This is a genomic window from Dyella japonica (assembly GCF_040545895.1).
Taxonomy (GTDB): domain Bacteria; phylum Pseudomonadota; class Gammaproteobacteria; order Xanthomonadales; family Rhodanobacteraceae; genus Dyella; species Dyella japonica_D.
On sequence record NZ_JBEPMU010000001.1, the window covers coordinates 1,309,232 to 1,364,975 of the forward strand.

Annotated in this window: 55 protein-coding genes and 1 tRNA gene (1 of these 56 only partly in view); 24 read left to right on the forward strand and 32 right to left on the reverse strand. The window is 64.5% G+C overall.

Annotated features, from left to right (window positions below; translation table 11 throughout):
- Nucleotides 1–16: 16 nt before the first annotated feature.
- Nucleotides 17–340, forward strand: a complete 324-nt coding sequence (gene fdxA / locus ABIC75_RS05740) for a ferredoxin FdxA (RefSeq protein WP_354012876.1) — start codon at nt 17–19, stop codon at nt 338–340.
- A 100-nt stretch (nt 341–440) separates the two neighbouring features.
- Here the strand turns inward: fdxA and ABIC75_RS05745 are convergent, their stop codons facing one another.
- Nucleotides 441–1,034, reverse strand: a complete 594-nt coding sequence (locus ABIC75_RS05745) for a hypothetical protein (protein ID WP_354012877.1) — start codon at nt 1,032–1,034, stop codon at nt 441–443.
- 38 nt (nt 1,035–1,072) lie between these two features.
- Nucleotides 1,073–1,966: a 4-hydroxy-tetrahydrodipicolinate synthase gene (dapA, locus tag ABIC75_RS05750; RefSeq protein ID WP_354012878.1), complete on the reverse strand. Its 894-nt coding sequence runs from the start codon at nt 1,964–1,966 to the stop codon at nt 1,073–1,075.
- Between the two features lie 272 nt (nt 1,967–2,238).
- Between dapA and ABIC75_RS05755 the strand changes: the two genes are divergently transcribed.
- The 7 genes from ABIC75_RS05755 to ABIC75_RS05785 all read left to right on the forward strand — a co-directional run bounded on the left by ABIC75_RS05755 (nt 2,239) and on the right by ABIC75_RS05785 (nt 8,457).
- Complete coding sequence (locus tag ABIC75_RS05755; RefSeq protein ID WP_436407873.1) at nt 2,239–2,805, forward strand: glycine cleavage system protein R; 567 nt, start codon at nt 2,239–2,241, stop codon at nt 2,803–2,805.
- A gap of 278 nt (nt 2,806–3,083) precedes the next feature.
- Nucleotides 3,084–3,545 carry a peroxiredoxin gene (locus tag ABIC75_RS05760; RefSeq protein ID WP_354012879.1) on the forward strand — a complete coding sequence of 154 codons (462 nt, stop codon included), beginning with the start codon at nt 3,084–3,086 and terminating at the stop codon, nt 3,543–3,545.
- Nucleotides 3,546–3,693: 148 nt separating this feature from the next.
- Complete coding sequence (locus tag ABIC75_RS05765; protein WP_354012880.1) at nt 3,694–5,073, forward strand: PhoH family protein; 1,380 nt, start codon at nt 3,694–3,696, stop codon at nt 5,071–5,073.
- Nucleotides 5,074–5,178: 105 nt separating this feature from the next.
- Nucleotides 5,179–5,964, forward strand: a complete 786-nt coding sequence (thiD, locus tag ABIC75_RS05770; RefSeq protein ID WP_354012881.1) for a bifunctional hydroxymethylpyrimidine kinase/phosphomethylpyrimidine kinase — start codon at nt 5,179–5,181, stop codon at nt 5,962–5,964.
- 93 nt (nt 5,965–6,057) lie between these two features.
- Nucleotides 6,058–7,002 carry an aspartyl/asparaginyl beta-hydroxylase domain-containing protein gene (locus tag ABIC75_RS05775; RefSeq protein WP_354012882.1) on the forward strand — a complete coding sequence of 315 codons (945 nt, stop codon included), beginning with the start codon at nt 6,058–6,060 and terminating at the stop codon, nt 7,000–7,002.
- 58 nt (nt 7,003–7,060) lie between these two features.
- Nucleotides 7,061–7,960 carry an RNA polymerase sigma factor SigJ gene (gene sigJ / locus ABIC75_RS05780; RefSeq protein ID WP_354012883.1) on the forward strand — a complete coding sequence of 300 codons (900 nt, stop codon included), beginning with the start codon at nt 7,061–7,063 and terminating at the stop codon, nt 7,958–7,960.
- 35 nt (nt 7,961–7,995) lie between these two features.
- A complete protein-coding gene (locus ABIC75_RS05785; protein ID WP_354012884.1) occupies nt 7,996–8,457 on the forward strand; it encodes a carboxymuconolactone decarboxylase family protein in 462 nt (153 codons plus the stop codon).
- A 58-nt stretch (nt 8,458–8,515) separates the two neighbouring features.
- Here the strand turns inward: ABIC75_RS05785 and ABIC75_RS05790 are convergent, their stop codons facing one another.
- The 3 genes from ABIC75_RS05790 to grxC all read right to left on the reverse strand — a co-directional run bounded on the left by ABIC75_RS05790 (nt 8,516) and on the right by grxC (nt 10,397).
- Nucleotides 8,516–9,529 (reverse strand): isocitrate dehydrogenase, encoded by a 1,014-nt coding sequence (locus ABIC75_RS05790; protein WP_354012885.1) that lies wholly within the window; start codon nt 9,527–9,529, stop codon nt 8,516–8,518.
- Nucleotides 9,530–9,729: 200 nt separating this feature from the next.
- Nucleotides 9,730–10,137 carry a carboxymuconolactone decarboxylase family protein gene (locus ABIC75_RS05795; protein ID WP_354012886.1) on the reverse strand — a complete coding sequence of 136 codons (408 nt, stop codon included), beginning with the start codon at nt 10,135–10,137 and terminating at the stop codon, nt 9,730–9,732.
- Nucleotides 10,134–10,397 carry a glutaredoxin 3 gene (grxC, locus tag ABIC75_RS05800; protein ID WP_354012887.1) on the reverse strand — a complete coding sequence of 88 codons (264 nt, stop codon included), beginning with the start codon at nt 10,395–10,397 and terminating at the stop codon, nt 10,134–10,136. Before grxC ends, ABIC75_RS05795 begins: the two co-directional genes overlap by 4 nt.
- Nucleotides 10,398–10,649: 252 nt before the next feature.
- Here grxC and ABIC75_RS05805 point away from each other — a divergent pair, with 252 nt between their 5' ends.
- The 7 genes from ABIC75_RS05805 (at nt 10,650) to ABIC75_RS05835 (ending at nt 19,791) form a co-directional block, all read left to right on the forward strand.
- Nucleotides 10,650–12,332, forward strand: a complete 1,683-nt coding sequence (locus ABIC75_RS05805) for a M48 family metalloprotease (RefSeq protein WP_354012888.1) — start codon at nt 10,650–10,652, stop codon at nt 12,330–12,332.
- Between the two features lie 111 nt (nt 12,333–12,443).
- Nucleotides 12,444–13,133: a phosphate regulon transcriptional regulator PhoB gene (phoB, locus tag ABIC75_RS05810; protein ID WP_354012889.1), complete on the forward strand. Its 690-nt coding sequence runs from the start codon at nt 12,444–12,446 to the stop codon at nt 13,131–13,133.
- A 74-nt stretch (nt 13,134–13,207) separates the two neighbouring features.
- Nucleotides 13,208–14,476 (forward strand): phosphate regulon sensor histidine kinase PhoR, encoded by a 1,269-nt coding sequence (gene phoR, locus ABIC75_RS05815; protein ID WP_436407874.1) that lies wholly within the window; start codon nt 13,208–13,210, stop codon nt 14,474–14,476.
- A 110-nt stretch (nt 14,477–14,586) separates the two neighbouring features.
- Complete coding sequence (gene ppk1, locus ABIC75_RS05820) at nt 14,587–16,689, forward strand: polyphosphate kinase 1 (RefSeq protein ID WP_354012891.1); 2,103 nt, start codon at nt 14,587–14,589, stop codon at nt 16,687–16,689.
- A 76-nt stretch (nt 16,690–16,765) separates the two neighbouring features.
- Nucleotides 16,766–18,283, forward strand: coding sequence for a Ppx/GppA phosphatase family protein (locus tag ABIC75_RS05825; RefSeq protein ID WP_354012892.1), 1,518 nt, complete (start codon nt 16,766–16,768; stop codon nt 18,281–18,283).
- A gap of 89 nt (nt 18,284–18,372) precedes the next feature.
- Entirely contained in the window at nt 18,373–19,056 is a 684-nt protein-coding gene (locus ABIC75_RS05830; RefSeq protein ID WP_354012893.1) for a peptidylprolyl isomerase, read from the forward strand.
- Between the two features lie 6 nt (nt 19,057–19,062).
- Complete coding sequence (locus ABIC75_RS05835) at nt 19,063–19,791, forward strand: UDP-2,3-diacylglucosamine diphosphatase (RefSeq protein ID WP_354012894.1); 729 nt, start codon at nt 19,063–19,065, stop codon at nt 19,789–19,791.
- Nucleotides 19,792–19,842: 51 nt separating this feature from the next.
- Here the strand turns inward: ABIC75_RS05835 and ABIC75_RS05840 are convergent, their stop codons facing one another.
- From ABIC75_RS05840 to ABIC75_RS05885, 10 genes are all read right to left on the reverse strand, one after another.
- Nucleotides 19,843–20,430: a hypothetical protein gene (locus ABIC75_RS05840; protein WP_354012895.1), complete on the reverse strand. Its 588-nt coding sequence runs from the start codon at nt 20,428–20,430 to the stop codon at nt 19,843–19,845.
- 186 nt (nt 20,431–20,616) lie between these two features.
- Complete coding sequence (locus tag ABIC75_RS05845) at nt 20,617–21,738, reverse strand: hypothetical protein (protein WP_354012896.1); 1,122 nt, start codon at nt 21,736–21,738, stop codon at nt 20,617–20,619.
- Between the two features lie 322 nt (nt 21,739–22,060).
- A tRNA-Ser gene (locus ABIC75_RS05850) sits at nt 22,061–22,153 on the reverse strand.
- A 74-nt stretch (nt 22,154–22,227) separates the two neighbouring features.
- Nucleotides 22,228–22,434 carry a carbon storage regulator CsrA gene (csrA, locus tag ABIC75_RS05855; RefSeq protein ID WP_046971859.1) on the reverse strand — a complete coding sequence of 69 codons (207 nt, stop codon included), beginning with the start codon at nt 22,432–22,434 and terminating at the stop codon, nt 22,228–22,230.
- Nucleotides 22,435–22,698: 264 nt separating this feature from the next.
- Nucleotides 22,699–25,335, reverse strand: a complete 2,637-nt coding sequence (gene alaS / locus ABIC75_RS05860; protein ID WP_354012897.1) for an alanine--tRNA ligase — start codon at nt 25,333–25,335, stop codon at nt 22,699–22,701.
- Nucleotides 25,336–25,417: 82 nt separating this feature from the next.
- Nucleotides 25,418–25,906: a regulatory protein RecX gene (locus tag ABIC75_RS05865; RefSeq protein ID WP_354012898.1), complete on the reverse strand. Its 489-nt coding sequence runs from the start codon at nt 25,904–25,906 to the stop codon at nt 25,418–25,420.
- 110 nt (nt 25,907–26,016) lie between these two features.
- Nucleotides 26,017–27,048 carry a recombinase RecA gene (recA, locus tag ABIC75_RS05870; RefSeq protein WP_354012899.1) on the reverse strand — a complete coding sequence of 344 codons (1,032 nt, stop codon included), beginning with the start codon at nt 27,046–27,048 and terminating at the stop codon, nt 26,017–26,019.
- Nucleotides 27,049–27,170: 122 nt separating this feature from the next.
- Entirely contained in the window at nt 27,171–27,677 is a 507-nt protein-coding gene (locus ABIC75_RS05875) for a CinA family protein (protein ID WP_354012900.1), read from the reverse strand.
- Between the two features lie 78 nt (nt 27,678–27,755).
- On the reverse strand, nt 27,756–28,898 hold the full coding sequence (locus tag ABIC75_RS05880; RefSeq protein WP_354012901.1) for a dipeptidase: 1,143 nt from the start codon (nt 28,896–28,898) through the stop codon (nt 27,756–27,758).
- Nucleotides 28,885–30,282: an amidohydrolase family protein gene (locus ABIC75_RS05885; RefSeq protein WP_354012902.1), complete on the reverse strand. Its 1,398-nt coding sequence runs from the start codon at nt 30,280–30,282 to the stop codon at nt 28,885–28,887. Before ABIC75_RS05885 ends, ABIC75_RS05880 begins: the two co-directional genes overlap by 14 nt.
- Before the next feature lie 206 nt (nt 30,283–30,488).
- On the opposite strand from ABIC75_RS05885, the gene mutS reads away from it, so the two are divergent.
- Nucleotides 30,489–33,068, forward strand: coding sequence for a DNA mismatch repair protein MutS (gene mutS, locus ABIC75_RS05890; RefSeq protein ID WP_354012903.1), 2,580 nt, complete (start codon nt 30,489–30,491; stop codon nt 33,066–33,068).
- Between the two features lie 79 nt (nt 33,069–33,147).
- Here the strand turns inward: mutS and ABIC75_RS05895 are convergent, their stop codons facing one another.
- The gene (locus ABIC75_RS05895; protein WP_354012904.1) at nt 33,148–33,399 is read right to left on the reverse strand and encodes a hypothetical protein; all 252 of its coding nucleotides are present in this window, start codon (nt 33,397–33,399) and stop codon (nt 33,148–33,150) included.
- A 259-nt stretch (nt 33,400–33,658) separates the two neighbouring features.
- Here ABIC75_RS05895 and ABIC75_RS05900 point away from each other — a divergent pair, with 259 nt between their 5' ends.
- Complete coding sequence (locus ABIC75_RS05900; RefSeq protein ID WP_354012905.1) at nt 33,659–35,101, forward strand: catalase; 1,443 nt, start codon at nt 33,659–33,661, stop codon at nt 35,099–35,101.
- A gap of 70 nt (nt 35,102–35,171) precedes the next feature.
- Here ABIC75_RS05900 and ABIC75_RS05905 read toward each other — a convergent pair whose 3' ends face one another.
- The 6 genes from ABIC75_RS05905 to htpX form a co-directional block, all read right to left on the reverse strand.
- Nucleotides 35,172–35,753: a response regulator gene (locus ABIC75_RS05905; RefSeq protein ID WP_354012906.1), complete on the reverse strand. Its 582-nt coding sequence runs from the start codon at nt 35,751–35,753 to the stop codon at nt 35,172–35,174.
- 105 nt (nt 35,754–35,858) lie between these two features.
- On the reverse strand, nt 35,859–36,251 hold the full coding sequence (locus tag ABIC75_RS05910; protein ID WP_354012907.1) for an RNA-binding S4 domain-containing protein: 393 nt from the start codon (nt 36,249–36,251) through the stop codon (nt 35,859–35,861).
- Nucleotides 36,252–36,278: 27 nt separating this feature from the next.
- On the reverse strand, nt 36,279–36,635 hold the full coding sequence (locus tag ABIC75_RS05915) for a DUF4440 domain-containing protein (RefSeq protein ID WP_354012908.1): 357 nt from the start codon (nt 36,633–36,635) through the stop codon (nt 36,279–36,281).
- A 2-nt stretch (nt 36,636–36,637) separates the two neighbouring features.
- On the reverse strand, nt 36,638–37,540 hold the full coding sequence (locus ABIC75_RS05920) for an AEC family transporter (protein WP_354012909.1): 903 nt from the start codon (nt 37,538–37,540) through the stop codon (nt 36,638–36,640).
- A 122-nt stretch (nt 37,541–37,662) separates the two neighbouring features.
- Entirely contained in the window at nt 37,663–39,534 is a 1,872-nt protein-coding gene (gene htpG / locus ABIC75_RS05925; protein WP_354012910.1) for a molecular chaperone HtpG, read from the reverse strand.
- 103 nt (nt 39,535–39,637) lie between these two features.
- Complete coding sequence (htpX, locus tag ABIC75_RS05930; protein ID WP_354012911.1) at nt 39,638–40,537, reverse strand: protease HtpX; 900 nt, start codon at nt 40,535–40,537, stop codon at nt 39,638–39,640.
- A gap of 194 nt (nt 40,538–40,731) precedes the next feature.
- On the opposite strand from htpX, the gene gluQRS reads away from it, so the two are divergent.
- Both gluQRS and phbB read left to right on the forward strand, forming a co-directional pair.
- On the forward strand, nt 40,732–41,592 hold the full coding sequence (gene gluQRS, locus ABIC75_RS05935) for a tRNA glutamyl-Q(34) synthetase GluQRS (RefSeq protein ID WP_354012912.1): 861 nt from the start codon (nt 40,732–40,734) through the stop codon (nt 41,590–41,592).
- Nucleotides 41,593–41,747: 155 nt separating this feature from the next.
- Nucleotides 41,748–42,488 carry an acetoacetyl-CoA reductase gene (gene phbB / locus ABIC75_RS05940; RefSeq protein ID WP_354012913.1) on the forward strand — a complete coding sequence of 247 codons (741 nt, stop codon included), beginning with the start codon at nt 41,748–41,750 and terminating at the stop codon, nt 42,486–42,488.
- A gap of 534 nt (nt 42,489–43,022) precedes the next feature.
- Here the strand turns inward: phbB and ABIC75_RS05945 are convergent.
- Entirely contained in the window at nt 43,023–43,871 is an 849-nt protein-coding gene (locus ABIC75_RS05945; protein ID WP_354012914.1) for a tRNA threonylcarbamoyladenosine dehydratase, read from the reverse strand.
- Nucleotides 43,872–43,948: 77 nt separating this feature from the next.
- Here ABIC75_RS05945 and ABIC75_RS05950 point away from each other — a divergent pair, with 77 nt between their 5' ends.
- Nucleotides 43,949–44,374, forward strand: coding sequence for a cytochrome c (locus ABIC75_RS05950; RefSeq protein WP_354012915.1), 426 nt, complete (start codon nt 43,949–43,951; stop codon nt 44,372–44,374).
- A 24-nt stretch (nt 44,375–44,398) separates the two neighbouring features.
- Here the strand turns inward: ABIC75_RS05950 and ABIC75_RS05955 are convergent, their stop codons facing one another.
- The 6 genes from ABIC75_RS05955 to ABIC75_RS05980 all read right to left on the reverse strand — a co-directional run bounded on the left by ABIC75_RS05955 (nt 44,399) and on the right by ABIC75_RS05980 (nt 48,505).
- Nucleotides 44,399–44,701 (reverse strand): DUF962 domain-containing protein, encoded by a 303-nt coding sequence (locus tag ABIC75_RS05955; RefSeq protein ID WP_354012916.1) that lies wholly within the window; start codon nt 44,699–44,701, stop codon nt 44,399–44,401.
- A gap of 78 nt (nt 44,702–44,779) precedes the next feature.
- Nucleotides 44,780–45,652 (reverse strand): pirin family protein, encoded by an 873-nt coding sequence (locus ABIC75_RS05960; protein ID WP_354012917.1) that lies wholly within the window; start codon nt 45,650–45,652, stop codon nt 44,780–44,782.
- 13 nt (nt 45,653–45,665) lie between these two features.
- Nucleotides 45,666–46,724 (reverse strand): NADH:flavin oxidoreductase/NADH oxidase, encoded by a 1,059-nt coding sequence (locus ABIC75_RS05965; RefSeq protein ID WP_354012918.1) that lies wholly within the window; start codon nt 46,722–46,724, stop codon nt 45,666–45,668.
- Between the two features lie 64 nt (nt 46,725–46,788).
- Nucleotides 46,789–47,673 carry an alpha/beta hydrolase family protein gene (locus ABIC75_RS05970; protein WP_354012919.1) on the reverse strand — a complete coding sequence of 295 codons (885 nt, stop codon included), beginning with the start codon at nt 47,671–47,673 and terminating at the stop codon, nt 46,789–46,791.
- Nucleotides 47,674–47,794: 121 nt separating this feature from the next.
- Nucleotides 47,795–48,004 carry a cold-shock protein gene (locus ABIC75_RS05975; protein ID WP_019465668.1) on the reverse strand — a complete coding sequence of 70 codons (210 nt, stop codon included), beginning with the start codon at nt 48,002–48,004 and terminating at the stop codon, nt 47,795–47,797.
- A 291-nt stretch (nt 48,005–48,295) separates the two neighbouring features.
- Complete coding sequence (locus ABIC75_RS05980) at nt 48,296–48,505, reverse strand: cold-shock protein (RefSeq protein WP_038616297.1); 210 nt, start codon at nt 48,503–48,505, stop codon at nt 48,296–48,298.
- 333 nt (nt 48,506–48,838) lie between these two features.
- Between ABIC75_RS05980 and ABIC75_RS05985 the strand changes: the two genes are divergently transcribed.
- A complete protein-coding gene (locus ABIC75_RS05985) occupies nt 48,839–49,321 on the forward strand; it encodes a hypothetical protein (RefSeq protein ID WP_354012920.1) in 483 nt (160 codons plus the stop codon).
- Nucleotides 49,322–49,324: 3 nt separating this feature from the next.
- On the opposite strand, the gene ABIC75_RS05990 is transcribed toward ABIC75_RS05985, so the two are convergent.
- Complete coding sequence (locus tag ABIC75_RS05990; protein ID WP_354012921.1) at nt 49,325–50,599, reverse strand: winged helix-turn-helix domain-containing protein; 1,275 nt, start codon at nt 50,597–50,599, stop codon at nt 49,325–49,327.
- Between the two features lie 152 nt (nt 50,600–50,751).
- Between ABIC75_RS05990 and ABIC75_RS05995 the strand changes: the two genes are divergently transcribed.
- On the forward strand, nt 50,752–51,234 hold the full coding sequence (locus ABIC75_RS05995) for a hypothetical protein (RefSeq protein ID WP_354012922.1): 483 nt from the start codon (nt 50,752–50,754) through the stop codon (nt 51,232–51,234).
- A 135-nt stretch (nt 51,235–51,369) separates the two neighbouring features.
- A complete protein-coding gene (locus ABIC75_RS06000; protein ID WP_354012923.1) occupies nt 51,370–52,509 on the forward strand; it encodes a phospholipase A in 1,140 nt (379 codons plus the stop codon).
- A gap of 3 nt (nt 52,510–52,512) precedes the next feature.
- On the opposite strand, the gene ABIC75_RS06005 is transcribed toward ABIC75_RS06000, so the two are convergent.
- Together ABIC75_RS06005 and ABIC75_RS06010 are read right to left on the reverse strand one after the other, a co-directional pair.
- A complete protein-coding gene (locus tag ABIC75_RS06005; protein WP_354012924.1) occupies nt 52,513–53,691 on the reverse strand; it encodes an FAD-dependent oxidoreductase in 1,179 nt (392 codons plus the stop codon).
- A 103-nt stretch (nt 53,692–53,794) separates the two neighbouring features.
- On the reverse strand, nt 53,795–54,277 hold the full coding sequence (locus ABIC75_RS06010) for an FKBP-type peptidyl-prolyl cis-trans isomerase (protein WP_354012925.1): 483 nt from the start codon (nt 54,275–54,277) through the stop codon (nt 53,795–53,797).
- A 118-nt stretch (nt 54,278–54,395) separates the two neighbouring features.
- Here ABIC75_RS06010 and dacB point away from each other — a divergent pair, with 118 nt between their 5' ends.
- On the forward strand, nt 54,396–55,744 hold the 5' portion of the coding sequence (dacB, locus tag ABIC75_RS06015) for a D-alanyl-D-alanine carboxypeptidase/D-alanyl-D-alanine endopeptidase (RefSeq protein ID WP_354012926.1). Its footprint extends 265 nt past the window's final position; only the first 1,349 of its 1,614 coding nucleotides appear in the window; its start codon is at nt 54,396–54,398; the stop codon falls past the right edge of the window.

Here is a 55,744-nt window from a genome sequence, read left to right on the forward strand (position 1 = left end):
ACAGGCACGAGAGCGTATGACTTTTGTCGTCACCGACAACTGCATCAAGTGCAAATACACCGATTGCGTCGAGGTTTGTCCTGTCGACGCCTTCCACGAAGGTCCCAATTTCCTCGTGATCGATCCGGACGAGTGCATCGACTGCACCCTCTGCGAACCCGAGTGCCCGATCAACGCCATCTATCCCGAAGACGACGTGCCCGCCGGGCAGGAGAACTTCACGGCGCTGAACGCGGAGCTGGCCAAGAGCTGGCCGGTAATCACCGAGCGCAAGGATGCCCTGGCCGACGCCAAGGATTGGGAAAACAAGCCCGACAAGCTCGGCCTGCTGGAACGCTGAGCGCCTCGCCAGGCCGCTTCGCCAGCCCTGCGGCACACGGTTTCGAGCATAAAAAAACGCCGCCCTCGGGCGGCGTTTTTCTTGGCCGCAAGGCTGCGGATCAACCGCCGCCCATACGACCCTTGAGCGTATCGACCACCTTGGCCACGGCCGCGGCGTCGCCCTGCGCGCGCACTTCGCTGGCCTTTTCGCCACTGGTGCCGATGGTGAGCAGCACCTGATGCGGCGTGGCGCCCGGAGCGTCAGCCGATTCCTTGGACTTGCCATTGAACATGCTGCTGAAGAAGCCCTTTTTCTGGGCGGGCTGGTCCGAGGCAATCACGCTCAGCGTGTAGGTGCGCGCAGCGTCGTCATGCCCGATCACCTGGCCGATGTCGCCGTTCTCCAGCGCCTGGCCAACGCGGCGGTAGGTGTTGTCGACATTGTCGGCGAGGACGAAACCGTCGGCGATCTGAGCGGCGGTCTTGCCCACGCGCGCGGTCGCACCGTTGGCGGTCGGGGTGTTGGCACCCGGCTCCGGAATGACCAATGCAGCGCTGGTGGAAGGCGTGTCCAGACCCGGCGGAATTTCCAGCGGCGACTCCTGTTTGGCGGTTTCCCAGGCCTTCTGCGAACGGAACATGCCGCAGCCGGAGAGCAGCAAGGCAGACAGGGCCAGTACCGGCAGGGCCACGACAAGCGGGGATTTCTTCATGTAAGCAGATTCCGTAGGAGTATCAGTAGCCCGAAATGTCAGGCCGCATTCGCCAAGGATGCCAGACCCGCCAGCGCTTCGCGAAGTCGCGCGCGGTCCGGACCATCCTCCAATTCAACCAGAGGCAGGCGCGGTGCCGCCAACCCCAGCCCCAGCGGAGGCAACCCGGCCTTCACCGCAATCGGGTTCGGCGCGCAGTTGAGCGCCGAAACCAGCGGTGCCAGCACGGCGTCGCAACGCTGCGCCTCGGTGCGGTCGCCCGCCGTCGCAGCATCGCACAGCATGCGAAACGCACGAGGCACCAGGTTGGCTACCACCGAGATCGTCCCCGCGCCGCCGACGAGCATGGCCTTGCAGGCCGTGCCGTCGTCACCGGACAGATAGACGAAATCCGGCCGCGCAAGTTCCGCAATGGCGGCAATTCGCTCATCGGAACCTTGCGCTTCCTTCAGGCCCACGATGGCCGGATGGTCGCGCAGCGCCGCTACCGTCTCGGGGAGCAGATCGCAGGCCGTGCGGGCAGGTACGTTGTACAGCACCACCGGCAGGCCACCGTGATCGGCCACTTCGAGGAAATGACGACGCAGGCCTTCCTGCGTGGGACGCACGTAATAAGGAGCCACCACCAGTGCCGCGTCGGCGCCGAGGGCTTTCGCACGACGGGTGAGCGCCACGGTCTTGGCCGTGCCAGCCTCACCCGTGCCGGCGATCACCGGAATACGGCCCGCCACCCGTTCCACCGCGAACGCGAGCAACCGCTCGTATTCGTCATGCTCGAGCATGTGGGCTTCGCCGGTGGAGCCGGCCACGACCACACCTTCGGTTCCGCCGTCGATCTGGTAATCCAGCAGCTTGCCGAAAGCCGCAAGATCCAACGCACCGTCCGCCGAAAACGGCGTCACCAGCGCACAGATGCTTCCGCGAATGTTCAAGACTCCGCTCCGGCTGAAACTCAAACCATGCATGTTACTGGAAAAGCCTCTCGCGCCAATACGGAGGCCGACCACCCCGCCGCCAGCCAGTTTCGTTCACGGCGCCGCTGGCGGCCCGGCCCTCTTCCGTTGCGGGGGCGCTGAGATCCCTGGCAGCGGGCCCGTGCGGGACAGGCCGACGAAGGAAAGAGCCTTACTTGCGGGCCTCTGGCGGCGGCAAGTAAGCTCGACCGACGTGCTTTCTTGACCCGCATCGTGCGGGAGCGCCACAGGTGGACTCCTTGAACCGTTCTTCCGCGCGCACCGGCAGCGACAATCAGCTGCTGATCCAGACACTGACCCCTTCCACAAGCGCCCCACTGCTGACGCTGGCCAAACGCATCGCTGAAGCCGGCTGCAACCTGGCCGATGCGCGGGTGTCGTCCCTCGGCGCCGACACCTCGCTGACGCTGCTCGCGACCGGCGCCTGGGATGCGGTGGCGAAGCTCGAAACCGCGCTGGCCAAGGTGGCGCGCGACGAAGACTTGCGCCTTTCCTTCTATCGCACGGGACCGCGCGAGCATCACTCGCACCTGTTGCCCTATCTGATCGAAGTGATCTCGTCGGATCGCCCCGGCATCCTGGTGAAGATCATCGACTTCTTCGACCGCCGCGACATCGTTATCGAGCAGCTGAGCTCGCTGCGCTACCAGGCGATGCAGACAGGTGCGGACATGTTCCAGGCCCAGATCACCATCGGCATTCCGGCAGCCACACACATTGCCGCGCTGCGTGATGACTTCCTGGAATTCTGCGATGGCCTGAACCTCGACGCCATCATGGATCCGGTGAAATTCTAAGCGGCGCCTGTCGCGCAAAAACCGGATTTGCCGGCACAGCCGCCGGGCTCTTGAGCATGCGCTTCGAGGGAGTCTCCCGCAAGGGCTGTCATTCCCTCGGTGGCAGGCGCTAGTCTTGTTCCCGAGGGCAGCACCGGAGTGGCATGCATGCAGCAGGCGGGTCTCATCGCACCGATCCCAGGGCGCGCACCAATCGCCCTTGCACCCTCCTCCGCTGCCCCGTTCCCCTTGATCGACGACATTCAGTCGAAGCCGGCCACGGCTTCGCAGGAGAACCCATGCCCGAAGTTGGCAAGAAAGTCCCCAAGCTCAAAGGCAGCACCGGCGATGGCAGCGAGCTGAAGCTCGACAGCCTGAAGGGTCAATGGGTGGTGGTGTACTTCTACCCGAAGGACAGCACGCCCGGTTGCACCACCGAAGCGAAAGACTTCCGCGACCTGTACGCCAAGTTCCAGAAGCGGCACGCGCAGATCATCGGCGTCTCGCGCGATTCGGTGAAGTCCCATGCGAACTTCGCCGCCAAGCAGGAACTGCCGTTCCCGCTCGTTTCCGACCCCGACGAAACCTGGTGCAACGCCTTCGACGTGATCCACGAGAAGGTGCTGTATGGAAAACGTCACATGGGTGTCGTACGAAGTACCTTCCTGATCGATCCCGAAGGCACGCTGGCCCAGGAATGGCGCAACGTGAAAGTAACCGGACACGCACAGGCCGTGCTCGACGCCATCCCCGCCAAGTGACCCGCGATCGCCCCTTTCGCCATGCCGCTGCCCGTCCTTCGGGACGAATCCTTATCGTGCATGGCACCCCGGCCGCTTCGGCCGAATCCCCGCGGCATGCCGCATGCCGCGGTTCTTCCACCTCGCACGCCCAAGAGGTTTCTTCCGTATGACCGGAAGCAAGCGCATCTACGCTCTCGACACCAATGTGTTGCTGCACGATCCGACTTCGCTGTTCCGCTTCGAAGAGCACGATGTCTTCATTCCCATGACGGTGTTGGAGGAACTGGACGAAAAGAAGAAAGGCGCTTCTGAAGTTTCGCGCAACGGCCGCCAGGTCAGCCGTTTCCTCAATGAACTGATCGTGCGCGGCAACGGCCACGGCATCAGCAATGGTCTTGAGTTGACCAATCCTGAGGGCGTCAACCTCAAGCGTGGCGGTGCGGTGGGCCGGCTGTATTTCCAGCAGCGCACCACCAATGGCCACGGCAAGGCGGACAACCTGATCCTGTCGGCGGTGATCGAACTGCGCGACCAGAATCCCGACCGCTCGGTGGTCTTGGTCAGCAAGGACATCAACCTGCGCATCAAGGCCAAGATCTACGGCATCGATGCAGAGGATTACGAAAACGACCGCGCCCTCGACGACTTCGCGCTGCTCTACACCGGCTCCACCGAACTCACCGAAGACTTCTGGGACAAGCACCCTGAAGTGCAATCGTGGAACGAGCGTGGCCGCACGTTCTACAAGGTCGACCGGCTCAAGGACGAGGACTGGTATCCCAACCAGTGCCTGTTCCTGCCTGGCGACAACAGCGTGGAACTGCGCGTGCTGCGCGTGGACGACACCAAGGCCACGCTGGTGCTGCTCGATGACCACAGTCATTCCAACCACAGCGTGTGGGGTATCGCGGCGCGCAATCGCGAACAGAATTTCGCGCTCAACGTGCTGATGGATCCGGACGTCGATTTCGTCACCCTGCTCGGCACCGCAGGCACGGGCAAGACGCTGCTCGCGCTAGCCGCCGGCCTGGCGCAGGTGATGGACCAACAGCGTTACCGCGAGATCATCATGACGCGCGCCACGGTATCGGTGGGCGAAGACATCGGCTTCCTTCCCGGCACGGAGGAAGAAAAGATGACGCCGTGGATGGGCGCGCTCACCGACAACCTCGAAGTGCTCGCCAACCCCGAGGAAGGCGGCAGCTGGGGACGCCAGGCCACCAACGACCTGCTCGCCTCGCGCATCAAGATCCGCTCGCTGAACTTCATGCGTGGTCGCACCTTCCTCTCGCGTTACCTGATCATCGACGAGGCGCAGAACCTCACGCCCAAGCAGATGAAGACGCTGATCACGCGCGCGGGCCCGGGCACCAAGATCGTGTGCCTCGGCAACGTCGAACAGATCGACACGCCCTATCTCACCGAAACCACCTCCGGCCTCACCTACGCGGTGGACCGCTTCAAGCACTGGGAGCATTCGGCGCACATCACCCTGCGTCGCGGTGAACGCTCTCGCTTGGCGGATTTTGCGTCCGAGGCGTTGTAAGCACGCGGTGGCGTTCCGGCAGCGATGCGGGGACGCCGCCCTTTACCCAGCCGCGGCGATGCTTGAACGAGGATAATGGCGCCATCGCGACCGACAGAATCCCCCATGCCCCACGCCACGCCACCCATCGCCCTCACCATCGCCGGCTCCGATTCCGGTGGTGGCGCGGGCATCCAGGCGGATCTGAAGACCTTCCACGCTCGCCAGGTGCATGGCCTCTCGGTGATCGCGGCCATCACGTCACAGAACACGCAAGGCGTCACGGCGGTGCACACCGTGCCGCTGAAGCACATCCGCAGCCAGCTCGACGCGGTGTTCGACGACTTCCCCATCGGCGCCGTGAAAACCGGCATGTTGGGCAGTGCCGCCGTGACGAAGCTTGTGGCGAAGGAGATGCGCGCTCGCAAGCCCGCGTGGCTGGTGGTCGATCCGGTGATGATTTCCACAAGCGGCGCGCGTCTGCTCGACGAGGACGCCGTGCAAGCCATGGTGGAAGAACTCATTCCATTAGCTGACGTGCTCACGCCCAACCTGCCCGAGGCGGAAGCGCTGCTGGGCCGCAAGTTGCGCAAGGCGCAGGATTTCGACCGTGCCGGCAAGGCACTGCTCGTGCTGGGAGCGCGTGCCGTGCTGCTCAAAGGCGGCCATTCGGATGAGCGCGAGGTGATCGATCGTTTCTACGACGAAAGCGGCGTGATGGAGTTGAAGCACCGCCGCCTTCCCATCGAAGGCCATGGCACCGGCTGCACCCTGGCCTCAGCCATCGCGGCCGAACTGGCCAAGGGCCATGCGCCCCGTTCCGCCGTGCGCCGTGCCGTGGCCTACGTGCAGCGTGCGCTGGAACGCAGCTATCGCCCAGGCGGCGGCGAGGTACACGTTCTCGGCCATTGATGCGGCCAATCCGCACGGTCGCTGAATCGGGGCCCGGGCTGCCGCGCGTTCAGGGAGTAGAATGCGGCTTTCCGCTCCCCGCCATGCCTCTCCATGATCCTTGCCCCGCGCCTCGTACTGTTGATCCTGTTCGCACTGTTTGCCCTGTGCGTGCTGCTGGTGCATCTGCGCGGTCGCGCGAGGCTGCGCTTCGATCGCCAGCTGGTGGATCACTCGGCGGTATTCGCGCCGTACAACCTGCTGATGTACGCGTTCTCCGCCGTGCCGGCCACGCCCATTCTCGATCGTCGCGGCTTTCCGCAGCTCGATCTGCTGCAGGCCAACTGGCAGGCGATTCGCGAGGAAGCCCTGCACCTCTTCGACGAGGGCTACATCCGCGCTGCGGAAAAGAACAATGACGCGAGCTTCAACAGCTTCTTCAAGCAGGGTTGGAAGCGCTTCTACCTGAAGTGGTACGGCGAGCCGCTGGCCTCGGCCGAAACGCTGTGCCCGAAGACGGTGGCACTGCTCAACTCCATTCCCAGCGTAAAGGCGGCGATGTTTGCCCTGCTGCCGCCGGGCAGCAAGCTCAATCCGCATCGCGATCCGTTCGCCGGTTCGCTGCGCTATCACCTGGGCCTGATCACGCCCAATTCGGAAGACTGCCGCATCTTCGTTGACGGCGAGATGCACAGCTGGGGCGATGGCAAGGACGTGGTGTTCGACGAAACCTACGTGCACTGGGCGGAGAACCGCACCGACCAGACGCGCGTGATCCTGTTCGCCGACGTGGAGCGTCCCTTGCGCACGCGTTTCATGAACTCGATCAATCATCGCGTGGGTGCCTTCATGGGCAAGATCACCGCGTCACCCAACACCGAGTCGCCGGAAGAGAAGACCGGCTTCGTCAACCGCGTGTTTGCGCTCAACCAGCGCAGCCGCGAGCGCAACCGCGCCTTCAAGAAGAAGCATCCCAAGCTGTTCCGCACGGCGAAATACATCGGCATGCTGGTGCTGATCTGGATCATCTTCCTGGCACCGTGGCCGTTCTTCCGTTGAGCGGTCACGAACGGTAGGTCTCATGCGTCCTTGAAAAGCCTTCCCCTCGGAGAACGCCATGGACGCCGCCACCGCCACCTTCCAGACCTTCCGCCCGCGCCTGCTGGGCCTGGCCTATCGCATGCTGGGCACCCAGGCCGACGCCGAGGATGTGCTGCACGATGCCTGGCTGCGCTGGCACCAGCAGGATGCGGATGCCCTGGATGACGCCGAGGCCTGGCTGGTCACGGTAACCACCCGGCTTTCACTCGACCGCCTGCGCCGCGCCAAGACCGAGCGCAAGCACTACACCGGTCCATGGCTGCCCGAACCGCTGGTGGAAGAAACCGAACAACCAGACGCGGAACTGGAGCGCACGGAAAGCCTCAGCCTTTCCTTCCTGGCGTTGCTCGAACGGCTCAGCCCGGAAGAACGCGCCGCCTTCCTGCTGGTACAGGTGTTCGACTACAGCCACGCCGAAACCGCGCAGATGCTGCAGATCGCCGAAGACGCCTGCCGGCAACGCGTCCATCGTGCACGTCAGCGATTACGAGAGGGACGTCCGCGCTTCACGCATGCACCGGACGTGCAGCGCCGGTTACTCGAAAAATTCCGCGACGCACTGGAGAACGCCAGCGTTCCGTCGCTGCAGGCGCTGTTCGCGGAAGACGCCGTGCACATGGCCGATGGCGGCGGCAAGGCCAGGGCCACGTTGCGCCCCCTCCACGGCGCAGAACGCATCGTGCGGCTCTACACCATCATCGCCCAGCGTTATCGCGACTACGCCATCGTGCACCGCCTGCAATGGCTCAACGGTGCACCGGCACTGCTCACCTGGGTGAACACCAAGCTGTCGACCGTGGCCTGGATCGATACCGACGGCGAGCAGATCACCAGCATCCACTCGCTGCGCAATCCGGAAAAGCTAAAACGCTTGGAAGCTGTCACGAATCCTCTGGCTGGCACGTCCTTGTCCTGAACGGCCAATGGTGGCCGCATGCCAAGGTAACCGCTATGTCCAAGCGTCTTTCGATCATGAAGCATTTCCCCAGCCTCAAGCCGCTGCTCGACTTCAGCGCCGCGATGCACCAGTACAGCCTCGAGCGCCCGCTGGTCGAACTCGTGCTGATGCGCGTGTCGCAGATCAACGGCTGCGCGTATTGCATGGACATGCACAGCAAGGACGCGCGCGCCGCGGGCGAAACCGAACAGCGACTCTACGTGCTGGCAGGGTGGCGCGAAGCCTCGTTCTACAGCGAGCGCGAACGCGCGGCGCTTGCCTGGGCCGAAGCCGTCACGCGCCTGGGCGAGCATGGCGTATCCGACGACGTGTACGACCATACCCGTGCTGCCTTCAGTGAAGAAGAACTGCTGAACCTCACCATGGTGATCGGCATGATCAACACCTGGAATCGCATCAACGTAGCGTTCCAGACGCCGGCGGGCAGCTATCAGCCGGCGAAGCAGGCGGCCTGACCCGCATAAAAAAAGCCCCTCGATCGAGGGGCTTTTTCATTCAACGGAAGTGCAGCTATCAGGCCTTCACGCGCTTGACGATGGCGTCGCCGAAGCTGGAAGTGCTGCCCTTGCCGCCGATGTCCGGCGTCACGCTGTCGCGGTCGTTGGTCATCACGTCGCGAATGGCCTGGCGCACCTTGTCTCCCTTGTCCACCATGCCCAGGTGATCGAGCATGTCGGCAGCGGCCAGCAGCAGCGCGCACGGGTTGGCGATGCCCTTGCCGGCGATGTCCGGTGCCGAACCGTGCACGGCTTCGAAGATGGCTGCCTCGGTACCGATGTTGTCGCCCGGTGCGAGACCCAGACCACCCACCAGACCGGCGCACAGGTCGGAGAGAATGTCGCCGAACAAGTTGGTGGTGACGATCACGTCGAACTGTTCGGGCTTCATCACCAACTGCATGCAGGCGTTGTCCACGATCATCTCGTTGAACTCGATCTGCGGGTATTCCTTGGCGATTTCGCGCGCCACGTTGAGGAACAGGCCCGACGCGGTCTTGATGATGTTGGCCTTGTGCACGGCCGTGACCTTCTTGCGGCCCTTTTTCACGGCCAGCTCAAAGGCGTAGCGCACGATGCGGCTGGAGCCCTTGCGCGTGTTGCGCACCATCGAGATGGCGGTTTCGCCGTCTTCGGAAATGCTCTGGCCTTCCGAGAGGTACGCGCCTTCGGTGTTCTCGCGCACCGTGATGATGTCGATGTTCTCGAAGCGCGCCTTGGTGCCCGGGAAGCTGATCGCCGGACGCACGTTGGCATACAGGTCGAAATGACGGCGCAGCGTGACGTTGATGGAGGTGAAGCCACCGCCCACCGGCGTGGTCAGCGGGCCCTTCAGCGCCACCTTGTGCTTGGCGATGGCGTCGAGCGTCGGTTGCGGCAGCAGGTCGCCGCTCTTCTCCAGCGCGACCATGCCGGCATCGACGAACTCGTAGGACAGGCCGCAGTCCAGGGCGTCGAGCACGCGCAACGTGGCGTTCATGATCTCGGGGCCGATACCGTCGCCCGGAATCACGGCAATGGTCTTGCTCATGGGGACACTCCTTGGGATATGAATCGAGCAACCCTGTGGCGGGGTACGACAGGGCTATAAATCCCGTCGATTATCCCCGATGCGGCGCGACGCGGCCAGACCGGAAGGCCTGGCCACCGATGCAAATCCTCGCATGCAGCATTGAATAAACTCGCATGCGTCAACGGGACGGCAAGGAGGGTGCCGCCCCGCCCTCAGGCTCAGATGTGGCTGGCGTGGTCCGCCGCGAGCGCGGCGCCTTCGCCCGATTCCAGCTGGTCGAGGAAATCCACCGCCCGGCGCAGGTGCGGGATCACGATGGAACCGCCCACCACCAAGCCGACGCTGAAGGTTTCGAAAAACTCTTCGCGCGACACGCCAGCTTCCTTGCACTGGGCCACGTGATAGCTGATGCAGTCGTCGCAGCGCAGCACCATGGAGGCGACCAGGCCCAGCAGCTCCTTGGTCTTCACATCGAGCGCGCCGGGCTTGTAGGTCTGCGTATCGAGCGCGAAGAAACGGCGCACGACCTGGTTGTCTTCCGACAGGATGCGTTCGTTCATGCGCTGGCGAAACGCGGTGAATTCGGCGACACGGTCCTTGCCGGCCTGATCCGTCGGGTTGCTCATGCGTTGATCTCCAGGAGTTCGGCCAGCTTGCCGCTGCGGTCGGCGGCGACGAGATCGTCGAAGCCGCCCACGTGGTGGTCGTTGATGAAGATCTGCGGCACGGTGCGACGACCGCCGCTGCGCGCCAGCATCACGTCCCGCTGCGCCGGATCGGTATCGATGCGTACCTCGCTCCACTCCAGCCCCTTGGACTTGAGCAGGTTTTTGGCAGACACGCAGTACGGGCATACCGCCGTGGAATAAACCTCAATCTTGGGCACGACACACTCCGAAAATCTGGGAACCCTACGGCAGCCCTACATGGGGCCGCCAGGGCGGTAAACAACGGTGAAGCCAAGTGAACTGACACCGTTGAGCGGTGTCACTAATGCTATTGTCGCTGACCTATGCGCATGGCACCACGCCCCGCCCCGGAGACAGTCCGTTTCCCCGTCAAATGGGGCCGGAAGCCCCTCGTGCGGACTAACGAAAACGGAACACATGACCACGCAAAGCCTGCGGGCAGGACGCCCATGAGCCGTCTCACGCCCACCCGCCTCCTCACGGCCCTGCTCTGCGCGGGCCTGGCATTCAGCGCCGGTGCGCAAGACCGCGATGTGCGCCTGCCCGACCTGGGCAGCTCGGCGAACGCCCTGATCTCGCCGCAGGAGGCCCAGGAATACGGCGCCGCCATGCTGCGCCAGATGCGTGCGCTGGACATGGTGGTCGACGACCCCATGCTGGACGACTACATCAACGACCTGGGCTATCGCCTGGTCTCCGGCAGCGAGAAGCCCAAGGAGCATTTCTCCTTCTTCATCGCCAAGGACAACATCATCAACGCGTTTGCCGCACCCGGCGGCTATATCGCGGTGAACTCGGGCCTGATCATCATCACCAACAGCGAAAGCGAGCTGGCTGGCGTGATCGCCCACGAAATTGGCCACATCACGCAGAACCACCTGCAGCGCGCCTTCGAGGCGTCGAAGAAAGATACCCCGCTGGTGGCGCTGATCCTGTTGGGCGCCATTGCCGCAGGCGCAGGCGCCGGTGCAGGCGACGCGGCCGGCGCCATCATGATGGGCGGCCAGGGCCTGCTCATGCAGCGCCAGATCAACTTCACCCGCAAGGACGAAATCGAAGCCGACCGTGCGGGCATCCAGACCTTGTCCAACGCCGGCTACGATCCCAACGCCATGGCCGCGTTCTTCGGCCGCATGGAAGACACGTTGCGCGTGGGTTCGGGCGGTGACATCGGCGACGTGCCGGCGCTGCTGCAGGACCACCCGGTCAGCATGGACCGCATCAGCGACGCCAAGGCGCGCGCCGGTGCCCTGCTCGCCCAGCAAAAGCAGCGCCCCAACGGCTCCACGCTCGACAAGACCCACTGGGAAAAGAGCACCGCGCCGATCGCCTTCGTGAAAGACCCCACCGCCATCGCCACCCGCGACAGCAAGGGCGGGCTCGATGTGTACCTGCTCATGCGCGAGCGCGTTCGCGTGCTCTCCGGCGATCCGGGGCAGCTGGCCACCTATTACGCCACCAACCTGCAGAACGAGCGCGGCTTCGACACACCTTCGAACCGTTACGGCTATGCGTTGGCGTTGATCCGCAGCAACCGCGGCGCCAAGGCGGTGGACGAGCTGCAATCCGTGCTTGCCGCGCATCCGGACAGCCAGGTCATCCGTCTCGCCATGGCCGACGCCAAACTGCAGGCCGGACGCCGCGCCGAAGCCCTTACCCTCTACGCCGAACTCAACCAGCAATCGCCCAGAAATCGCGCCATTGCCATGGGCTACGCCAAGGCCCTCACCGAGGGCGGTTCGCCGGACGAAGCCAAACAGGCGGCGACCATGGTGATGCCCATGCTCGACAACAATGACGCGCCGGAGCTCTATCGCACGTATGCGCGCGCCGCCGAGAAGGCAGGCGACCCGGTGCGCTCCGGCGAAGCCTATGCCGATGCCTCCTACCTCTCGGGCCGTCCGTTCGATGCCATGGAGCAGCTCAAGAACCTGCTCAAGCGCCCCGACCTGGACTACTACTCCCGCGCCCGCATCCAGGCCCGCATCAACGACCTCACGCCATTGGTGATGGAACTGCGCAAGCGCCGCATCCAAACCGACGACAACCCGGACGGCCGCAGCCAGCAGCTGCAGAACGGCGCGAACTGCCAGGGGCGACTCTGCTTCAGCGCCGCCAATGCCGTGCGCTGATTTTCACGAAAAGCACGCCGAGTTGTTGTAATCATGTGAAATGTCATCCGGGCGTAACATTGGGCCGCTGCAATAAATGCGTCACAGCCCCTCCCCCAGCGGACCCAACGTGTGCACAAGCGCATCCTGATTGTCGAAGACGAAGCTTCGATCCGTGACATGGTCGCCTTTGCGCTGCGCAAGGCCGGCATGGACGCCATCCACGCCGCTGACGCGCGTGCAGCCCAACTGGCCATCGCCGAACAAGTGCCCGATCTCATCCTGCTCGACTGGATGCTGCCGGGGACCAGCGGCCTCGACCTCGCGCGCCGCCTGCGCAAGGAAGAGCTGAGCCGCGAAGTGCCCATCATCATGCTCACGGCGCGCGGCGAGGAAATGGATCGCGTGAACGGCCTGGAAGCCGGCGTGGACGACTACGTCGTCAAGCCGTTCTCCACGCGCGAGCTGGTGGCACGCATTAAGGCCGTGCTTCGCCGCAGCCAGGGCGACGACGGTTCGGGCATGGTGGAACTGGGCGGCCTGCGCATCGACGGCCCGGCCCACCGCGTGTTCGCTGGCGACGAGCCGGTGACCATCGGTCCCACCGAATACCGCCTGCTGTATTTCTTCATGACGCACCCGGAGCGCGTGTATTCGCGCGCGCAGCTGCTCGACCACGTGTGGGGCGGCAGCGTGTACGTGGAAGAACGCACCGTGGACGTCCATATCCGTCGACTGCGCAAGACGCTCGAACCATGGAAGCTCGATGACATGGTGCAGACGGTGCGCGGCGCGGGCTATCGATTCTCTGCCAGCGTCTGACCTTCCTATTGCGGGAACGAAAGCTTTTGCCGATGCTGGCGAACCGCCAGCCCGGCACGACTGACTACCTCCCTATGCCAACAACCTTCGACCGCTCCTGGAAGCTGCCGGCCGCGCTCATTGCCGGAATGCTTGCGGGCGCGGCTGCGGGATGGCTTGCGGGAGGTCACGTGGCCACGGGTTTTGCGCTGGTCGCCGCCGTCGAAATCGTCTTTTTAGTGACCCGAATCCGTCATCAAGCACAGCTCATGATGGCGCAAGATCCGACGCAGACCTCTCTCAAGCATGACCGTTTCATGACGCGCTCCCGCCGAATCGCTTCCAGTTTGCGCGACCTGCGCAGTGCCGCCGGCAGTCTGCCGGATGCCGTCGTGCTGCTCGACAACGAACAGCACGTGCGCTGGTTCAACCACGCCGCCGAAGACCTGCTGGGCCTGCGTCGTCCGCAGGACCGCGGCGCCCACCTGGACGAGCGCCTGAGCACCACGGAACTCGCCACGTGGCTGAAGGAAGGCGCGCGCGAACCGCTCAACGACGTGGCCGCGCCGGGCCATCCCAACCGACACATCAACGTGACGCTGCTGCCGTTCGGCCGCCGCCAGCGCCTGTTGCTCGCGCGCGACATCAGTCACCTCACGCGCCTGGAACAGATTCGCCGCGACTTCGTCGCCAACGTGTCGCACGAATTGCGCACGCCGCTGACGGTGATCCACGGCTACCTCGAACTGCTCGATCCGGAAGACGTGCCCGAGCTCGCGCCCGTGCTCAACGAAATGCGCGCGCAGTCCAAGCGCATGGGCCAGATCGTGGAAGACCTGCTCACCCTGTCGCGCCTGGAAACCCAGGAGCACGTGCAGGACGAACGCGTGCAGATGACGCCGCTGCTCGCCACGATCCGCAAGGAAGCCGAAGCACTGAGCCAGGGTCGCCACCAGATCACCGTGGAATCCACCGCAGAAGCCGACCTGCTCGGCTCGGTGAAAGACCTGCACAGCGCGTTCTCCAACTTGGTGAGCAACGCCGTGCGCTACACGCCCACGGGCGGCCGCATCTCCATCCGCTGGCGTCGCACGTCCGAAGGTGCGGTCTACTCGGTCACCGATACGGGCTATGGCATTCCGGCCTCGCATCTGGCGCGTCTCACCGAGCGCTTTTACCGCGTGTCGTCCAGCCGTTCGCGCGAAAGCGGCGGCACGGGCCTGGGCCTTTCCATCGTCAAGCACGTGCTGAACCTGCATCAGGCCCGCCTGGACATCCAGAGTGAACCGGGCCAGGGCTCGACCTTCTCGTGCTGGTTCAGCAGCGAGCGCCTGCTTGCGCCGGGTGTCAGCGATCCGGATTGAGTTGGGGTACGGAGGCGCACTGACGCGCTCCCGCGATTCCAGCTGAACGAGCGTCACACTACGCGGCACTGCGCCATGTAACAAAGCGCCGTATCCGCCAGAATGTGCGGATGCGTCGCAAGCCTGCCACTCCACCGCCCGTCCTCGACCGAGCCGCTCCCGAGCTGTTTCTCAGCCGCGAGCTGGCGGCGCTCGAATTCAATTTCCGTGTGCTGGCGCAGGCACGCGACCAACGCATTCCGCTGCTGGAACGACTGCGCTTCCTGAGCATCGTGGCCAACAACCTCGACGAGTTCTTCGAGGTGCGCGTGGCCATGCTCAAGCATCACCACATGTTTGGCTCGGCCGCGCCCGGCCCGGACGGGCTGTCCTCCGGCGAATTGCTGTCGCGCATCCGCACGCGTGTGCTCGACCTGGTCGACCAGCAGTACGAAACCTGGCAGCACGAACTGCGGCCGGCGCTGGATGCCGAGAACATTCATTTCCTCACGCGCGAACGCTGGACACCACGCCAGCGCCGATGGCTGCAGGGTTACTTCGAGAACGAAGTGATGCCGGTGCTGTCGCCGCTGGGACTGGACCCGGCGCATCCGTTCCCGCGCATCCTCAACAAGACGCTCAACGTCGCCGTGGTACTGAAGGGCCGCGATGCGTTCGGTCGCGAAGGCCACATGGCGCTGGTGCGCGCGCCGCGCTCGCTGCCGCGCATCATCCATCTGCCGAGCGAAGTGTGCGACGGCGGCGATCACTACATCTTCCTCGCCGAGTTGCTGCAAGGTTTCGTCGACCTGATGTTCCCCGGCTTCAAGGTGGCCGGCTCGTACCAGTTCCGCGTCACGCGCAACAGCGAGCTGATGGTGGAAGAGGCTGAGGTGGACAACCTCGCGCGCGCGTTGAGCGAAGAACTGATCGGGCGCGGTTATGCGCGTCCGGTGCGTCTGGAGATCGGCAACGACTGCCCCAAGGCCATCGTCGCCATGCTGATCGCCAACTTCGAGCTGGAGGAAACGGACGTCTATCGCTGCGACGGACCGGTGAACATCATCCGCGCAGGCACCATCTATGACGGCCTGGATCGTCCGGAGCTGAAGTTTCCGCGCTTCATTCCGCAGTTGCCGGCCGCCTTCAACGGCAGCCGCTGCAAGTTCGAGGTGCTGCGCCAGCGCGACGTGCTGCTGCACCATCCGTATGAAGCGTTCGCGGCGGTGGTCGACCTGCTGCGCCAGGCGTCGCAGGATGCATCGGTGCTCGCGATCAAGCAGACACTCTATCGCGCCGGCGCCGACACGCCGCTGGTGGACCTGCTGGTGGAAGCAGCGCGCAACGGCAAGGACGTCACCGTGGTGATCGAGCTGCGTGCGCGTTTCGACGAAGAGGCGAATATCCGCCTCGCCACGCGCCTGCAGGAAGCCGGCGTGCAGGTGGTCTACGGCGTGGTGGGCTACAAGACGCACGCCAAGATGCTGCTGATCGTGCGCCGCGAAGACGACGTGCTGCGCCGCTACGTGCATTTGTCCACCGGCAACTATCACCAGGGCAACAGCCGCAGCTACACCGACATCGGCCTGATGACCTCGCATCCAGGCATCGGCGAGGATCTGCACAAGGTGTTCCAGCAGCTCTCCGGCCTTGGGCCGATGATCGAGCTGAAGCACCTGCTGCATTCGCCCTTCACGCTGTATCGCTGCGTGCTGGCCAAGATCGAGCGCGAGACGGCGCACGCGGAAGCGGGACGACCTGCGCGCATCGTGGCCAAGCTCAACGCGCTCAATGAAGCACAGGTCATCTCGGCCTTGTACCGTGCGTCGCAGGCGGGCGTGGAGATCGACCTGATCGTGCGCGGCGCGTGCACCTTGCGCCCTGGCGTGCCCGGTGTTTCCGAGCGCATCCGCGTGCGCTCGATCGTGGGACGCTTCCTCGAGCACAGCCGCGTCTACTGGTTCGGCAACGACGGTACGCCCGAGATTTATTGCGCCAGCGCCGACTGGATGGAACGCAACCTCAAGCGCCGCATCGAAGTGGCCTTCCCCATCCTCGACCCGGTGTTGGCCGCGCGCGTCTACGACGAAACGCTGGCGAACTACCTCGCCGACAACACCGACGCGTGGCTGCTGGACGACAACGGCCGCTACACCCGCGCCAAGCCCGGCGACGAGCCGCCGCACAGCGCGCAGCAGTGGCTGCTGGAGAAGCTCACGCCAGGCACGGTGTAACGCGGAAAAATTCGCGCTACTCGCACTGGTTCCCGCGTGAGAGAATTCACGCTCAGCAGCCCGGAACGAGCCCCGCATGAGCCAAGGCGATCAGATCCAGATCAAGGACGGCGAACTGATCGCTGCCGTCGACATGGGCTCCAACAGCTATCACATGGTGGTGGCTCGCGTGGAACACGGCGAGCCCCGCGTGATCGATCGCCTGCGCGAAACCGTGCGCATGGCCGCCGGCCTGCGCGCCGACGGCACGCTGGACGCCGAACACCGCGCACGCGCGCTCAACTGCCTTGCCCGCTTTGGCCAGCGCATTGCCGGCGTGCCTTCCAGCCGCGTGCGCGCGGTGGCCACCAACACCGTGCGCCGGCTGGCATCGCCGCAGACGTTCCTCACTGCCGCGGAGGCCTCGCTTGGCCATCCGGTGGAAATCGTCTCCGGTCGCGAGGAAGGCCGCCTGATCTTCCTCGGCGCCTCGCACGACCTGCCCGCCTCGCGCGAGAGCCGCCTGGTGATCGACGTGGGCGGCGGCAGCACCGAGTTCATCATCGGCCGCGGTTTCGCGCCGATGCATACGGAAAGCGTGCAAGCCGGTTGCATCGCCTCCACGCTGCGCTTCTTCCCCGGTGGCAAGCTCAATCGCAAGCGCTGGCAGCGCGCCAACAACGAGATCGGCGTGTTGCTGCAGCAGTTTGCCGAGGACTATCGCGAATCGGGCTGGGTGGAGGCGTTCGGTTCGTCCGGTACCGCCAAGGCCATCGGCTCGGTGGTGCAGGCGATGCGCTTCTCCGACGACGGCATCACGCCATCCTCGCTGGCACAACTGCGCGATGCGCTGCTCGCACAGGGCCAGATCGAAACACTCAAGCTGCCGGGGTTGGCCGATGACCGCGCGCCGGTGATCGCCGGCGGCGTGGTGATTTTCGAAGCCGCCTTCGAAGCCCTGGGCATCGAGCGCCTGCGCGTCTGCGAAAGCTCGATGCGCGAAGGCCTGCTGTGGGATCTGCTCGGCCGCGCAGGCGGCAGCGATCCGCGCACGGCCAGCATCGATGCGCTGGCGAACCGCTATGGCGTCGACCGCGCCCAGGCGCGTCGCGTGGAATCGACCGCACTGATGTTCTTCGACCAGATCGCGCGATTCTGGAAGCTGGATTCCGAGGCGCGCGAGTGGCTCTCGTGGGCCGCTCGTGTGCACGAGATCGGCCTGGCCATCGCGCATAGCCAGCATCACCATCACGGCGCGTACATCCTGCGCCACGCCGACCTGGCCGGCTTCTCGCGGCAGGAACAGCAACTGCTGGCGGCCATCGTGGAATCGCACCGCCGCAAGCCGGACAAGGCCACCTTCTCCGCACTGCCGCAGCGCTACCGGCAACTGGCGCGCTACATCACGGCCCTGCTCCGCCTGGGCGTGCTGTTCCGCCGGGCGCGCCGCGCCGAATCGCTACCGCAGATGCAACTGGCCGCCACCACCCAGCGCCTGCGCCTCACCGTGCCTTCTTCCTGGCTGGACCAGCACCCGCTCAGCGAGGCCGACCTGGAGCAGGAGCAAGCCCCCTTGAACGAGCTGGGCCTGCTGCTGGAAGTCCACCCATCCTGACCTTCGACGGTACGGGCCGTCCGTCGGCCCGGCCATGGAACCGCTTCGCCGCGTATGATGTCCTGATGCCACACGCCGCCCGATACGCCATGCACCGACTCCTGCTCGCCGCCGCGCTCCTGCTGCTTCCCTCTTCCGTGCTGCTGGCCCAGGCCACCAAGCCTGCTGCTGCCGCGCCCACCGCGGCGCATCCGCAAGTGGTACTGCACACCTCGCAGGGCGACATCACGCTGGAGCTGTATCCCGACAAGTCGCCCAAGAGCGTCGCGAACTTCCTGCAGTACGTGCGCGATGGGTTCTACAGCGGCACCGTATTCCACCGCGCCATTCCCGGTTACCTGGTGCAGGGCGGCCTCTATACGCGCGACCTGCAGGCCAAACGCACGCGCTCGGCCATCCCGAGCGAGGCGGACAACGGCCTCTCCAACCTGCGCGGCACGGTGGCCGTGGCGCGCGGCGCGGATCCCAATTCCGGCACAGCACAGTTCTTCTTCAACCTGGTCGACAACCGCCGCCTCGATTTCGTGGGCAACCAGAGCGGCCTGACCTGGGGCTATGCCGTGTTCGGCAAGGTCATCAAGGGCATGGACGTGGTCGACAAGATGGCGGCCCTGCCCACGCGTGGCCTCGGCCCGTTCGCGGGCGACGTGCCCAATCCGCTGGTGGTGATCGACAGCGCCAACGTCGTGGGCGAAGAGCCCGCCGCCGCGCCTGCCCAGGCCACGCCTCCGCCCAATGAGCCGGCGAAGAAGGCGAACGGCAAGAAGGGCTGACGCACCATGGCAACGCTGTTCATCGCCGACCTGCATCTGGATGATAGCCGTCCGCAGATCACCGACCTGTTCGAGCAATTCCTCGCCAGCGACGAGGCGCGTTCGGCCGACGCGCTGTACATCCTCGGCGACCTGGTCGAAGCGTGGATCGGCGACGATGACGACGCCGAGCTGCCCACTCGCATTGCGCGCGCCACCAAGGCGTTGAGCGACAGCGGCGTACCCATCTATTTCATCGTGGGCAACCGCGACTTCCTGCTCGGCGAGGATTTCGCCGAGCGCGCCGGCTTCACCCTGCTCGATGACGGCACCGTCCACGAGTTCTATGGGCGCCCCACGCTGCTGATGCACGGCGACGTGCTGTGCACGGACGATGTGGCCTACCAGACGATACGAAAGCAGGTACGCACGCCGGAATGGAAGGCGCAGATCCTGGCGATGTCGCTCGATGCGCGTCGCGCGTTTGCCGCCAAGGCGCGCGCCGACAGCAAGGCGCATACAGGCAGCACCATGGAAACCATCATGGACGTCAACGCCGGGGCCGTGGCGGACACCATGCGCAATGCCGACGTCACCCGGCTGATCCACGGCCACACGCACCGCCCTGCCGTCCATCGATTCGATCTGGATGGACAGACGGCTGAACGCATCGTGCTGGGTGACTGGTACGAGCACGGCTCCGTGCTCAAGGTGACGCCAGAAGGCGTCGAGCTTCGAGGACTCGCGCTCTCTTGATGCAAGGAGATCACTCGCCGCCCAGGGCGAGTGATCGTCCTCCGCATGCAATCAATGCGATTGCAGCGCGCTATGAAAACCGGGGCTGTTGAGCATGCTGTTGCTCAACTTCAGCACGGCGTTGGACAAGGTCTCATAATAATTGTCCGCCTTGTACGAACGGCCGAAGTTGTTCGCGCCGCCACCGGCGATGCCCTGCCACAGCACCTTGCCCGAGGCGTTGCTCAGCGTCACGTAGACCGTGACGTTGCCCACGTACTGGTCGGTCTCGTTGACGAAGAAGTCGCGCACTTCGCCCGACACGACAAAGTCGCCACCGCTGTCGACCACGTTGATGCCGGCCTTGCTGAAGCCGTCCTTCACGTGATCGGTGACGAAAGCGGCCACGTTGTCCCTTGTGGTCACCTGGCGTACCGGCTGCTTTTCATGGTTCTCGGCGATCAGTGCCGGATTCTTGCGTACGTCGGTGAAGCCGTTGAACTGCACCTTGACGTTGCCGAGGCCGCTGAGATCAACCGCACCGAATTCGGCGAAACTCTGCGTGGGCGCCCACTCCAGCGGGATATTGCTCAGGTCCTTGGCCGCCATCGCACTGCCAGACGCGGCGAGCAGCGCTACAAACACGATACGCTTAAACATCGATTCCCCCTCTCCTTGTTTCGATGATTGGTTGGGCGGTTACTTCCGTATCCGCGCGCGGCCCGGAAACGGACCACGCTCCATTGTAATGGAACGGGTCAGTACGCCAGAGCGCTCGTCTCCAATGAAGAACGCCGAGGGCATCAGTCCCTCGGCGTTCTCACGTCGCTTGCTCGGATCGACGGATCAACGATGCTCGGTCCCGCCACCGGAATGCGGGGCCGGCTGCGCGTGAGGCTGGGCGTGCGGCGCGGCGACAGGATGAAACGCCTGCGTGTGATAGGCCGGCGCCGAAGCCGGGTGCGTGGCGTAAGCCGGCTGCGCATGCGTGCCGACATGGTAGCCGGCGCCCGGGGTTGACGGTCCACGCGTATACGCGGCACGGCTGGTTGCCGGCGCGGCGCTGCTCGCATGCACGGCACCCGGCGCATTCGCGCCGTGTGGCGCGAAGCCAGCCGAATGCAAGGCCATGGTGTTGTGCGTGGTTTCGCCGGGCGCATTCGTGCGCTGCGTATTCAAGGCAGCGGGTGCTGGCTGACCTGCCTGACCGTGCGCAGGAGCGGCACCTGCGCCATTGAAGACACCTGCACGCGGCGTTGCGGCCATGGACGGTGCACCGTGATTGAACGAGGCCCGCATCGCCTGGCTCTGGCTCGCCAGTGTGCGCTGCTGCTCCTGCGCGGCGACCGGCGACAGGTGTCGCTCGCGCGCGTAATTCATTTCCTGTGGCGATGGACGCGCTGCGATGCCGCCGCGACCGCCATTGAAGCTGGCCCGATTGATGTTGACGTTGTTCACTACCGTGCGGTTGTAGACGTTGGTGATGTGCACGTTGTCAATGTGGTTCACCGAACGGTTGTAGTAGAAGGCTCCGCTTCTCCAATAACCGCCCGCATAGCCCACGCCGGTGTAGCCAAAGCCATAGTTGATGCCACCGTAGAAGCCCACGTGCGGCCCCCAGTAGCCACGATGGAACACGTACACACCGCCGCCCCAACCCCAGTACCCCGGCGTCCAAAGCGCACCGACGTAGGGCGGCAACACCCAGGTTCCTGGCACCCAGTAATAACCATCACCATCCCAGGCCCAATAGCCCGGCACCCAGAGGTAACCCGGGGCGGGAATCGGTGGCTGCACATAGACCGGCAACGGCGGTGGTGCAACACCGACCGACACGCCGACGCCTACGGAAACGCCTGCGCTCGCATTGAGGGAAAGCGTTGATGCAGTTGCGAATGCCAAGACCGCCACGATGGTGCGAAACAGGCGGTGATGCGACGCCATGCGGCTGAATGCGAGCCTATCCATAACGCCTACTCCCAGGTCGTGGATTCTGGGAAAGGTAACGCCTGAGAGGGTGCAGGGTCGTACGGCGTTGAGGGTGGCAGGTTCGGTGGGGTTCAGTCGAGAACGCGCGAAAACCCAATCGGCTTTATTCGCCGGCGTTGCTACATGGAGGCGGGATTGTTCGGCCCATCCATGGGCCTCATCCCTCCGCGCTGCGCGCTCCGGGGCCAGCCTTCGGCTGTCCAAATTTGCTCCTGGCAAATTTGTCGAACCAAGAGGGTTCGTCCACAACTCTCTCTCCGCCAGATACGCAAAAAGCCCCGCGAGGGGCTTTTTGCGTATCTGGCGGAGAGAGAGGGATTCGAACCCTCGATAAGGCTTTTGACCCTATACTCCCTTAGCAGGGGAGCCCCTTCGGCCTCTCGGGCATCTCTCCGTTTTTTATCCGCATTCCTGCGGAGCCGGCAAGGATACTAACCGGCGCGCTCGAGGTAAAGCGTTTCTTGCCTGTCAGTGTTCGCCAGTACCGCCAGAGGCAGTGCCATCCGGCTCGTGCTCGTTCTTGATCCGTTGATAGATCTCTTCACGATGCACGGCAACGTTCTTTGGCGCATTAATACCGATGCGCACCTGGTTGCCCTTGACGCCGAGAACGGTAACGGTCACCTCGTCACCGATCATCAAGGTTTCACCGACCCTGCGGGTCAGAATCAACATGTTTGCCACTCCATGAATACTTTGGTCACAGGCCCAACAGACGGTTATGCCTCACCCCTGAGCTTCACCGCCTGAACATTTCGACGATGCTACCGCCGAAGGCCCTACCGCCTTCCCCGGTTACACAGACGAGGCATCCCCTGTGATGCCATGTCGAGCGACACCGTCGCAACTATTTCGGTGTCGGCAGTGCTTGGATACTAGCCGAGCGTCCAATAGCAGCGCAATGCGTAAACGGCAACGGACTCTCGGCGGTTGACCTGCTCAGGAAGCCAGACGCTGACCGATCCAGCCCGCCAAACCCTCCAAAATGCCGGGCAATTCCGCCGTATCGGCGCCGCCGCCCTGTGCCATGTCCGGACGGCCGCCGCCCTTGCCGTCGATCTGGCTGGCTACGTGGGCCACGATGTCGCCGGCCTTTACCCGGCCCAGTGCCTTGCCGTTCACGCCCGCCACTAGCGAAACGCGCCCATCGGCGGCGCCGGCCAGCAGTACCACGCAGTCGGCCAGCTGCTGCTTGAGCTGGTCCATGGCGTCGCGCAGGGCCTTGGCGTCCAGGCCTTCCAGGCGTGCTGCGACGACCTTGATGCCATCGACGTCACGGGCCGTGGAGGCCAGGTCGGCCGTAGCCGAACCCGCGGCCTTGGCGCGCAGCGATTCCAGTTCACGCTCCAGCTTCTTCTGCTTGTCGAAGAGCTGTCGCAGTTTCTCCACGGCGTCGTCACCACTGGTCGACAACAGCTGCGCGAACTCGCCCAGTCGGCGTTCCTCGTCGGCCACATAAGCCAGCGCGCCGGCACCTGTCACAGCTTCGATACGGCGCACGCCCGAGGCCACGCCGGCTTCGCTCACGATCTTGAACAGGCCAATGTCGCCGGTGCGGCCCACATGGGTACCGCCGCACAGCTCGGTGGAAAAACCACCCATCTTGAGCACGCGCACTTCATCGCCGTACTTCTCGCCGAACAGCGCCATGGCGCCGAATTCGATCGCCTCGTTGTAACCCATGTGGTGCACTTCGGCTGCCGCATTGCGGCGCACTTCGGCGTTCACCAGCGTCTCGATCTCGCGCACTTCTTCCGCACTCATCGGCTTGAAGTGGGAGAAGTCGAAACGCAAACGCTCCGGCGCCACCAGCGAACCCTTCTGCGTCACGTGCTCGCCAAGCACCTTGCGCAGCGCGGCATGCAGGAGATGCGTGGCCGAGTGATTGAGCACGATGGCCTGGCGGCGCGAACCGTCGACGTCTGCGTCGACCACTTCGCCCACGCGCAGCGATTGCTTGCCCTTCCAACGGCCGGCATGGCCGAAGAACACGCCGCCCATCTTGAGCGTGTCCGCCACGGCGAACGAGCCCGACGCATTCACCAGCACGCCGGTGTCGCCCACCTGACCACCGGATTCGGCGTAGAACGGCGTGCGATCGAGAATGACCAGGCCTTCTTCGCCATCGCCAAGCTGGTCGTACTGCTTGCCGCCGCGCACGATGCCCACCACCTTGCTGCCCTGGCTCATCAGCGAGTCGTAGCCGAGAAACACCGTCGGCTGCAGCTGGCTGGCCAGCTCCGCAGGCATCTGGCCCTTGGCTTCGAACTTGCCGCCTTCGCGGCTGCGATCCTGCTGCTCCTTCATGGACTGCTCGAAGCCGTCCATGTCCACCGTGAGGCCGCGCTCGCGCGCGATGTCGGCAGTCAGGTCGACCGGGAAGCCATAGGTGTCGTACAGGCGGAATGCATCAGCGCCGGGAATGGTGCCGCTGGACTTGGCCGCCACTGCATCGAACAGGCGCATGCCATTCTCCAGCGTTTCGCCGAAGCGGCGCTCCTCGGTACGCAACGCGTCTTCCACGAAGGCCTGCTTCTGCGCCAGTTCCGGATAGGCCTGGCCCATCTCTTCGACCAGCGGCTGCACCATTTTCCAGAAAAAATCGCCGCGCACGCCGAGCATCCAGCCGTGGCGCAACGCGCGACGGATGATGCGGCGAAGCACGTAACCGCGACCTTCGTTGGACGGGAGCACGCCATCGACGATGAGGAACGAGCACGCGCGGATGTGATCGGCAATCACGCGCAGCGACTTGTTGGCGAGATCCTTGGTGCCGGTCAGCCCAGCAGCCACCTTGATGAGGTGCTCGAACAGGTCGATCTCGTAGTTCGAATGCACGTGCTGCAGCACGGCGGCAAGACGCTCCAGGCCCATGCCCGTATCCACGCACGGTGCCGGCAGCGGCGACAGCGTGCCGTCAGGCGCGCGGTCGAACTGCATGAACACGAGGTTCCAGATTTCGATGTAGCGGTCACCGTCTTCGTCGGGCGAGCCCGGCGGGCCACCGGCAATCTCTTCGCCATGGTCGAAGAAGATCTCGGTGCACGGACCGCACGGACCGGTGTCTGCCATCTGCCAGAAATTGTCGGACGCATACGGCGCGCCCTTGTTGTCGCCGATGCGCACGATGCGCTCGGCCGGCACGCCCACTTCCTTGTTCCAGATGTCGAAGGCTTCGTCATCGGTGTGATAGACGGTGACCCACAGCTTGTCCTTGGGCAGCTTGAAGACGTCGGTCAGCAGCTCCCACGCGAAGGCGATGGCGTCGCGCTTGAAGTAGTCGCCGAACGACCAGTTGCCGAGCATTTCGAAGAAGGTGTGGTGGCGCGCGGTATAGCCCACCGAATCGAGGTCGTTGTGCTTGCCGCCCGCGCGCAGGCAGCGCTGTACATCAGCGGCGCGCACGTATGGCAGCTTCTCGCTACCCAGGAATACGTTCTTGAACTGCACCATGCCCGAATTGGTGAACAGCAGCGTGGGATCGCTGGCTGGCACCAGGGAACTCGACGGCACGATGGTGTGCCCTTTCGAGCGGAAATAGTCGAGGAAGGTCGAGCGGATTTCGGCGGTTTTCATGCGGCTGGGGAAGACCTGGCGGAGTGATCACGCCTGGAAGGCACCGCCGAAGCGACACTCTCCCGCCCCAGCAGCGGGGAGGTCAGGCGTCGTCGTCGGCTGCGTCGTCCACGTCGGCGTGGGTAACACTCCGTACTGTGGCGGCGGGAAAGCCTCGACGCAAGAGGAATTGGGCTCGACGGGCCTTTTCTGCGGGATCCGGCGCCGATTTGCCGCCAAAACGCCGCCGCAGTTGCGCCAGCGCGCTGGCATCCCAGTCCACCGCAGCCTCTTCCAGCACGGCCCGGATGCGCGCATCGGACAGGCCGTGGCTCTTCAATTCCGCCCGCACGCGCATGGGGCCGTAGCCTTGCGCCACCCGGCTGCGAACCAGCGACTGGGCGAATCGTTCGTCGTCTTGGTAGCGCTGCTCGCCCAGGCGATCGAGCGCCGCGCCGGCCTCCTCGCCTTCGTAGCCCTTCTGCTTCAGCTTGAGCTTGAGCTCACGTCGCGAATGCTCACGGCGCGCAAGCAAACCCAAGGCCCGGTCGTAGGCCGAGGTCTTGGGTTTGTCACCGGGTTCTCGAGGCATGAGTGAAGTATGGCCTTGCCTTCAGCAGGGCGACGCGTGCCGCCCCTTATTCCTGACCTGGAACGGCATCCGCCGGGCAACGCACGGCCCGGCGGATGCGTGAAGTCCGATCAGGCTTCTTCGGTTTCCACGGCCGGCAGCGGCGAGTTGCCGTTGGTCACCAGCAGGCGGGCGCGCAGTTCGGCGTCCACTTCGTTGGCGATGGCCGGGTTGTCGCGCAGGAACTGGCGCACGTTCTCCTTGCCCTGGCCGATGCGATCGCCCTTGTAGCTGTACCAGGCGCCCGACTTGTCGATCAGGTTCTGCGCCACGCCCAGCTCGATGATTTCGCCTTCGCGCGAGGAACCTTCGCCGTAGAGGATCTCGAACTCGGCCTGGCGGAACGGCGGCGCCACCTTGTTCTTGACCACCTTGACGCGGGTTTCCGAGCCGATCACCTCTTCGCCCTTCTTCACCGCGCCGATGCGGCGGATGTCCAGGCGCACCGAGGCGTAGAACTTCAGCGCGTTGCCGCCGGTGGTGGTTTCCGGGCTGCCGAACATCACGCCGATCTTCATGCGGATCTGGTTGATGAAGATCACCAGGCAGTTGGACTTCTTGATGTTGGCGGTGAGCTTGCGCAGCGCCTGGCTCATCAGGCGGGCGTGCAGGCCCACGTGGGAGTCGCCCATTTCGCCTTCGATTTCAGCCTTGGGCGTGAGCGCGGCCACCGAGTCGACCACCACCACGTCCACGGCACCCGAGCGCACCAGCATGTCGGCGATTTCCAGCGCCTGTTCGCCGGTGTCGGGCTGGGAAACCAGCAGGTCATCCACGTTCACGCCCAGCTTGGCGGCGTAGGTGGGATCGAGCGCGTGCTCGGCGTCGACGAAGGCTGCGGTGCCGCCGTTCTTCTGGCAGTTGGCGATGACCTGCAAGGTCAGCGTGGTCTTGCCCGAGGATTCCGGACCGTAGATCTCGACGACGCGGCCGCGCGGCAAGCCACCGATGCCCAGCGCGATATCCAGGCCCAGCGAGCCGGTGGAGACGGTCTCGATGGCATCGTCGGCACGGTCGCCCAGACGCATGACCGCGCCCTTGCCGAATTGCTTCTCGATCTGGCCGAGGGCGGAGGTGAGCGCCTTGCGCTTGTTGTCATCCATCGTCTTGAATCCTGGGGTGGCAGTGAATGAAGCCATGATGCCCGCGGTTTGTCTCACGGGCTGCGATCTGTGGTTGATCAGTATCCCATACCGGTCAAGCGGCCTCCTGGCCTGCCTTCGACTCAGTCCGTCAGCGCCTTGATAACGCCGTTGAGCGCGGCCGCCACGGTCTGGCGGCGCACCGCTTCGCGGTCGCCGTCGAACTGGAACAGGGTGGCGTGGGCGTAACCACCGCGCCGCTTCCAGCCGATCCACACGGTACCGACCGGCTTCTCGGGGGTGCCGCCGCTGGGTCCGGCGATGCCGGTGACCGCCACGGCCATGCCGGCGCCAAATCGCGCCAGCGCGCCCGAGACCATTTCCAGCGCGGTCTCCTCGCTGACGGCGCCGGTGCGCTCCAGCGTGCGCGGGTTCACGCCCAGCAAGGCTTCCTTGGCTTCGTAGCTGTAAGTGACTACACCGGCATCGAACCAGGCGGAGCTGCCCGGCAGATCGGTGAGCGCCTTGGCGATCCAGCCGCCGGTGCACGATTCGGCCGTCACCAGCATCAGGCGGCGCTGCTGGGCGGCGGTGGCCACCTGCTCGGCCAAGGCCTTGAGATCGGCGTCAGTGGGGACAGGCAAAGTCATGGGGATTCCTGGGGACACGGACGGAAGGCGACCGTTCTACCCCGACGACGCCGTTCCGCCAAGGGCCGATCGCGCCGATCAGCTGCCCCACACGGTTTGGGCGAAGCGCAGGAAATTCAGCCCGAGGATTTTCTCGATCCGGCTGCTGGAATAACCCTTCTGCGCGAGCAACTGCGCCAGCTTGTGAAACTGCTGCGGCCCGCGCAGATCGACCACGAAGGGATAGGTGTCGGGCCGCTCGCCCGCGGCGCTGATACCGGCGGCCTGACGCTGTGCAATTTCCTTCGCCAACGATGCCTGATAGGCCTGCAGGTCATCGATCTGCGTCACCGAACCATCGGTACCGATGCCCACGTGATCCTCGCCACATACCTTCACCGCATGATCGATGTTCGCTACCACGTCCTCGGCGTGCGCATGGCCCGAGGCATTGAGGAACGGCATGAAGTAGATGCCGATGAAACCGCCGCGCTCGGCCACCAGCTTCAACTCGGCATCGGTCTTGTTGCGCGGCAGATCGGTCACCGCACGGCAACCGGTGTGGTTGATCGAGATGGGCGCCGTCGAAACCCGTGCCGCTTCCAGGCAAGTGTGTTCGCCGCTGTGCGAAAGATCGACCATCACACGCCGCGCATTGAGCCGCGCAACCACCTCGCGTCCGAACGGCGTGAGCCCACGATTCTCCTTGGCCATGGAACCATCGCCCAACTGGTTGGCCGGGTTGTAGGTCAGCTGGAACACGCGCACGCCGAGGTTCGCGAAAATGTCGACGCGCTTGGCGTCGTTGCCCATCATCGCGCCGTTCTGGAAACCGTAGATCAGGCCAATCTTCTTCTCGGCCTTCGCCCGGCGAATGTCGGCCGCCGTGAGGATCTTCGTCACGTCGTGCGTGTGCTCGCGCACCAGCGCGTCAGTGGCAGCGATGTCGCGCACGCTGGCCTCGAACGGGTCCTCGGGGCCGGATACATAGCCAAGCGTGATGTTCACCGCCGTCAGGCCCGATGCATGCGCTTCGGCCAGCACGCGCGGCGTGAGCTCGGGAACCAATGCATCGGATCCGAGGTTGGGATCGCCCAGGCCGCCCAGCGCGTTGATGATGACGCCGTTGTCGTTCATGCCCGCACTCCGTTGCACCGCGCCACGCGCATCCCACGGCAACAGCGACGCCGCAGCCGCCCAGGTCATTCCGCTCAGGAAGGTTCGCCGATCAATCGTCGTCATCGCCCATCTCGTCCTTGGTCACTTGCCGATAGTCGGCACGCGGATATGCGTGACCGCGCTTCACCGTCATGCGGATGCTGCGCAGGTTGCCGATGTCTTTCACCGGATCGGCGGAGAGCACTGCGAAATTCGCGAGCTTGCCCGCTTCGATGGAACCCATGTCCTTCGCCTGCCCCGCCGCCTCGGCGCCGATCAGCGTGGCCGAACGAAGGGCCTGTAACGGCGGCATGCCCACGTCGTGCGTGAGGAAGAAGATCTCGTCGAAGACGGATGGCCAAACGTCCTTGAAGCCCGGGTCGCTGTCGGTGCCGGTGGAGATCGGCACGCCGGCTTGCCACGCCTGGCGCACCAGCCGCGTCGTGGTCGGCCCCGTGCAGCGCAGTGGCTTGCGCTCGGGATGCGCCTTGCGTTCGGCGTCGTAGCGAACGAACAGGCTGCCGGTGGCATCGAGGATGGTGCCGTGCTTGAGCATGTCGCGGTAGAGGCCAGCCATCACCGGATCGTCGCCGTTCCTGGCGAGCAACTCATCGTGGAACGGCGTGTGATCCTCATAGTTCTTCAGCATCACTGGTTCGAGCTGATACGCCTGATAGCAAGCATGACTGACCACGTCGACGCCGGCATCGATGACATCCGCCGGGCGCGTAGGGAACACGGCGCTATGCGCCCACACCATCATGTGCTGGCGATGCGCCTCCGCCGTGATGGCCTTCACCAGCTCGGGCGGCAGGTCCGCATACACCTTGATGGCCGTTGCCGAGGTGCCGCGCGCCAGCGCCACCGCTTCGCGCAGATCGGTCTTCTCGTCGATGGCCTGCATCCACGGACTCTTGCCTGGCGTGACGCCGTAGCTCGCCGCTGCCACGCGCGGATCGGCGAAGAACTCCGGGCCGGCCATCACCACGGCGTAGTAGATATCCGGCGAAGGGATTTCGCCGGTACGCGCCTCGCGGGCCAGCTCGCCGACCGAGCGCAGATCGTCCGCCATGTCGCGCACCGCCGTGACGCCCGCATAGAGGTTGCGCCGCAGGATGGCCTGCGCGCGCTTTGCATTCGGCGGCGTGGCGATATGCACGTGGCTGTCGATCAGGCCGGGGATCACGTAGCGGCTGTGCAGGTCGACGGTTTTCACCGAAGCGCCCTTCGCTTCCGCCAACGAACCGTGCGGCCCCACCGCCACGATGCGTTCGCCACGCACCAGGATGTCCTGATCGGCAAGCGGCGCGGCGCCCGTGCCATCGATCACGGTGGCTCCGGCATAGAGCGTCAGTGCATCGGCGGGCGACGGCTTGGCCTCTTTGCCGGCAGCAAACGCGGCTGAAACAGACAGCGCAAGGAACAACGCTGTCACCCGTGGAATCGCTGAGCGTGGGCGGGTATGCATGGCGGTCGATCCTACACATCGGATTCCGCCCCTCACAAGGACGCCCGCGGCAAAGCAGCGTAGTCGGACAAGCCCGCAAGCCATGCCGCGCGTCTCGGGATACATGCCGGGCCAATTCGGTTATCTTGGCGGGCCTTTTTCGAACGGCGTGCATCGCCGTCCCGCCACGGCCGGTTTCACCATTAGGCCCGACAGAACAGCACGTTATGGTCGCCCAGGATTTCGAGAACCACACCCCCTTCATGCGCCAGTACCTGGCCGCCAAGGCCGCGCACCCGGACGTGCTGCTGTTCTTCCGCATGGGCGATTTCTACGAGCTGTTCTACGACGATGCGCGCAAGGCGGCACGGCTGCTGGACATCACGCTGACCCAGCGCGGCCAGTCGGGCGGACAACCCATTCCCATGGCCGGCGTGCCCTATCACGCCGCCGAGAACTACCTGGCGCGCCTGGTGCGCCTGGGCGAATCGGTGGCGATCTGCGAGCAGATCGGGGACCCGGCCACGTCGAAGGGCCCGGTGGAACGCAAGGTGGTGCGCATCGTCACGCCGGGCACGGTCACCGATGCCGCCCTGCTGGAAGAACGTCGCGACAACCTGCTGATGTCCATCGCCGCCGGCGCGCATGGTGCCTACGGCCTGGCGTGGGTGGACCTGGCCAGCGGCCGCTTCCTGCTCAGCGAAGTGCCGAGCGCCGAAGCACTGGCCTCGGAACTGGCACGCCTGCAGCCGGCAGAAACGCTGGTGGGCGAAGACGTGGCATGGCCCAAGTTCGTCAGCACCCTGCCCGGCCTGCGTCGCCGCCCGCCGTGGCACTTCGATCCCGATGCAGCCAAGCGCGAACTCAACCGCTTCTTCGGCACGCGCGATCTCGGTGGCTTCGGCGTCGATCGGCTGCCGCTGGCCGTGGCTGCCGCCGGCTGCCTGCTCGGCTACGTGGAAGAAACGCAGAAGAGCGCGCTGCCGCATATCTCCGGCATGTCGGTGGAAAGCGCGGGCGACACCATCGCCCTTGACGCCGGCACGCGCCGCAATCTCGAACTGGACACGCATCCCAGCGGACGCACGGAACACACCTTGCTCGGCGTGCTGGACGAAACCGTCACGCCGATGGGCGCGCGACTCATGCGCCGCTGGCTCAATCGTCCGCTGCGTTCGCGCGATCTGTTGCGCGCACGCCATCAAGCCATCGGCACGCTGATCGATCATCGCCAGCACGAAGCGCTGCGCGAGCAGTTGCGCGGCATCGGCGACCTGGAACGCATCCTGGCACGCGTGGCGCTGCGCTCGGCGCGTCCGCGCGATCTGTCGACGCTGCGCGACGGCCTTGCTGCCGCGCCGTCGCTGCGCGAGCTGATCGCGCCGCTCGACAGCCCGCTGCTGCATTCGCTGGTGGAACGCATCGGCGATCACGCAAGCACGGCCGCCCTGCTCGTTCGCGCCGTGGTGGAACAGCCGCCGGTACTGCAGCGCGATGGCGGCGTCATTGCCGACAACTACGACGCCGAACTCGACGAGCTGCGCCGCCTTGCCACGAACGCTGACCAATATCTGGTCGAGCTGGAGGAACGCGAGAAAGCCGCCAGCGGCATCGCCACGCTCAAGGTTGGCTACAACCGCGTGCACGGCTATTACATCGAAATCAGCAAGGGCCAGGCCGACAAGGCGCCCACGCACTACACGCGCCGCCAGACCACCAAGAACGCCGAGCGCTACATCACCGAAGAGTTGAAGGCCTTCGAAGACAAGGTGCTTTCGGCCAAGGAGCGCTCGCTGATGCGCGAGCGCGCGCTCTACGAGGAACTGCTCGACACGCTCACCGCGCAACTCGAACCGCTCAAGAACGCGGCCGCTGCCATGGCGGAACTCGATGTCGTGGCCGCGCTGGCCGAGCGCGCCATGACGCTGGACTGGAGCGCACCCGAACTCACCGACGAACCGGGCATCGTCATCGAGCGCGGCCGTCATCCGGTCGTGGAAAAAGTGCGCGAGGAACCGTTCGAGCCGAACGATCTCACGCTCGACGACAACCGTCGCATGCTGGTCATCACCGGTCCGAACATGGGCGGTAAATCCACCTATATGCGCCAGAACGCGCTGATCGTGCTGCTCGCGCATATCGGCAGCTACGTGCCTGCGTCGCGCGCGGTGATCGGCACGATCGACCGCGTGTTCACGCGCATCGGCGCGGGCGATGACCTGTCGCGCGGCCAGTCCACCTTCATGGTGGAAATGAGCGAGACGGCCAACATCCTGCACAACGCCACCGAGCACAGCCTGGTGCTGATGGACGAAGTAGGCCGCGGCACCAGCACCTACGACGGCCTGGCGCTGGCCCGCGCGGCAGCGGTGCACCTGGCCGCCAGCAGCCGCTCGTACACATTGTTCGCCACGCACTATTTCGAGCTCACCGAACTGGCCAACGAATACGCCACCATCACCAATGTGCACCTGGACGCGGTGGAGTACGGCGAGCAGCTGGTCTTCATGCACGCCGTGAAGGAAGGCCCGGCCAATCGCAGCTTCGGCCTCCAGGTGGCGGCGCTGGCGGGCCTGCCCAAGTCGGTGATCGCCGATGCGCGACGCACGCTGGCCGAGCTGGAACGCGGCATGTACCAGCACGCCTCCGCGGCGGCCACCAAGACGCCTGCACAGGAGTCGCCGCAAATGGGCCTGTTCGCCGCCGCGCCGTCGGTGGTGGAACGCGCGCTGGAAGGCATCGATCCCGATGCCCTGACGCCGCGCGAAGCGCTGGAAGCGCTGTACCGCCTCAAGTCGCTGGCCTGATCGCCAGCAGACGCAGGCTCGTCGTGCAGACGAGCCTGATGTTGTGTCAGCGACGCAAACTGATCGGGCGAAACGCAGCCTAGTGCGGATACTCCGACTTGCGCGCGTTGCCGATGGCTTCCAGCACCGGCGTGGGCAGGCGATCGAGATCGAGCACCACCTTGCCTGAGTGCACGGCGCGCACCGCGCTTACCGGTATCTCGAAATCGCCGCCGTTCTCGATGTAGACCACGAGTGCATGGCCACCCGAGAGCAGCCGGCGCACCGAGCCGATGCCGTCTTCGCCATCGGCCACGAAAACCATGTCGCCTTCCTGGATGCTCTCTGCCACGACGCCTCTCCGCAGAATTACGAGGCAGGCATCGTCATTCACGCGTAGTCGCGTGTGCGTGAAAGCGGTGGTTGCCCGCTTCAGCCCATCCCACGAATCAAGGCGATGCATCGACGCCACGGCAGGAGAAGCGAGCGCTCTTCATAGGCCTTGGCTATGAATCACATCAAAACAATCGAATTCCCCAAATGGATCGGGATGCCTAGAGTCGAACACAAGCCAGCCGACGCCAGCCATTCCCCCACGCAAGGAGCTCCGCATGACCGCCCATCGCAAGACCCTCACCACCTCGTCCGGCGCGGCCGTGCCCGACAACCAGAACGCCCTGACCGCCGGTCCGCGCGGCCCGTTGCTGGTGCAGGACCACCAGCTGTTCGAGAAGCACGCGCACTTCAATCGCGAACGCATCCCTGAGCGCGTGGTGCACGCGGTGGGTTCCGCCGCGCACGGCACGCTGACCATCACGCACGACATCACCAAGTATTCCCGCGCCAAAGTGTTCAAGCCGGGCACGAAGACACCGCTGTTCCTGCGCTTTTCCACCGTGGCAGGCGAGCGCGGCGCGGCCGATGCCGAGCGCGACGTGCGCGGCTTCGCCATCAAGTTCTACACCGAGGAAGGCAACTGGGATCTGGTCGGCAACAACACGCCTGTGTTCTTCGTGCGCGATCCGTACAAATTCCCCGACTTCATCCACACGCAGAAGCGCGATCCGCGCACCAACCTGCGCAGCGCCACGGCCATGTGGGATTTCTGGTCGCTCTCACCGGAATCGCTGCACCAGGTGACCATCCTGATGAGCGATCGCGGCCTGCCCGCCACGCTGCGCCACATGCACGGCTTCGGCAGCCACACCTACAGTTTCTGGAACGACTCGGGCGAACGTTACTGGGTGAAGTTCCACTTCAAGACGCAGCAGGGCATCGAGAACTGGTCCAACGAGAAAGCAGCCGGCGTGATCGGCCAGGATCGCGAGTCGCACCAGCGTGATCTCTACGAGGCCATCGAACGCAAGGATTTCCCGAAGTGGACGATGTACGTGCAAGTGATGCCGGAAGCCGATGCGGAAAGCGCGCCGTACAACCCGTTCGACCTCACCAAGGTGTGGCCGCACAAGGATTACCCGCTGATCGAAGTGGGCGTGCTTGAGCTCAACAGGAATCCGGACAACTACTTCGCCGAAGTGGAACAGTCGAGCTTCTCGCCGGCGAACGTGATTCCAGGCATCAGCCACAGCCCGGACAAGATGCTGCAGTTCCGCATCTTCTCCTACGCGGATGCCGCGCGTTATCGCCTGGGCACCAACCATGATTCGCTGGAGATCAATCGCCCGCGCTGCCCGGTGCACAACTACTACCGCGACGGCGCGATGCGTTTCGACGGCAACGGCGGCGGCCGCGTGAACTACGAGCCGAACTCGCTCAACGGCCCCGTGGAAGACAAGTCGGTGCAGGAGCCGCCCCTGGCGATTTCCGGCGATGCGGACCGCTACAACCATCGCGACGGCAACGACGATTACACGCAACCGGGCAACCTGTTTCGCCTGATGAGCGCGGACCAGAGGCAGCAACTGTTCCGCAACATCGCCACGGCCATGCAGGGTGTGCCGGAAGAGATCGTTCGCCGCCAGATCGGCCACTTCAGTAAGGCTGATCCTGCCTATGGCGAAGGTGTCGCCAAGGCGGTGGGCATCACGCTCTGACGTTTGGGCAAAAACCAAGGGCGACGTCTCGCGAGAGCGTCGCCCTTGGTTTGCTGTGCGCGGGGAAAGCTCAGGCCGCCATTTCGGGCACGCTGACCGGCGCGGGTTCGTCCGTGGCATTGGCCAGCATGGCCGGAATGGTTTCCACCGGCACGGAGACCGGCAAGGACACGACCTTCGCCGCTTCGCGCGCCGAGAGGCGGCCAAAGCCCACCAGGCGATCGATGCTGCGCGCCACTTCCGACTGTCCGAACGGCTTGCTGATGAAGTCATCGGCGCCGAAACGCTGCACGTAGAACTGTTCCGTGGCCTGCTGGTTGCCGCTGATCATCACGATGGGCACGTGCTGCGTGGCCGGGTCGTGGCGCAACGCGCGCAACACGGCGAAGCCGTTCATGCCCGGCAGCACGATGTCCAGGAAGATCATCGCCGGTGGTTCGGCACGCGCCATCTCCAACGCGCTTTCGCCATCGGCGGCGCGCTCCACTTCGTAACCGTCAACCTCCAGCATGCGGCCGAGCACGGCGCGAATGGTCGCCGAATCGTCCACCACCAGTATTCGCGCACCGTGCGTGGTCTTGCGCCACGTCTGGTCCGCCTGCCCCGGCGTTGCGCTCGAAAGCAGTCGCTTCAGGAATCCCATACCCGTCATGTTGTCCTCCCCACTACTTGTACCTAGGGGAAAAACACGCGCCCGCGCGAATTTCCCTGGAGGACATGCTTGCGCAGAACGGCTATGCGTTCTGAGATGGGTGACTCACATGGAATCCTTAAGCCGTCGCAATTCTCGACGTGCCTGCTTGTCCGGGCGCCCCGGCGGCGCCATGGCGCCCAGTAACTTACGCTGAGCCTTCGCAGCGTCGCGTGCCGCGATGCTGCCCTCGCTTTCGCGATAAAGCGCCTGTGCGACGCTCGCCGGGCCACGCTTTTCCGAAAGCGCCAGCACTTCCACTTCCAGCCTTTCCTCGCCGCGCGAGATACGAAACACGTCGCCCACCTGCACGGCCTTGGCGGGTTTGCAGGTGCCGTCGTTCAGGTCGATCTTGCCGCCGTCGATGGCCTGCTTGGCGAGGCTGCGGGTCTTGAAGAAGCGCGCGGCCCAGAGCCACACATCGGCGCGTACGGGGGAAGCAGGGGAAGTCGATGACATGGGCCTATTGTCACTCACCCACGCCACCTACAGCAGCGTGCCCTGATGGAACAGCATCTGCCAGCGGCCGTCGCGCAGGCGCCAGATCGAGCTGCGCAACGAGTCGGACGCGGGACGCTGCGGCGTGGCGACACGATGCCCGCGATAGGTCACCAGCGCCACGTCCTCGGCCAACAGGGTCACCCGAAAATCGGTGACTTCGCGCTGCGAAAAGGATTCACCGCGCAACGCCTGGACCACGGCATCACGCGTCCACACGGTGCCGGAGACACCGAACTCAACGAAATCCTCGGCAATCAGCCGCCGCAACGCGGCCTCATCAGCGCGCACGTCCTGCCGGTGCAACTGCGTTTCCAGATCGAACAGATGCGCGGCAAGATCCATGATCAACGGCTCAACAGCAGATTGCCCAAGGGAATGGTGACCAGCGACAACACGATGCCGGCGCCCAGAATGGTATTGGCCAGCGACGGTTCCAGCTCGTATTCATCGGCGAGAATCGCCGCGGAAATCATCGGCGCCATGGCCGCCTGCAAGACGCCCACGATCAGCGTGAGGCCACCGACGCCAGCCGCCACGCCCAGCACCAGGGCAACCAGAGGCGCCAGCAACAGCTTCCATCCCAGGCCCAGCAGCAAGGCCGGCAGTTGGCGTTCACCCAGGTGGAACTTGAACTGCAAACCCACCGAAAACAGGGCCAGCGGCGTGAGCGTGGCGCCGATGGGTGTGAACACCTGGTCAAGCACCGGCGGCCAGCCACCCAGCGCGCCCACGATGGCCGCGAGCACAAGGGCAAGGAACGATGGAAACGTGAGAATGCGGCGCGCGATCACGCGCGGTTGCGGCGACCGCCCCGCATAGAACGACGCCACCGCCACTCCGGCCGACGCCAGCAACGGAAAACAGCCCAGCTGGTCGGCGACCACGGCGAGCGCCAGGCCTTCCTTGCCATGCAGGGCCTGCATCATGGGATAACCCATGAACGAGGTGTTGCCCAGGCCACAAACCAGCGTGAGGGCGCCAATGCGTTCGCGCGACCAGCCCAGCATTTTCCCAAGCACGGCGAACAGCAACCACGCCCCGAAGAACACCACCCACATGGACGCCACGGGAAACCACAGCTGCGTGTCCACCTTCACCTTGGGCACCAGCGCCAGCACCAGCGCCGGCAGTGCCACGTTGATCACCCACCAGTTGATGCCATGGACGATGCCTGCGGGCGGCTTCGCGAAACGCGCAACCAGCACGCCAAGCAGAAGGCAGGTGAATAGCAGCAGCAAGGCGCTCATGGGCTTCCAGTAAAGCAAACGGCCGCAGTATAGCGGCCGTTTGCTGGCGGGCCCGGTGGCTGCCCGCCGTATTTCGTCCCTTCTTTTCGAGGGCATTCCGGCCTGCGCCGGCATGACGAGCGTTAGCCCGCGATCAAACGATTCAATCGCTGCACGAATGCGGCAGGGTCCGGCAACTGCGCACCCGCAGCGATCTCCGCCTGATCGAGCAGGAGATTGGCCAGGTCGGCGGACCTGCCCGGGTCGCTCTCGTTTTCCACCCGCTTGAGCAGCGGATGCTGCGGATTCACTTCCAGCGTCGGCTTGGCCGCGGGCACATCATGGCCTGCCTCGCGCAGCAGACGTGCGAGATGCGGCGCCATCTCATAGTCCGACAGCGCCAGGCACGACGGCGAATCGGTCAGACGCGCCGACACGCGCACGTCGCCCACGCGATCGCCCAGCAGTTCCTTGAGCTTGTGCACCAGCGGTTCGGCCGCCTTGCTCGCCTCTTCCTGCTGCTTCTTGTCCGCCTCGTCCAGCGGCAGTTCGCCCTTGGCCACGTTGCGGAGCTTCTTGCCGTTGTATTCGGTGAGGCTGTTGAGCATCCACTCGTCGATGCGGTCGGACATCAGCAGCACTTCGATGCCCTTGGCCTTGAACGCTTCCAGCTGCGGGCTGCCGACGGCCGCGGTGTAGCTGTCAGCGGTGATGAACCAGATGGTGTCCTGACCGATGGCCATGCGGCCGATGTAATCATCCAGCGACACGGTCTGCGCAGCGCCATCGCCCTTCGTGGAGGCAAAGCGCAGCAGCTTGGCGATGCGCTCGCGATTGGCCGGATCTTCCGCAATGCCTTCCTTCAACGTGTTGCCGAAGGCCTTGTAGAAGGTCGCGAACTTCTCCGGCTCATCGCGCGACAGCCTTTCCAGCAGATCGAGCACGCGCTTCACGCAGGCGGCGCGGATGCGCTCCAACTGGCGGTTGTGCTGGAGGATCTCGCGGCTCACGTTGAGCGGCAGGTCGTCCGCATCCACTACGCCGCGCACGAAGCGCAGGTAGTTGGGCAGCAGTTCCTCGGCCGCGTCCATGATGAAGACGCGCTTGATGTAGAGCTTCAGACCCTTGCGCTCGTCGCGACCGCCCATCATCAAATCGAACGGCGGCTGCTCGGGGATGTACAGCAGCGTGGTGAAACTCTGGCTGCCTTCGACGCGGTTGTGCGTCCACGCCAGTGCGTCATTGAAGTCGTGGCCGAGCGACTTGTAGAAGCTCTGGTAGTCCTCGTCGGAAATCTCGTTGCGCGGTTTGGTCCACAACGCCGAGGCGTCGTTGACGGTTTCCCATTCGCCGGTCGGCTTGCCGTCTTCTTCCTTCGGGCAGCGGATCGGGAAGGCCACGTGATCGGAGTACTTCCGGATCAGCGAGCGCAGTTCCCAGCCCTTGAGGAATTCGTCTTCGTCGGCCTTCAGGTGCAGGATCACCGCCGTGCCGCGTTCGGGCAGGTCGACCTGGGCGAGGCTGTATTCGCCCTTGCCGTCGCTCTCCCATTTCACGCCCTCGCCCACCGGCAGGTCGGCGCGGCGGCTGAGCACGGTGACGCGGTCGGCGACCACGAAGGCCGAGTAGAAGCCCACGCCGAACTGGCCGATCAGGCGCGCGTCGGTCTTCTGTTCCGCGCTCATCGCTTCCAGGAAGCGGCGCGTGCCGGAGCTGGCGATGGTGCCGATGTTGGCGACCACTTCATCGCGGCTCATGCCGATGCCGTTGTCGCGCACGGTGACGGTGCGCGCCTGCGGGTCCCAGCTCACGTCGATCTGCAGCTCGCCATCGCCGGACAGCAGGTCGGGGTTGGCAATGGACTCGAAGCGCAGCTTGTCGCAGGCGTCGGAGGCGTTGGAGATCAGCTCGCGCAGGAAGATTTCCTTGTGCGAGTAGAGCGAATGCGTGACCAGGTGCAGCACCTGGGCGACTTCGGCTTCGAATTTGCGGGTTTCGGGCGCGGTGTTCGTCATGCGGAAAGACTCATGCAAAAGGTCGGTCGAAGGAGTGACAAGCGAAGGGGCCGACGGATCGGCCCCCTATGATGCCCGCTCCCGGTCGGAGAGCGGGTGAAGATCAGGCGTTGGCCGAGGCGTTCTGCAGGGCGGCAATGCGCTCTTCCAGCGGCGGGTGGCTCATGAAGAGCCGTTTGAAGCCGGTGGCCAGGTGGCCGGAGATGCCGAACGCGGCAATCGTCTGCGGCAGCGTGCTCTCGCCGTGCTGCACCTGGAGGCGTTGCAGGGCCGAGATCATCGAACCGCGGCCCGCCAGCTTGGCGCCGGCCGCGTCGGCGCGGAATTCGCGCCAGCGCGAGAAGGCCATCACGATCATCGAGGCGAACAGGCCAAAGATCAGCTGCAGCACCATCACCGAGACGAAGTAGCCGATGCCGCCACCGCCATCGCGGTCGCGACCGCCGGAGAGCCAGCTGTCCACCAGCCGGCCGACCACGCGCGCGGCCAGGATCACCAGCGTGTTGAGCACGCCCTGGATAAGCGTGAGCGTGACCATGTCGCCATTGGCGACGTGGCCGATTTCGTGGCCCAGCACGGCGGAGACCTGCTCGCGATCCATCTGTTGCAGCAGGCCGGTGCTCACCGCCACCAGCGAGCTGTTGCGGGTCATGCCGGTGGCGAACGCGTTCATTTCGGGCGCGTCGTAGATGGCCACCTCGGGCATGCCAATGCCGGCGTTCTGGGCATGGCGGTGGACGGTCTCCACCAGCCAACGCTCGGCTTCGTTCTGGGGCTGGTCGATCACGCGGGCGCCGGTGGACATCTTCGCCGTCCACTTGGACATGGCCAGCGAGATGAAGGCGCCACCCATGCCGATCACGGCCGCGTAGGCCAGCAGGTTGCCCATGCCGCCGTAACCACGGGCGGCGCTCCACTGATCGATGCCAAACAGATGGCAGACGATGCTCAGCAGGAACAGGACGGCGATATTGGTAAGCAGGAACAATGCGATGCGACGCATGGCTGTCTCTCGGGCAGTCATGAAAGGGATGCGGCTACAGCCGCTGTGAAAGGATCGTGGCGAAATCTTGCGGTTTCAAGGGCCATGAGCCGGGAATCTTCAGTGACGCCCCCTGGTTTCAACAACCCGTCAGCTGGCGTTTCCGTTTTCCGGACCGCTCCTGCACAGCGCCGCCGCACCCGTAAAATGGCCCGATGAACTACCGCGGACGATTCGCCCCTTCTCCGACCGGCCATCTCCATTTCGGTTCCCTCGTGGCGGCCGTGGGCAGCTGGCTGTGCGCCCGGCATGCAGGCGGCGCGTGGCTGTTGCGGGTGGAAGACATCGACCCGCCCCGCGAAATGCCGGGCTCCGCCGAAAGCATCCTGGCCGCCCTGCCCGCGTTCGGTCTAGTGGCCGACGCACCCGCGCTGTTCCAGTCCCAGCGCCAGGCGGCGTATGACGCGGCGTTCGCGCAGCTCAAGGCCGCCGACCTGGTCTTTCCCTGCTGGTGCAGCCGCAACGACCTGGCCGGCGGGCTCCATCTGGACGGCCGCTGCCTGGCGCCCCCGCTCGATGGACGCGAACCCGCGTGGCGCCTGCGCGTGCCGGACATCGATATCGCCTTCACCGACGCGTTGCAGGGCCCGCAGACCCAGAACCTGCGGCTGGCCGCCGGGGATTTCGTGATACGCCGCGTCGAGGGCTACTACGCCTATCAGCTGGGCTGCGTGGTGGACGACGCGTTTCAGGGCATCACCCAGGTGGTTCGCGGCAACGACCTGCTCGATTCCACGCCACGCCAGATTTTCCTGCAGCGCTGCCTGGGCCTGCCCACGCCCGCTTACCTCCACTTGCCACTGGCGCTCGATGGCGACGGCCGCAAGCTGTCCAAGTCCGAGCGCGCCCATCCGGTGGACCCGACCGATCCGCTGCCCGCGCTGCGCCGCGCGCTGGATTTCCTCGACCTGCCCGCTTCGACCACGGCGCGCGATCCTGCCGGACTGCTTGCGCATGCCCTTGTGCATTTCGCGCCGGAACGGCTCCCGCACTGCGGCGAACGTGCGGCAGCCTAAACGGCCCTCAACGCAATCATCCGCCACCCGCCACATGGAGGCGCAAGACGGCGTACCCTGCGTAGACGTTTTGCCATGTTGCGCGTGGTAGACATGGCGGCATCCCGGTTGCACGATCGGGGTGGATTGGTCACTCGCATCTTTGGAGAACAGGCATGACGCAACGCACGGCATTGGTCACTGGCGGCACGGGTGGTATCGGTACGGCGATCATTCGCTACCTCGGGCGCCAGGGACATCGGGTCGCCACCAACTACCGTGACCAGGCCAAAGCGGAAGCGATGAAGGAAATGATGGCGAAGGAAGGCATCGAGGTGATGCTGGTACCGGGCGACGTGAAGGACCCCGATTCCTGCGAAGCCATGGTGCGCATCATCGAAGGCGCGATGGGCCCGGTGGAAATCCTCGTCAACAACGCCGGCATCACCCGCGACACCACCTTCCACAAGATGACTTATCCGCAGTGGATGGAAGTGGTGAACACCAACCTCAACGCCTGCTTCAACGTCACCCGCCCGGTGATTGAAGGCATGCGCCAGCACAAGTGGGGCCGCATCGTGCAGATCAGCTCCATCAACGGCCAGAAGGGCCAGTATGGCCAGGCCAACTACGCCGCCGCCAAGGCCGGCATGCATGGCTTCACCATCTCGCTGGCGCAGGAAAACGCCAAGTTCGGCATCACGGTGAACACGGTGTCCCCGGGTTACGTGGGCACCGACATGGTGATGGCCGTGCCCGAAGACGTGCGCGAAAAAATCGTCGCGCAGATTCCCGTGGGCCGCCTCGGCCGCCCCGAGGAAATCGCCCACGCCGTGGCGTTTTTGACTGGCGAGGAAGCCGGCTGGATCACGGGCGCCAACCTGTCCATCAACGGTGGCCACTACATGGGTTGGTAAGCCCCACGCCCTCTCTCCGTTTGAAAGCTGGAAGATCAACGCGGAGAGAGGGTTGGATGCGCCCAGGCTCGCTCGGCGAAGTCCTGCCACGAACAGCCGCCCCTCACCACGCGGCGCCGTCCCCGTCGGGGAGAGGGCAACGTGCAGTACTCCGCGCGATGCGAAACGAGCCCCGCTTTAAATCCTCAGCACCACCTTACTCGCGATGTAGCCATACCACGGATTAAGGAGATCGTGGCCATCCGAACTCCAAATCCCCCAAGCTCGTATTCCGCAGTCAGTGTGAGCTCTTAAGGCCATTTTCTTTGGGTTACTTTTCTTTTGGGCCAGCAAAAGAAAAGTGACTCGAGCGGCGGCAGCCGATCGAAACGCCCGCCGCGCAGGCGGCCCGATCGCGGAAGCGCCTCAAAAGCGCGACCAAAGGTATCGCGACAACCTAAAACCGAGGCGCTAGATGACCAGCCTTCGGCTGTTGTAAAGCGCCTCCGGCCTTCGCCGGGATGACGAGCTAGGTGTCGCGAGCGAAGAAAAACCTCAGCTCCCCAGCAACCTCTCCATCACCCTCCCCACCGCCGCAAACGCAAACGCCCCCGTGACATGCGTCGCAGCACCCAACCCACCACCGCACGCAAGGTTCAACGCTTCAACACCATCAGCCACCGGCGGACGCGTGCCGCACACCGTGCCATCCGGCTGCGGATACTGCACGTTCTGCAGCGAATACACCGCCGACACGCCGAAATAGCGATCCGGGTTCTTGGGGAAATGGAAATCCTGCCGGAGCTTCTTGCGGATCAGGCTGAACATCGCATCGTGTTCGGTGCGCGAGAGATCGCGCACGCGGATCTGCGTGGGATCCGTGCGGCCGCCCGCCGAGCCCACCGTTACCATCGGCAGCTTGCGGCGGCGGCACCAGGCGATGGCTTCCAGCTTCACGCGGAACGCGTCGCAGGCATCGAGCACCACGTCGTAACCGCGGTCGAGCAATTCATCCAGCGTCGACGTGGTGAGGAAACGCTCGATCGCGTCGATCCTGATGGCAGGATTGATCGCACGCAGGCGCTCTTCGATCACTTTCACCTTGGACTTGCCGAACTGGCCATCCAGCGCATGCAGCTGCCGATTGGTGTTCGACACGCAGATCTCGTCGGCATCGATCAGGGTGAGATGACCCACGCCAGTGCGCGCCAGCGCTTCGGCAGCCCACGAGCCCACGCCGCCGATGCCGATCACGCAGACGTGACTCTGCATCAGCCGGTCGAGACTGCCGACGCCATAGAGGCGCTCCACGCCAGCGAAACGTTCACGCGGAAAGGCAGGGCCAGCCTCGTCGGCGGGCAGCGCGATGGGTTCTTCCACCGTGGTGGCGTTTTCGGTTTGCATCGTTGAGGCCATAACAACACCTTGAAGACGGGGCATTTTATCGGGATCTGTCCGCCGCTGCAGACGGCCCGCTATGCTTGGCGTTCCGCTGCATCCACAGGGAGTTCCACGGCATGCGTTCCGCTCTACTGATCGTGCTCGGTCTGGTCATCGGCATCGTCGGCACCGTGTTTGCCATGAATGCGCTGCACGACCGCGAACCGTTCTCGCACACCGTAATGACGTCGATGTCGCATCACGCCGGCGCACTCAGTGCCGCCGTAAAGGCGCAAAAATGCGATGCCGTGCAGTCCCGGCAGCATCTTTCGCGTCTTCTGGAAACCCAGGCGGATCTAAGTGAGGCCTTCCCGGGCGTCGATCAACCGTTCCAAGACGAGATCACCAAGCTGCACGACAAGACCCAGGCGGCACTGCAGGCCGCGCCCGCGGATTGCGCCGCGCTGGCGGCGGCCATCAAGCCGATCGGCGAAACCTGCCAGTCCTGCCACCAACAATACCGCTGAGATGCCGCGACGAAAGGCGAAGACCTAGATCTTCACCTTGCCGCGCAGGATCTGCCAGTACATCACCCAGTCACCCATCAGGCTGTACAGCGGATGGGTGAACGTGGCGGGTCGGTTCTTCTCGAACACGAAGTGCCCGATCCAGGCAAAGCCATAACCGGCCACGGGCGCCAGCAGCAACCACCATGCGTTGCCGCTGACGATGGCCAGCACGATCACCGCCAACACCAGCGTGCTGCCGGCGAAGTGCATGCGCCGGCACTGCACATCGCTGTGCTCGTTGAGATAGAACGGATAGAACTCACGAAAACTGCTGTAGCCGGACATGCGCGTCACCCTGTTGGCCTGCGCACAGCGTAATTCGCCGTGCCGGCCGTTGCATGAGCGCATGCAGCATGCAGGGCCTCACGCCGGCAGCGGGATGTACTCCTCTTCATCGCCCACCACCTTGCCCATGCGCTGCGCTGCCCAATCCGCCTTGGCCTGCTCGATGCGCTCGCGCGTGCTGGCCACGAAGTTCCACCACAGGTGGCGCTCGCCATCCAAAGGCGCACCGCCGAACAGCATCACGCGACTCTTGCTGCGCGCACGCAACGGCGGCGACTGCGGGCCGGTCTGCACCGCCGCGTGCATGGGCACCACGGTGACGCCATCCCATTCCACTTCGCCATCCACCACGCACACGCCGCGCTCCACGTGATCTTCCGGCCAGGGCAGCTCGGCGCCGGCTTCCAGCGTGGCGTCGATGAAGAACATCGGCGCAAACACTTTCACCGGCGATTCCTTGCCATAGCCGGTGCCGGCGATCAGCACCAGGTCCACGCCAGGCAACGAGACGCGCGGCAGCTCGTCAGCACCGTGATGGTGGAATTCCGGCTCGACCTCGGCATCCTTCTGCGGCAACGCCACCCACACCTGGATGCCATGCGTGCGCAGGCCGCCACCGCGCGCTTCCGGCGGCGTGCGCTCCGAATGCACGATGCCGCGACCGGCCGTCATCCAGTTCACTTCGCCAGCGCGGATATCGGCAATGCTGCCGAGGCTGTCGCGATGACGGATCACGCCATCGAACAGCCACGTCACCGTGGCCAGGCCGATGTGTGGATGCGGCCGCACGTCCATGCCCTTGTCGTCGAGGAACGTCACCGGCCCCATGTAATCGAAGAACACGAACGGTCCCACGTGGCGCGCCTGCAGCACCGGCAGCAGGCGACGCACATTGAAGCCATCGCCCAGGTCGTGCACGCGTCCTTCGATCAAAATCGGTTGCTGTTCCATCATCTCTCCTCGGTTACCAGGCGCGCTGGTATTGCTCTGGCGCGGTGATCGTCACGCCAAGTTCCTGCGCGGCACGGCGCGGGAAGTACGGATCACGCAGGCTTTCGCGCGCAATCAGCACTACGTCGGCCGCGCCTTCGTCGATGATGCGCGCCGCATGTGTGGATTCGGTGATGAGGCCCACGGCGCCCGTGGCAATGCCGGCGTCATGACGCACGCGCGCGGCAAACGGTACCTGGTAGCCCGGCGAGAGCGGGATCTTCACGTGCGGAATCAAGCCGCCACTGGAGACGTCGACCAGGTCCACGCCCATCGACTTCACCTCACGCGCGAGTTGCACGGTCTGCTCGATATCCCAGCCGCCGTCGCTCCAGTCCGTGGCCGAAACGCGCAGCCAGAGCGGCAGATGCTCGGGCCACACTTCGCGCACGGCGGTGATCACTTCGCGCACCAGTCGTGTGCGGTTTTCGAAACTGCCGCCGTATTCGTCGGTGCGCTGATTGCTCAGCGGCGAGAGGAATTGGTGCAGCAGATAGCCATGTGCGCCGTGCAGCTCGATCAGCTGGAAGCCGGTCGCGAGTGCGCGCTCGGCCGCGGCGCGGAAATCGGCAATCACCTTGGCGATGCCCTGGCGGTCCAGCGCCTGCGGCACGTGCCAATCCGTGTCGAACGGCAGCGCCGACGGCGCCACGGTTTGCCAGGCACCTGCATCGGCGGCCAACGGGCCGCCGCCCTCCCACGGACGCGTCACGCTCGCCTTGCGACCCGCGTGGGCCAGTTGCACGCCAGCGGCGGCGCCCTGCGCCTTGATGAAGGCGATGATCGGCTGCCACGCCTTTTGCTGAGCTTCGTTCCAGAGGCCCACGTCGCCGGCTGAAATGCGGCCCTCGGGCGAAATCGCCGTGGCCTCGGTGATCAGCAGTCCGGCGCCGCCCACCGCGCGGCTGCCGAGATGGACGAAATGCCAGTCGTTGGGCAGGCCGTCGGTGGCGGAGTATTCGCACATCGGCGCAATGACGATGCGGTTGCGCAAGGACACGCTGCGCAGGCTGAAGGGGGTAAAGAGTTTCATCGGACCGCCTTGGGGAAATATCAGCAACACATGCCGACGCCGCGCATCAGGTTCAAGTACCTGTTCAGGGTGGTCGTTCGTCGAACCAGTCCGCCATGCGTGCCGCCACCGCCGAGGGCAGCTTCATCCAGCCAAAGTGGTCGGCCTTGTCGAGGCCAAGCTCGCCGGCTGTCATCACCTGCTGCCGGTTTGGGCTGCGCGGCATTTTCCCGAGCAGCCATGACAGCGACGCCGGCGGCACCAGCCAGTCGTCGTGCATGCGCAAGCCGAGGATCGGCAGCTCCAGCTCGCCGAGCAACGCCTCGAAATCGACGGCCATGCCCGCCGCCGCGTATCGACCCGTGCGGCCGGTGCGGGCCCAGTCGTCGATCAGCTGCCGCGCCTCGTTGCCGCCAAAGCCGATGCGGCGTCCCGGCAAATGGCCGCAAAGGCGCGCCAGCCACGGAGCCAGTGCATACGCCAACCAGAGCAGGCGGCCTTGAGGGTATTGGCGCCAATACGGCGCGCCGCTCGCGACCACCAGGAGACCCACCACATCGCACGGATGCAGGCTGGCGTAGATGGCCCCGATCTGCCCGCCCAGGCTGTGGCCACCCAGCGCCAGGCGGCCGCGTGGCAGGGAGGCACGCAAGGCCGCGATGCCAGCCGGCACGTCGTCTTCCAGCAATTGGCGATAGCCCCAGTCCTCGTGTCGACCGGCGCGTTTGTCGCTGGAGCCAATGCCACGCCATTCGTGGATGGCCACCGCGATACCCCGTTCCGCAAGCGCTTGCGCCAACGGCAGATAATGCTTGGCCGCAACGCCCAGCGCAGGCAACCAATAAATCACCTGGGTTGCCTCGGTCGCAGGCCTTTGCAGCAGCAGTTCGAATCGCGCGCCATCGGCCGCCATTACCGGCAACACGTCGCAGGAAGGAACGGTGACGGGAACGGAAGTGGAAGCGGACATTCTCGATACACGTCGCAGGGAAGCCAGGAAGGCTAGCGAATTCACCCGCGAGTAAAAAGCCGGGAAAGAAAAGGCCGGCTTGCGCCGGCCTTTTCTTCATGCAGTGAATTCCCTGATGAACTCAGGCGGGCGCCACTTCATCGGCTTGCAGACCCTTCTGCCCCTGCACCACCTTGAAGCTCACCTTTTGCCCCTCTTTCAGGCTGCGGAAACCCGAGCCGCTGATTGCCCGAAAATGCACAAACACATCCGGGCCACTTTCGCGGCTGATGAAACCAAAGCCCTTGGCGTCGTTGAACCATTTGACTGTGCCAACTTCACGATCCGACATGACTCACTCCGATCAACTCGATGCTGAGACAAGTCAGCCTCCCCTTTGGCCGACGGCTTACTGCGCATGCAGGATCGGGGGTGTAGCGATGTGGACCCTTTCGGGTCGCGCATCGGGCACGCACGTGACCGAGCAACGACAGTGAATCCAGCATAACGGATTTCTTTAATGCAAGTGAATGGCTTTAATCAAAGTAATGATTTTCACATTTCAACGACATTTGCGAATAAAAACAAAAAAGCCAGGCATTGCTGCCTGGCTTTTTCTTCAGCGTTTGAAAACGCTTATTACTTACTGCGGGATCACTTCGTCGGCCTGCAGGCCCTTCTGACCCTGCACGACCTTGAAGGAGACCTTCTGGCCTTCCTGCAGGCTCTTGAAGCCGTTGCCCTGGATCGCGCGGAAATGCACGAAGACATCCGGGCCGTTGTCACGGCTGATGAAGCCGAAGCCCTTGGCATCGTTGAACCACTTGACGGTACCGATCTGACGATCAGACATGTAAATCACTCCGTAGGATTTGAACAGACTCAGCCCGCGCGACATGCGCAGGCCGGCTTACTGGTGTGCAAGGAAACCCTAGGGGTGAGGCGATGAGGCTAGATCGAGATCAGCGGCATCGGGTCACAAAACTCTGGTGACCCCAGCAAACACAGTACGCGCATCATAGCCGCTCCCAGCCCGCAAAGCGACTAGGCCAAGCGGGTTAAAGCTGAATGGATAACCGTTAGGCGTTACTCAATCGGGTTTGATTTTCACGCCGTCTTCGCATTTCATCCCGTCCCTTGATGGGCAGAACCAGCCTCGCCCGTCCGATCGCCAGGAGAAGCTTCCATGATGTTCCGTCGCCACCACCGTCTCGCCCTTCTTGCCCTGGTTGCCGGTGGCGTGATCCTGGCCGGATGTTCCAACAAGCCTGAGACGCGTCCGACCGCGACGACCCACGGCACGACCACCACCCAACAGGGCACGCGCGCCTCGGCAACCGGCAGCACCGCCACGGCAGCCAAACCGCGCACTGGTTCGGTAACCAGTTCCGGCGGCTCGCCCTTGCCCACCAGCACGGGCATTCCGTCCTGCGACGATTACCTGGCCAGCTACATGTCCTGCCATGCCGCGGCCGGCGTCTACTCTCCCGACCAGTTGCAGTCGCGTTATCAGGAGATGCGCACCAGCCTGCTGCAGGATTCGGTGGACCCCACCAAGCGTCCGTTGATGGGCGCCCGCTGCACGGCGCTGGCCAAGCAGATGCGCGACACGCTGCAGGGGAAGCCCTGCGCGCCGATCAGCCCCGCAGGCAACACCAGCGGGCACTGAGCGTCAGCGCAACAAGGCACGCAACGCAGCCGCCACTGACGCTGGCCGGCTGCGTGCGATCTTCACCTTGGGCGTTCCATGCCACTGCGCACTGGCGCGTATCGCGCCGGCCACTTCTTCCAGCAGCCGCGTCGTCGGTTCCACCTCGGGTTCGAGGAACAGTGCCTTGACCTCGAACATGCCTTCGCGACGATGAGCCTTCGCATCCAGCCTGCCGACGAGCTGCCCACGATGAAGAATGGGTAGCACGTAATAGCCGTAGCGCCGCTTGGGCGCCGGCACATAGCACTCGATGGTGTATTCGAAACCGAACAGGGCTTCAGCGCGCGCGCGATCCCACACCACCGGATCAAACGGCGACAGCAACGTGGTGTGCGTGGCACGCAGTTGACCTGATGCGGCCTGCGTCAGCAACGCGGCATGATCGCGATGCACATAGGCGGGCACTTTCCAGTCCGCCACCTGCGCCATCAGCAGCTCGCCATCGGCTACCAGCGGCGCCAGTTCCTTGTCCGTCACGGCGGGCTTCAGTCGGTAGTAATCGGCAATCCATCGCGCCTGCGCGATGCCCAGAGCGCGCACGCTGTCGAGAATGAAGCGGCGACGCAAGGCTTCGTGATCGAGTGCGAGCAAACTGCGGTCCATCGGCGGATCGAGTTTCGCCAGCACGCGCTCCGTGAGGTCGTACACGCGCTGGAACCGCTCGCGCCGCGTCACCATCAATTCGCCAAGCGCGAACCATGCTTCCAGCCAGCGCTTCTCCGGCTTCCACGACCACCAGCCGCCGCCACCGCGTGTTTCGCTTTCGAAATCCGCCGCGCGCGCCGCGCCGTTGTCGCGAATGCGCGCCAGCAGCGTGTCCATGCCATCGCGATGTTCGCGATGCATGCGATCGGCATGCTTGGATGACCAATGCCTGGCGCGCTGCATGCGCCAGGCCTGGTGCAGCGCCAGATCGGCCGCAGGCACGAAACACGCTTCATGCGCCCAGCATTCGGCAATGCGTCCTGCGTCCAAGGCATCCTCGAGCCATGGCGGATCGTAGTCGCCAAGGCGCGAATGCAACACGAGATAAGGACTGCGCGCCACCACGTGGATGCTGTCGATCTGAAGCAGCCGCATGCGTGTCACCGCAGCGACCACATCCGCGGGTTTCGCGCGCGACTTCGGCTTGTTGAGCAAGCCTTGCGCCGCGAGATGAAGACGCTGTGCCTGCACGCGATTCAACGCCGTGTGTGGCGCAGATGAAGAAACCGACAACGGTAACGATGGCTTCACGTGATCACGATGCTCTTATTGAGGCGGCATTTAGCCGTGTTTTGTTAGCTTGTTTGACAGCGCGAAGGATATGCAGCGCGACACGCATTCCATCACTGCCCCATCGCGCGCATCCGTCCACAAGCCACGCATTCTGGCATGGAGTCACGACGATGAAATCCCGTACACCTCTAATCGCTCTTGTTACTGCCGGCTCCATGATGCTGGCAGGTTCGGTATTGGCACAGGAACAGACCATGCCGACGCCGCCACCTCCGCCGCAGCCTGCGCAAACGATGCCGGCGACACCGCCGCCTCCGCCTCCGCCGCCTCAAGGCATGTCCACGCAGGCGACGCCTCCGCCGCCGACACAGGTGATGCCCGCAGCGCAACCCACGCCTCCGCCACCGCCGGGCGGCACACAGGCGCAAACGGCCAGCGCAGGTCAGCAGGTCACCATCAATTCAAGCGTACCTCCGGTGAACGCAGGTCCGGCACCGAGCTTCGAACAACTGGCCAATGGCAAGAAGTACATCTCGGAGAGCGACGCATCGTCGTATCCGCTGCTAGCCAATGACTGGGCCTATGTCGACAAAGGTCATGCGGGACGCGTCACCAAGGCGCAGTACGAGGCTTGGTTAAGCCACAATCAGTAAGATGCTGTACCTTCGGACGCGGGTCGCCGGCAACGGCGGCCCGCGTTGTTTTATGCGATGAACGTCGCCACGACTGCAATCGGCCAGTGGCATGACCTATTTTCATCGCGCGACCGACCAGGATGGAGCCTCACCATGCGACTCACTACCCTGGCAGCCGTCTCGCTTACGCTTGGCCTGCCTTCACTCGCTGCGCATGCGCAGAATCCCAGTCCGATGGACATTCGCGCATGCACCGCCATCGAAACGGATGCGCAGCGACTGGCCTGCTACGACCGCGCCACCGGACACGACAGCCTGCCGGCTGCGCAAAAGAAGAGCGATGCATCGGCACAGGCACCCGTGCCCACGTCGACTACGCCATCGACCAGTGCCTTCGGCCATGAAACCCCGAGAACCACAAACTCCAGCGCGCAGGTTGCCGGTACCGAGACAGCAGAAGCAGCGCCGGACGTAAAACCGCTGTCGCTGCTCGACAGTCGCTGGGAGCTTTCGCCGGAAAGCAAGCTCGGCACCTTCAATCTGCGCGGCTACAAGCCCATCGTCGTGTTGCCGTTCTTCGCCAGCAGCAACCAGAACCGGCAACCGAGCAGCCCCAATCCGCTCAACACGGTGACCGCGCCACAGCAGGTGGACAACATCGAGAGCAAGTTCCAGATCAGCCTGAAGACCAAGCTCTGGCAGGGCGTGTTCGGCGATGAGGGCGATGTGTGGGCCGCGTTTACGCAGTCGTCCCGCTGGCAGGTCTACAACGAAAAGGAATCGCGCCCGTTCCGCGAAACCAACTACGAACCCGAAGTCATGCTGATGTTCAACACGAACTATCAGCTAGCCGGATGGAACGGCCGGCTGCTCGGCATCGGCCTCGATCACGAATCGAACGGACAATCCGATCCGCTGTCGCGCAGCTGGAATCGCGTGATGGGCTACATCGGTTTCGAACGCCCGACGTGGACGGTGATGTTTCGCCCGTGGTGGCGCATTCCCGAGGGCGGTCCGGACGACAACAACCCGGACATCGACAACTACATGGGTCGTGCCGACATGCAGATCATCCACGAATGGCAGGGACAGGAATTCGGCCTGATGCTGCGCCATTCGTTGCGCGCTGGCAGCGAGAGCCACGGCGCGGCGCAGTTCACCTGGTCGTTTCCGGTGGCCGGCAACCTGCGCGGCTACATGGAGCTGTTCAAGGGATACGGCGAGAGCATGATCGACTACAACCACAACGCCACGTATCTGGGCATCGGCGTGTCGCTGCTGGATTGGTACTGAGGTTCACCACCAGGTGTTCTTGGTGCCGGTGAGGATGCGCAGCATCTGTCCGCGCGCCAGCGGCAATCGGCCGAGCGGGCCGAACACGCCATCGCGCACGGTGGCCAGTGCATCGCGCTCGGATTGGAACAGCGGCGTCAGCCATCGACTGAGGCGCTGATAGATGGCGACGTGCCGGCGCCGTGCTTTTCGATACGCATCCAGTGCTGCGGCCAGGTCGTTGCTCGATGCCAAGGCGTCCGCCAGCGCCTGCGCATCGAGTAGCGCCATGTTCACGCCCTGCCCCAGCTGCGGACTCATCGCGTGCGCTGCGTCGCCGACAAATACGGTACGGCCTTCCACGGTCGAGCGCAGCAACACGTCGCGATAACGCGCGCGATGCAGCTGAGCGGATGAGCGAATGCTGGAAAGACATGGCACGGCCTCGGGCCACAGCTCGGCTACGCGATGGCGTAGGCGCTCGAACGCCGTCTCGTCGAACGCATCCACCTGCTCGCCCGGAAGGCTGTAGAAGAAGGTGAGCCAACGCTCGTCGGAATCGTCGCGGCGGCCGACCGGCATCAGGCCGATCATTTCCCGCGTTCCCGCATAACGTTGATGCAGCACCGTGGCGTGCGGCCAATCCGCTGCGGGCAGCAGGCACCACATGGCGCCCCACGGATAAAGCTGTTCGCTTCGCACGACACGTGTTTGTCGACGCAAGGCGGAATGCGCGCCATCGGCGGCAATCACCAGATCGAACGGCCCGTGCTGTCGTCCGGCGGCATCGATAAGGTATTTGCCGTCATCGGAACATTGTTCGATGCGTGTGCCGGTAACGATGGCGTCACGATTCGCGTAAGCACGATGCAACAGCGAAAACAGCGCGCCTCGTGTCATGCCAAGGCCGAAGCAATCGGCGGCGTGGTCGCGATAATGCATGTCCATCACCATGCGACCGGCGAGATTGCAACCGTACAGCCGCTCGATGCGCTGGCCGCTGAGAAGCACCTGCTCGTGAAGGCCTAGGCGAGCCAGCACGGAAAGACCGGTCGGTTGCAGCAGGAAGCCCGCGCCGACGGGACCAGGCGCTGCGGCCTGCTCGAAGACAGTGAGGGAATGCCCGGCCTCGCCCAGCAGCAGGCAGCTTGCCTGCCCGGCCACGCCGTAGCCCACGACGGCGATGCGCAACATCCCCTGCATGACCACTCCTTGTCTGATCGCGCAGTGTGCACGATCTCTGCGGCGGCTTCATGCCGCGCTGCAAGCAGCGTCGACGGTCAACGTCGACGCTGCCCTTCACCACTCAGTGGTGGTGGCCGCCTTCACCGTGCACGTGGCCGTGCGACAGCTCTTCTTCGCTGGCAGCGCGCACGTCGGTCACTTCCACGTCGAAGTGCAGCGTCTGGCCGGCGAGCGGATGGTTGCCGTCGATGTGCACCTTGCCGTCCTCGATCTTGGTCACGGTGACGTTGATCACGCCCTGCGGGCCGCGGCCCTGGAACTGCATGCCCGGCTGGATGTCTTCCACGCCCTGGAACGCCTCGCGCGGCACTTCCTGCACGAGCTCGGCGTGATGCACGCCATAGCCTTCTTCCGGCGCCACGTCGACCTTGAACTGGTCGCCGACCTGGCGGCCTTCCATCGCCTTTTCCAGGCCCGGGACGATCTGGCCCACGCCCTGGAGGTACACGAGCGGCTCGCGACCCTGCGAGCTGTCGAGGACCTGGCCGTTGTCGTCGGTCAGCGTGTAATGGAAGGAAACGACGGAATTGTTCGCGATCTGCATGATGGTCTCTGATGGGGAAATGGCACCGGCAGAACCCGGTACGAATCTCCAAGATTAACAGACCCCTTGTGACGATGCCGGGTAGGCGCGGGCACCCAGGATTGGCGATACTCTGGCCATGGTTCTTGAGAAACACGCACCGCGCCGCTTTGGGGTCGCCCTTTTAGGGCTGGCGCTGGCGGGGTTGTCCACGGCGACACCGGTGCCCGCCGCCGCGCAAAACCCGGGCATTCCCGCGCCATTGCCATCGGCGCCGGCCTCGCTGGCCGAGCAAATCGATGCCCTGATCACCCAGCCGCGCTTCGCCGGCGCCGACTGGGGCATCTCGGTGATTTCGCTCAACAGCGGCCGCACGGTGTACAGCCATCACGCGGATCAACTGTTCCAGCCCGCCTCGACCGCCAAGCTGTTCACGGCGGCAGTGACGCTCAGCGAATTCGGCCCTGACTACCGCATTCCCACCCGTGTGCTGGCCGGCAGCGAGATACGCAACGGCAAGCTGGACGGCCCGCTGATTCTCTACGGCATGGGCGATCCCACGCTCGGTGTCGACGCAGCCACGTTGCATTGGGCCGACCAACTGGCCGAACAATTGGCGGCGCAGGGTTTGCGTCGCGTGCATGGCGACCTGATCGCCGATTCGACCTATTTCGCCAGTCCTGCGATGGGCACGGGTTGGGAAGCGATCGACCTGCAGAGCTGGTTCGCCGTGCCCGCCAGCGCCTTGAGCGTGGGCGAGAACCAGGTCGAGGTCACGGTGACTCCCGCTCCCGGTGCAGGCATGCCGGCGGAGATGCGCTTCGATCCCATCAACGCGATACCCAGCGTGGCCAATGAGGTGGTGACCACCGCGCAGCGCACGCACAACGATGTGAACCTCTATCGCGCGCCTGGCGACGGCGTGCTCTATGCGTTCGGCAACATCGCCGCCAAATCGCCTGCGCAGAACTACAAACTCGCCCTGCCCGATCCCGCGCAGTTTGCCGGTCAGCTATTGAAGGAAGCGCTGTTGCGCCACGGCATCCAGCTCGACGGCAAGCTGCTCACCGTGCACTGGCCGCGCCGAAATACCTTCCTGACAGCGCAGCCGCGCACGTTGGCCGAGGTGTTGTCGCCACCCATCAGCGAGATCCTCGAACGCGGCCTCAAGCGTTCGCAGAATCTCTATCTGCAGAATCTGTTGTTGCTGGCCGGCGTGAAGGCGCAGGCGGATATCGAACAGCGCGAAGGCAGCATGGGCTTCATCACCAGCGAGCGCTGGGGCATCCGCGCCATGCGCCAACTGCTGGAGCAAATCGGCATCACGCCCGCTGCCAGCGTGATCGAAGAAGGCACGGGCTTGTCGCGGCGCAATCTGGCCACGCCCAATGCGATGGCGCATCTGCTCGCCTTCCTCGCCAGTCAACCCTACGGACCGGCGCTGGTGGACGCGCTGCCCATCGCCGGCGTCGACGGCACGCTGCAGTG

Excerpts from the sequence above, each read along its gene's own strand:
- fdxA (WP_354012876.1), top strand. The coding sequence starts at position 17 with ATGACTTTTGTCGTCACCGACAACTGCATCAAGTGCAAATACACCGAT.
- ABIC75_RS05745 (WP_354012877.1), bottom strand. The coding sequence starts at position 1,034 with ATGAAGAAATCCCCGCTTGTCGTGGCCCTGCCGGTACTGGCCCTGTCT.
- ABIC75_RS05760 (WP_354012879.1), top strand. The coding sequence starts at position 3,084 with ATGCCCGAAGTTGGCAAGAAAGTCCCCAAGCTCAAAGGCAGCACCGGC.
- ABIC75_RS05765 (WP_354012880.1), top strand. The coding sequence starts at position 3,694 with ATGACCGGAAGCAAGCGCATCTACGCTCTCGACACCAATGTGTTGCTG.
- thiD (WP_354012881.1), top strand. The coding sequence starts at position 5,179 with ATGCCCCACGCCACGCCACCCATCGCCCTCACCATCGCCGGCTCCGAT.
- ABIC75_RS05775 (WP_354012882.1), top strand. The coding sequence starts at position 6,058 with ATGATCCTTGCCCCGCGCCTCGTACTGTTGATCCTGTTCGCACTGTTT.
- sigJ (WP_354012883.1), top strand. The coding sequence starts at position 7,061 with ATGGACGCCGCCACCGCCACCTTCCAGACCTTCCGCCCGCGCCTGCTG.
- ABIC75_RS05785 (WP_354012884.1), top strand. The coding sequence starts at position 7,996 with ATGTCCAAGCGTCTTTCGATCATGAAGCATTTCCCCAGCCTCAAGCCG.
- ABIC75_RS05790 (WP_354012885.1), bottom strand. The coding sequence starts at position 9,529 with ATGAGCAAGACCATTGCCGTGATTCCGGGCGACGGTATCGGCCCCGAG.
- ABIC75_RS05795 (WP_354012886.1), bottom strand. The coding sequence starts at position 10,137 with ATGAGCAACCCGACGGATCAGGCCGGCAAGGACCGTGTCGCCGAATTC.
- ABIC75_RS05805 (WP_354012888.1), top strand. The coding sequence starts at position 10,650 with ATGAGCCGTCTCACGCCCACCCGCCTCCTCACGGCCCTGCTCTGCGCG.
- phoR (WP_436407874.1), top strand. The coding sequence starts at position 13,208 with ATGCCAACAACCTTCGACCGCTCCTGGAAGCTGCCGGCCGCGCTCATT.
- ppk1 (WP_354012891.1), top strand. The coding sequence starts at position 14,587 with ATGCGTCGCAAGCCTGCCACTCCACCGCCCGTCCTCGACCGAGCCGCT.
- ABIC75_RS05825 (WP_354012892.1), top strand. The coding sequence starts at position 16,766 with ATGAGCCAAGGCGATCAGATCCAGATCAAGGACGGCGAACTGATCGCT.
- ABIC75_RS05830 (WP_354012893.1), top strand. The coding sequence starts at position 18,373 with ATGCACCGACTCCTGCTCGCCGCCGCGCTCCTGCTGCTTCCCTCTTCC.
- ABIC75_RS05835 (WP_354012894.1), top strand. The coding sequence starts at position 19,063 with ATGGCAACGCTGTTCATCGCCGACCTGCATCTGGATGATAGCCGTCCG.
- ABIC75_RS05840 (WP_354012895.1), bottom strand. The coding sequence starts at position 20,430 with ATGTTTAAGCGTATCGTGTTTGTAGCGCTGCTCGCCGCGTCTGGCAGT.
- ABIC75_RS05845 (WP_354012896.1), bottom strand. The coding sequence starts at position 21,738 with ATGGATAGGCTCGCATTCAGCCGCATGGCGTCGCATCACCGCCTGTTT.
- csrA (WP_046971859.1), bottom strand. The coding sequence starts at position 22,434 with ATGTTGATTCTGACCCGCAGGGTCGGTGAAACCTTGATGATCGGTGAC.
- alaS (WP_354012897.1), bottom strand. The coding sequence starts at position 25,335 with ATGAAAACCGCCGAAATCCGCTCGACCTTCCTCGACTATTTCCGCTCG.
- ABIC75_RS05865 (WP_354012898.1), bottom strand. The coding sequence starts at position 25,906 with ATGCCTCGAGAACCCGGTGACAAACCCAAGACCTCGGCCTACGACCGG.
- recA (WP_354012899.1), bottom strand. The coding sequence starts at position 27,048 with ATGGATGACAACAAGCGCAAGGCGCTCACCTCCGCCCTCGGCCAGATC.
- ABIC75_RS05875 (WP_354012900.1), bottom strand. The coding sequence starts at position 27,677 with ATGACTTTGCCTGTCCCCACTGACGCCGATCTCAAGGCCTTGGCCGAG.
- ABIC75_RS05880 (WP_354012901.1), bottom strand. The coding sequence starts at position 28,898 with ATGACGACGATTGATCGGCGAACCTTCCTGAGCGGAATGACCTGGGCG.
- ABIC75_RS05885 (WP_354012902.1), bottom strand. The coding sequence starts at position 30,282 with ATGCATACCCGCCCACGCTCAGCGATTCCACGGGTGACAGCGTTGTTC.
- mutS (WP_354012903.1), top strand. The coding sequence starts at position 30,489 with ATGGTCGCCCAGGATTTCGAGAACCACACCCCCTTCATGCGCCAGTAC.
- ABIC75_RS05900 (WP_354012905.1), top strand. The coding sequence starts at position 33,659 with ATGACCGCCCATCGCAAGACCCTCACCACCTCGTCCGGCGCGGCCGTG.
- ABIC75_RS05905 (WP_354012906.1), bottom strand. The coding sequence starts at position 35,753 with ATGACGGGTATGGGATTCCTGAAGCGACTGCTTTCGAGCGCAACGCCG.
- ABIC75_RS05910 (WP_354012907.1), bottom strand. The coding sequence starts at position 36,251 with ATGTCATCGACTTCCCCTGCTTCCCCCGTACGCGCCGATGTGTGGCTC.
- ABIC75_RS05915 (WP_354012908.1), bottom strand. The coding sequence starts at position 36,635 with ATGGATCTTGCCGCGCATCTGTTCGATCTGGAAACGCAGTTGCACCGG.
- ABIC75_RS05920 (WP_354012909.1), bottom strand. The coding sequence starts at position 37,540 with ATGAGCGCCTTGCTGCTGCTATTCACCTGCCTTCTGCTTGGCGTGCTG.
- htpG (WP_354012910.1), bottom strand. The coding sequence starts at position 39,534 with ATGACGAACACCGCGCCCGAAACCCGCAAATTCGAAGCCGAAGTCGCC.
- htpX (WP_354012911.1), bottom strand. The coding sequence starts at position 40,537 with ATGCGTCGCATCGCATTGTTCCTGCTTACCAATATCGCCGTCCTGTTC.
- gluQRS (WP_354012912.1), top strand. The coding sequence starts at position 40,732 with ATGAACTACCGCGGACGATTCGCCCCTTCTCCGACCGGCCATCTCCAT.
- phbB (WP_354012913.1), top strand. The coding sequence starts at position 41,748 with ATGACGCAACGCACGGCATTGGTCACTGGCGGCACGGGTGGTATCGGT.
- ABIC75_RS05945 (WP_354012914.1), bottom strand. The coding sequence starts at position 43,871 with ATGCAAACCGAAAACGCCACCACGGTGGAAGAACCCATCGCGCTGCCC.
- ABIC75_RS05955 (WP_354012916.1), bottom strand. The coding sequence starts at position 44,701 with ATGTCCGGCTACAGCAGTTTTCGTGAGTTCTATCCGTTCTATCTCAAC.
- ABIC75_RS05960 (WP_354012917.1), bottom strand. The coding sequence starts at position 45,652 with ATGGAACAGCAACCGATTTTGATCGAAGGACGCGTGCACGACCTGGGC.
- ABIC75_RS05965 (WP_354012918.1), bottom strand. The coding sequence starts at position 46,724 with ATGAAACTCTTTACCCCCTTCAGCCTGCGCAGCGTGTCCTTGCGCAAC.
- ABIC75_RS05970 (WP_354012919.1), bottom strand. The coding sequence starts at position 47,673 with ATGTCCGCTTCCACTTCCGTTCCCGTCACCGTTCCTTCCTGCGACGTG.
- ABIC75_RS05975 (WP_019465668.1), bottom strand. The coding sequence starts at position 48,004 with ATGTCGGATCGTGAAGTTGGCACAGTCAAATGGTTCAACGACGCCAAG.
- ABIC75_RS05980 (WP_038616297.1), bottom strand. The coding sequence starts at position 48,505 with ATGTCTGATCGTCAGATCGGTACCGTCAAGTGGTTCAACGATGCCAAG.
- ABIC75_RS05985 (WP_354012920.1), top strand. The coding sequence starts at position 48,839 with ATGATGTTCCGTCGCCACCACCGTCTCGCCCTTCTTGCCCTGGTTGCC.
- ABIC75_RS05995 (WP_354012922.1), top strand. The coding sequence starts at position 50,752 with ATGAAATCCCGTACACCTCTAATCGCTCTTGTTACTGCCGGCTCCATG.
- ABIC75_RS06000 (WP_354012923.1), top strand. The coding sequence starts at position 51,370 with ATGCGACTCACTACCCTGGCAGCCGTCTCGCTTACGCTTGGCCTGCCT.
- ABIC75_RS06005 (WP_354012924.1), bottom strand. The coding sequence starts at position 53,691 with ATGCAGGGGATGTTGCGCATCGCCGTCGTGGGCTACGGCGTGGCCGGG.
- ABIC75_RS06010 (WP_354012925.1), bottom strand. The coding sequence starts at position 54,277 with ATGCAGATCGCGAACAATTCCGTCGTTTCCTTCCATTACACGCTGACC.